Source organism: Streptomyces sp. NPDC092296 (assembly GCF_044755465.1).
In the GTDB taxonomy this organism is placed as follows: Bacteria; Actinomycetota; Actinomycetes; order Streptomycetales; family Streptomycetaceae; genus Peterkaempfera.
In genome coordinates this window covers 57672-113740 of sequence record NZ_JBIVRB010000016.1, presented here as the reverse complement: position 1 = coordinate 113740, position 56069 = coordinate 57672, and the positions used below count along the sequence as shown (strand labels likewise).

The window sequence follows — 56069 nt, the reverse complement described above, 5'->3', positions numbered from 1 at the left end:
TGACGGGCACCAAGGATCTCGTACATGCGCCGGCCTGGGCGTTCAAGCGGCAGGCCGGTCGCGGCAACGGCGAGGGCCGGGGACGTGCGCGAAGTCGTGACGATCACTGCAACCCTTGCTCTCCTGCTCCGGGCATGCGCGGGTGGACGTACCAGGTGGACGGGCGCGACCGTACGGGGTCGTCTCCGTTACCGGGAGGCTTCGATCGCTGGAGAGTATGCGCTCGTCAGAGGGGCAGTCAACGATTCATTTCCGAAAGTTGGTCGAAACTTATAACGGTTCGGCACGCCCGTGCATCGAAAGATTTCGAGGCGGCCGACCCATCGTGCTCGTTCACTGCCGGCGCCGACTGATCGCGTGCCCGCGATGTCGCTTTAATTGTGATTCGTCGCTGATCGTGACTGCCTGGCCGGCTGTCTATTGGCCCTGTTTGTTCCGAGTGGTCGCGGGCGGGGCATTTGCGTGCCGCGGAGACCACGCCGCTGCTCCAGCGGGCGAGCGCTGAAGCCGCCCGATGGGGCGACGACTCCTTCCTGTTCGGGCCGACGTACGCGCTGCTCGGCCGGTCGTGCGCCCCCTGTGGCGACGCGGGCGGAGCCGCCCGCGCTCTGCCCGAGGCCGGCCGCTGGGACGCCGCCCACGCGGCCCGTGAGCGCGCGCTCCGCTGCCATGCCGAGGCCCCCGGCCGGACCAGGTCGCGGCCATGCGGTGGCCGGGCTGTGGCAGTCCGCACGGCTGACCATGCAGGCCGAAGGCCCCGCCGGGCTGTCACGGCCCTGGAACGGCCGGCGGGGGCCGCGTCCGTGTGGGAGAAGGCGGAGGCCGACGGTGGCCCCAGCGCCTCCTGGTTCCACACCGGCGCCCTCCACGACGAGCGGGCCCGCGTCCTCGCCCCGGCCGGGTGCCTGGAGGGGGCGCCGCCCGCTGCGGAACTCGCCGTCACCGCGTACGAGGCGGGCGGCAACGCGGACGTGGAGCGGCCCAGGGGCGAGGCGGCCCGGTTCGCCGCAGTCATCGAGGGCGGCTCTCTCGGCAGGACCGACACCGCCCGCACCCGCCTGGCCGCCGCGATCCAGCGCCGCGAGCGGGCCCGGGGAGGCCGACGCGGCCGAGACCCTCTCGGCGCCCGGTGACCGTCTCCCGGAGCCGGGAGCCCGAGCGGGGGAGGGCCGTCGGGTGTCCGAGCCGTACCGGTGTCAGACCGGCTTCGCCACCATGGGATTCATCCGCGAACCCTCGGACGCGCCTGCCGGCATGCCGCAGGCGGCGCCGTCGTCGATGCGCACGGTGCGCGAAGGGCAGCGTCCCCGTCGGCCTCGGCACGGCGATCGGTGAGTACTCCGGTCCCCTGTGGTGAGCTGTGGAGCCGAGGGCGTGCTGAGCCGCCGTCCGCCGTGGCGGCGCTGTGCCGTGGCTTGGTGCACTCTGCGCCGGTTCGACCAGCCAGGAGTACGCCCGGAGCGAGGATTTGATGAGGCGGCGGCTTTCGGGGATGATCACGTCGACGGGTTCGCTGCCGTCGGGCTGCTCAGCTGCCTTGTGCGGGAGCGGTCGGCTCGGTGTCGGCGGCGATCGCGGACAGGAAGGCCAGAGCGAGCATGGCGACGGTATGAGTCCGGAACCGAACTGAGGCGGCATACGTCTCCAGCACCATGACTTCCGCAGAGCAGCAAGAGCACATGGAGCCCACCGGACTTGCCTCGCCGTCCGCCGGGACGGTGGATCCGCCGAAGGTCAACGACTACGACAGCTTCGCCGAGGCGTACTCGGCCGAGAACGAGACCAGCCTCGTCAACGCCTATTACGAGCGGCCCACGATGCTGGCCCTCGCCGGAGACGTGGCCGGGCGGCGGGTCCTCGATGCCGGCTGCGGCTCCGGGCCGTTGTCCGCGGCCCTGCGCGACCGTGGCGCCCTGGTGAGCGGCTTCGACGCGAGTTCCGGGATGCTGGAGCTGGCCCGGCGCCGGCTCGGGGGCGGTGCGGACCTGCGGGTGGCCGACCTGGGCAGTCCACTTCCCTACCCGGACGACACCTTCGACGATGTGGTCGCGTCGCTGGTGCTGCACTACCTGGAGGACTGGGGGCCGGCCCTGGCCGAGCTGCGGCGCGTGCTCAAGCCCGGCGGTCGGCTGATCGCATCCGTCGAGCATCCCTTCGCGATCCACCTCATGCACTGCCTGGCCGGCCGCGAGGCCGACCACAGCTACTTCGACACCACCAACTGGACCGAAGAGTGGCACATCGGCGGCCAGACCCCGCTGATGAGCATCTGGCACAGGCCGCTGCACGCGATGGTCGAGGCATTCACCGGGGCAGGCTTCCGGATCACGGTCATCAGCGAGCCGGACCCGGATCCGGCCGCCCGCGAGCTGTTCCCCGACGAGATCGCGGCCAAGCCGCGCTTCCTGTGCTTCCTTTTCTTTGTCCTGCAAGCCGACTGACTCCAGGTGCAGCGCATGCCGACCAGGACGGGCTTGCCGCCCCCGCGCGGCACCGGGCAGGGCCTCGGTGCCGGCGGGGGCGGCTGATCGCCTCGCCGGTGAAACGCTCAGTCAGCTCAGTCAGCTCAGGCGCCGCCCGCCCCGCCCGCGCCCACGAGCCGGGCGGGGTCGCCGAGCAGGGCGAGCAGGGTCGCGTCGTCCAGCAGACGCTGGACCCGGATCTCCTCGACCACGCTGGTTCCGTTGTGCAGGGCCGCCTGGGCGACCTCGGTCGCCCGGTGGTACCCCAGGTGCGGCACCAGCGCGGTCACCAGCCCGATCGACTGCTCGACGGTCGCCCGCAGCCGGTCCCGGTCGGCGGTGATGCCCTGCACGCATCGGGTGGCCAGCAGCCGGCAGGCGGCCGTCAGCTCCGCCAGCCCCTGGAACAGGCAGCGGGCGATGACCGGTTCGAAGGCGTTCAGCTGGAGCTGCCCCCCTTCGGCCGCCATCGACACCGTGACGTCGTTGCCGACCACGGAGAAGGCGACCTGGTTCACCATCTCCGCGATCACCGGGTTCACCTTGCCCGGCATGATGCTCGACCCCGCCTGCACCGGAGGCAGCGTGATCTCGGCCAGGCCGGCCCGTGGACCCGAGGACAGCAGCCGCAGATCACTGGCCACCTTGGACAGCTTCACCGCGATCCGCTTGAGCACGCCGGAGAGCTGCACCAGCCCGCCCACGTCCTGGGTGGCCTCCACCAGGTCCGCGGCGGACCGCAGCGGCCGGCCGGTGAGCGTCGCCAGGTGCCGGGTGGCCAGCCGGGCGTAGTCGGGATGGGCGTTCATCCCGGTGCCGATCGCGGTGCCGCCCAGGTTGACCTCCAGCAGCAGCGCCTGGGCCTCGCGCAGACGCTGCCGGTCCTCGGCCAGCATGACCGCGAAGGTGCCGAACTCCTGGCCCAGGGTCATCGGCACCGCGTCCTGCAACTGGGTCCGGCCCATCTTGAGGAACCCGGCGAACTCCGTCGCCTTGGCACGGAAGGCGCGCTCCAGCAGGGCCATCGCGGCGAGCAGGTCGTCCGCCGCCTCGCCGAGCCCCACCCGCAGCGCGGTGGGGTAGGCATCGTTGGTGCTCTGACCGAGGTTGACGTGGGCGTGCGGGTCGAGATGGCGGTAGTCGCCGCGCGGACGGCCCAGGATCTCCAGGGCCCGGTTGGCGATCACCTCGTTGGCGTTCATGTTGGTCGAGGTGCCGGCCCCGCCCTGGACCACATCGACCACGAACTCCTCGTGCAGGTCGCCCTTGCGGATCTCCTCGCAGGCTCCGGCGATGGCCTGCGCGCGGGCCTCGTCGAGCAGCCCGAGGTCCCGGTTGGCGAGCGCGGCCGCCTGCTTGACGGCGGCGAGCGCGCTCACCAGGTGCGGGAACCGGGAGATCGGCGTGCCCGACACCGGGAAGTTCTCCAGGGCTCGGGCGGTGTGGATGCCCCAGTACGCGCCGTGGGGCACATCGAAGGAGCCGATCAGGTCGCGTTCACTGCGAAACGCCGTCGTCATGCCGCCCTGCCTCTCCGTGCGCGGGCCGGCCGCCCGCGTCGATCGGTGTTCGCGGGTGCACGGCCGGCCCGCTCTCGGTCCTCGGACGATTCGTGAGGTCCCGCCGCCCGCGACGCGGTCGGGCCGGGGACGGCGTCCCGCGCGCCCGCCCCGTACGACCGACCGCGCACAGCACTGCCCGCACTGCCCGCACCGGCCGCGCAGCCCGCGCCCGGCATCACTTTGCCTCCCGGTCGGCGAGCAGGCGGGCGCGCAGGTCGTCGCGGGTGGCGAGGTCGAGGCAGGTCCACGCCATGGCGAGGGCGCCGTCCAGGACGGCCCGGTCGGCCGCCGGGCCGACGCAGTGCGCGGCGAACTCCTTCTGGTGGTTGACCGCCGGAAGCGAGTCGATGCCCAGGTAGGGATGGATGGCGGGCACCCGGTACGAGACGTTGCCCATGTCCGTCGAGGCGCGGTTCATCCGGGACGCCGCGCTGGGCTCGGGGAACTCGCGGCCCAGCGCGGTGGCGTTGCCGACATAGAGCGCGAGCAGGTCCTCGTCGGTGACGAAGTCGGCGTAGGGCGGGCTCTCCGGCTCGATCTCCAGTCGGCAGCCCGTCGCGAGCGCGCCGGCCTCGAAGCACTTGTTCACCCGGGTCTCCAGTCCCGCGAGGTCGTCCAGGTTCTGGGCCCGGACGTACCAGCGGCCCTCGGTCAGTTCGGGAATCGCATTGGGCGCCTCACCGCCCCGGGTGACGATGCCGTGCACCCGCGTTCCGGCGTCCAGGTGCTGGCGCAGCAGCCCGATCGCCGTCTGTGCGACGGTGAAGGCGTCCGCGGCGTTGCGCCCCCGCTCGGGATAGGCCGCCGCGTGGGAGGCCCGCCCGTGGTAGCGGATCTTGTTGTGTGCGACCGCGAACGGCTCCGCTCGGGCCACGTCCAGCGGGCCGGGGTGGATCATCATGGCGGCGTGCACACCGTCGAACCCGCCACGGTCCAGCAGCAGGATCTTCCCCCCGCCGCCCTCCTCGGCCGGGGTGCCGAGCACGGTGACCGTCAGCCCGGCGTCGTCCGCGAGCTCGGCCAGCACCCCGGCGGCGCCGACCGCCGCAGCGGCGATGATGTTGTGGCCGCACGCGTGTCCCAGTCCGGGCAGCGCGTCGTACTCGGCGCAGATCGCGACATTGAGCGGGCCGCTGCCGATCCGGGCCCGAAGGGCGGTCGGCAGCCCGCAGAACTCCGGCTCGACGGTGTAGCCGAGGCCGTTCAGCTCCTCGGCCGTCCACCGCGCCGCACGATGCTCCTCCCAGGCCACCTCGGGATGGGCGTGCAGGCGATGGGACAGCCGCAGCATCCGGGGGGACAGCTCGGGCAGCCGGGCTGCCGCCCGCTCCTTGAGCGTGCTCACAGGTCGCCCGGAACGCCGTAGCTGGGCGCTTCGGAGGGGCGCAGCGCCCGGGAGAGGTAGTCCTGCTTCTCCTCGGCCCACCGCTTCCACAGCTGTTCGAGCTCGCCCATCGGGTCCTCGTCCGCCCAGTCGACCCGCAGGTCGGTGACCGGCCAGCTCACCTCGTGCACGACGACCAGACCCGCCGAGTGCTCCGGCCCCTCCTCGCCGCCGGCGTCCCGGCCGGCGAGCAGGCCGGCCAGCAGCCGCTCCTCGAACGCGGCACCGGCGGCCTGCTCGTAGCCGGCCAGCATGGCGTCCACCACGCCGGGGTCCGACAGCAGGTTGCCCGCCGCCACCACGCCGTCGCCCTCGACGGTCCGGTGGGTGCCCAGCGTGCCGTCACCGGAGAACGCCGCGGTGCGGCCCTGCGCGTCCACCACCGTCAGCTGGCGGTAGCGGATGTGCTCCTCCGACGCGACGGCCGCCGCCATCGCCTGGGTCGCGTCGACCCCTTCCGCCAGCAGCCGCAGCAGTCGCGGACCGAGCGCGGGGTTGGTGACGTTCTGTGAGGCGGCGACACCGACGCCGCTACGGACGTGGGCGCAGCGGGCGGCGACCGCGGGGCTCGACGAGGTGACCGCGACGCCGAACGCGCCGGTGGCTCTGTCGCGGGCTACCAGGGAAAACGTCATGGGTGATCCTCACTGTGCTGGGGTGCGATGCGGTCAGCGCGACGCGTCGACCTTGTCGGACAGCTCGGCCGCCGCCTTGACCAGGTCCAGCGGGCCGCTGAAGTCGAAGGTGCGGTACACCGCGCCGAGCTGCGCGAACGGCGGGGACTGCGCGAACAGCTGGAACGTCAGCCGGTGGCCGGCGTAGTCGCTGTTGAGCAGGTCGCGGGCGAAGGCGAGCAGCCGGCGCCGGTCCTCGGCCACCCAGTTCTCGTTCACGGTGTAGTACTTCTCCAGCCACGGGGCGACCTCGGGGTCCTCGAAGGTCGCCGTGTCCGGGGTGATGCAGATCTGGCCGCCGCACAGCTCGCGGGCCGTGTGCATCATGACCGGGAGCTGGGACAGCGCGACCACGCGGCCGGTGTAGAGGAGCGACTGGTTGGGCATCAGCAGGCCGCCGGGGCTCGGCTCGGCCATCGCGATCGCGGCGGTGAGATGCGCGTTGACCGTCTCGCGGTAGCACGCCAGCTGGGCCAGCTTCTCCTGGACGGCCGGCTGCTTCTCCAGCCCGGTCTGCTTCACGTTCCACAGCGCGGCGCCGATCATCAGGTCCGCCAGGTGCAGCGTGCGCTGGACGAAGGGGAAGGCGCTGTACCGGTGCAGCGTCGCGCGGATGAAGGAGGCGGCGCGGGTGTGCCGGTAGAACAGCACGTCCTCCCAGGGGATCTCGACGTTGTCGAAGATCACCAGCGACTCGACCTCGTCCACCCGGTTCGCCAGCGGGTAGTCGCTCGCCGGGGCGCGGCCGGCGAAGCCGTTGCGGCTGACGAACTTCAGGCCCGGCGAGCCCATGTCCAGTACGAAGCCGACCGCGTAGTCGGACAGCTCCTCGTTGCCCCAGTTGGCGATGGTCGGTTTGGTGAAGGCCTGGTTGGCGTAGGCCGCCGCCGTCTCGTACTTGGCGCCGCGGACCACGATCCCGTTGTCGGTCTCCCGCACCACGTGCAGCAGCATGTCCGGGTCCTGGTCCTTGGGCGCCTTGGACCGGTCGCCCTTGGGGTCGGTGTTGGCCGAGACGTGGAACGGGTCCGCGGTGACGGCGGCCGCGATGTGCCGCCGGATGTTCTCGGAGAAGCGCGGGTCGACCTCGTTGAGGACGTCCTGGCCGTCGTAGAGGGACCACATCTCACCGATGGTCTCGTCGCCGACGCGGGTGACGACCCCGCCTGCGGCCCGCTGCACCAGTTCGACCGCGGCCCGCTTGTCGTGCCAGTCCTGCTGAGTGCGGGGGAGCCTGTTGGCGATCGCGTTGAGCTCGCCGGTCTCGTCGTCCCGGTAGGTCATCCGGGCCTGGGTCGCCTCTTCGTGCGCCAGATCGTGGATGCGGGCCCGGACGTCGACGATCGGCTTGAACATGGGGTGCCGGGTGACGTCCTCGACCTTCTCCCCGTCCACCCAGACCTGCCGGCCGTCCCTGATGGACTCGCGGTACTCGTCGCCGGTGCGGATCATCGTGCCATCCTCTGCTCATCTCGGTGGACCGGGCCGGACCCGGGAAAGGCGGGGAACGTCGACGGCGGGAACGTCTCGGGCTGCGCGTACCGCCGGTCGCTGTAGACGAGCGGCGTGCCACCGGCCACGGTGACGTCGCGGATCACGCCGACGTAGATGTGGTGGGTGCCGACGGTGAGCACGGTGTGCAGCACGCAGTCGAAGGACGCGACGGCGTCCGCGATCCGCGGCGCCCCCGACGCCGTCCGCGCCCACTCGCCGCAGGTGAAGTCCCACTTCTGCTTGCCCGGCCACGGGCGGCCCGCGAAGGTGTCCGCGACGTGGTCGTGCTGCTTGCCCAGCACGCTGACCGCGAATGACCCGTGCGTCTGGATCGCCTCGTTCATCGGGCTCCGCTGGTTCACGCACACCAGAAGGCTCGGGGGTTCCTCGGACACCGAACACATCGCGCTCACCGTCTGCGCGAACCGGCCCAGCGGGCCGTCGGTGGCGACCAGGGTGACGCCGGTGGCCGCGGCCCCCATGGCCGCTCGGAACCGGGCCTTGGGAACCGGTGCGACCGTGGCGCTCTGCGAGTCTGACTCGGGACCTGACACGACTCCGCCTCCTTCGGGGAAAGTGCCGTGCTGACTTGCCGAGAAGTATGTGAGCGGACCAAGCCATAGGACCAACAGAACTTTCTGTGGACAGCATTCGGTTTTGCTTATACCTTCGCCGGGTCGAGAGGACCGGGTGAGCATGCACGAGATCAGTTTTCGTCAGCTTGAGTACTTCGTGGCCGCCGCCGAGACGGGCAGCGTCACCGCCGCCGCCGCGAAGGTGCACCTGACGCAGTCGGCGGTCTCCACCTCACTGGCCGAGCTGGAGGAGAACCTCGGCGTGCAGCTGTTCCTCCGGCACGCCCGCGGACTGAAGCTGACCGCACCGGGGCGGCAGGCGCTGACGGACGCGCGGCGGCTGCTGTCCGGTGTGGACGGACTGCGCGACTCCGCGCGCGAGGTGCAGTCGTCGCTGTCCGGCACCCTGGTCGTGGGCTGCTACAGCACCCTGGCGGCGGTGCTGCTTCCCCGGGTCATCGCTGACTTCGTCGCGAAGTACCCGGAGGTGGACCTCGGCTTCATCGAGGGTTCCGACCAGTTCCTCGCGGGCCAACTGCGCAGCGTGAGCTGCGACATCGCGCTGATGTACGAGGGGGACGAGTTCAGGCTGGCGAAGGACCTGCGGATGACGGCGCTGTACGCCGCCGAGCCCTACGTCCTGCTGCCGGCGGACCACCCCCTGGCCGCCCAGGACGGCGTCAGTGTGGCGGACCTGGCCACCGAGCCGATGATCCTCTTCGACCTCCCGCCGGGCGCCACCTACTTCCTGTCGCTGTTCAGGCACGAGAACGTGACGCCGAACGTCCGCTACCGAGCGTCGAACTTCGAGATGGTCCGCTCGCTGGTCGCCCACGGCCTCGGCTATTCGGTGCTGACCCAGCACCCCGGAATCTCGATCAGCTACGACGGGATCGAACTCGTCACCCGGCCGTTGAGCCCGCGACGGCCCGGACTCACCATCGGCATCGTGCGCCTGGCCGACCTGGCACCCAGCCGGCGTGCCGTCGCGTTCGCCGAGCAGTGCGCGGAGACGCTCGGCGGAGCCATCGATTCCTTCGATGGGTGATTTCAAATAATTCTGTTTGTTCTAACTCCGCGCTTCCTGGCTGAATGACCTGCACTCCAGCTCACCCACCTCAGCCGGACGGAGACTCAAGTCCATGTCGAACCGGGATCTCGAACTTCTGATGCAGACGTTGGCCATCGATTCCACCTGGGGCCGGGAGCAGGAGCTCGCGGAGTTCATCGCCGACCAGCTCCGCCAGTGGGGCGCGGACGAGGTGGGCCTCGTGGAGTCGATGCCGGGCCGGCCCAGCGTCGGCGCGCGGATCAAGGGTACCGGGGGCGGCAGGTCGCTGATCCTCAACGGCCACCTGGACATCTACGAGGTCTCCGGGGACTGGGACACCGACCCCTTCGCCCCCTATGTCGCGGACGACAGGATCTACGGTGCCGGGATCGCCGACATGAAGGCCGCCACCACGGCCTCGCTCGCGGTGATGCGCCGGGTCCTGGAATCCGGCACCCGGCCGCGCGGCGACCTTGTCTTCCAGGGCGTGTCCTGCCACTTCGAAGGCGGGGTCGGCACGCGGTCCCTGATCGACGCCGGCTTCACCGCCGACGCGGCCATCTGCGGCGAACCGACGGACAACACCATCGGCGCGGTGCACCGCGGCGCGGCCTACCTGGAGATCACGACCTACGGCAAGCAGGCGCACACCGCGGGCAAGCACCTGGGACTCAACGCGATCGAGACGATGGAGCCGATCCTGGCCGCCCTGCGCGAGCTGGAGGGCTCCCTGCCCTATGAGCCCCACCCGGAGCTTCCCGGCGGACCGATCCTCAACATCGGCACCATCCGGGGCGGCACCAAGCACAACCAGGTCCCCGACCGCTGCACGATCTCGCTGGACCTGCGGCTCCTGCCGTCCCAGGACCCCTACGAGGTCCGGCAGCAGGTCATCGCCATGATCGGGAAGCTGAGCGCCGACGACCCCCGGATCAAGGCGACGGTCGAGTTCAGCCCGCACTGGCTGAGCGGGCCGCGTCTGCCGTACGAGATCGACACCGAGGCCCCCATCGCCCGCGCCGTGGCGGACGCGGTGCGCTCCGCCGGCGGGGACCCGGCGTTCCGCGGCATCCAGTTCTGGACCGACATGGTCCCCCTCAAGCAGGCCGGTATCGACGCGGTCAACATCGGTCCGGGCACGCCCCCTTACAGCTGGGCGAACGAATGGGTCGAGACGAGCAAGTACCTGGAGATCGTCGAGGTCTACGCGGCCGCCGCCCACGCCTGGTGCCGCTGAAACGTGCTGCCCGCGACGCCCGGTGCTCCTGATCGGAGCACCTGTGAAGACGGCTCCCACTTACTCCTCTCCCTCGTCGTACTCGAAGAAGAACGAGGTCCACCGTGGCAACGACCAGTGACAGACCGGCTTCGACCGTTCCACCCGAGGAAGCACCCGCCCCCGGCGGCGAACTCAAGAGGTCGCTGAAGAACCGGCACCTGACGATGATCGCGCTCGGCGGCATCATCGGGGCCGGGCTCTTCGTCGGCTCCGGTGCGGTGATCAACCAGACCGGCCCCGCCGCAGTGCTGAGCTACGCCGCCAGCGGCATCCTGATGATCTTTGTGATGCGGGCCATCGGTGAGATGGCCGTACTGCGGCCGTCCGCCGGCTCGGTGGCCAACTTCGCCCGGCACGGGCTCGGCAACTGGGCCGGATTCACCATCGGCTGGCTGTACTGGTACTTCTGGGTTGTCGTGGCGGCCATCGAGGCCGTCGCCGGCGCCGGGATACTCGGGGGCTACCTGCCCTCGGTGCCCACCTGGCTGCTCTGTCTGGGCCTGATGCTGGTGATGACCGCCATCAACCTGCTGTCGGTGAAGGCGTACGGCGAGTCGGAGTTCTGGCTCGCCTCCATCAAGATCGTCGCCATCATCTTCTTCGCCTGCGTCGCGGTGGTCTTCCTCTGCGGCGGCACCGGCAGGCGCAGCCCGGGTCTCAGCCACCTGTTCGGCTCCGGTGGCTTCTTCCCGATGGGCGTCACGGCCGCGGTGATCGGCAGTGTGACCGTGCTGTTCTCCATGGGCGGCGCGGAGATCGCCACCATCGCGGCCGCCGAGTCGGAGAAGCCCGCCGAGTACGCCGCCAAGGCGACGAAGCAGGTGATGTACCGGGTCTTCACCTTCTACGTGCTGTCGGTGCTGCTGATCGTGTGCATCGTGCCGTGGGACTTCTCGTTCTCCGGCAAGATCATCAAGAGTCCGTTCGCGGTCGCCCTGGACGCTGCGGGCGTCCCCTACACGTCCGTCATGATGCAGGTGGTCGTCCTGACCGCGGTGCTCAGCTCGCTCAACTCCTGCCTCTACATCACCTCGCGCATGCTGCTCACCCTGGCCGAGCAGGGCGAGGCCCCGAAGTTCCTCGCCACGGTCAACCACCGCGGCGTACCGGTCCGGGCGATCCTCGCCGGGACGTCGATGGGCTACCTCGCCGTGGTCGCCAACTACTTCTTCCCGGAACGGGTGTTCCTGTTCCTCATCAACTCCTCCGGCGCCATCCAGCTCATCTACTACATCGTCCTGGTGGCGGCGCAGATCCGGCAGCGCAAGCGGGTCGAGCGCGACGGCAGCGAGCCGATCAAGCTGAAGATGTGGCTCTTCCCGTACCTGTCGTACGTGACCATCGCCTGGATGGCCGGGGTGCTCGCCGTCATGATCATCATGCCGGAGACCCGCCCCCAGGTGGGGCTGAGCTTCCTCAGCCTGGCCGTGGTACTGGCCGCCTACGGCTACCGGGTCCGGGCCCGGCGGCGGGTGGCACAGCCGGCCTGAGCCCGCGGTCTCCGGCCGACGGCCCACGCCCCGGCCTGGGGGACTGCGGTACTCCGGTTCTCCGGAGCCGGCGGCCGGTCGGCAAGCCGACCCGCAGCTCCAGTGCTGAGACAACCACGCCCGCACCCGCTGCCTGCCGTCGACGGCAGGCAGCGGGTGCGGGCGGGCGCTGCGGGGGGTCAGACGGCCGCCGGCAGCCGGTCGCCGCTCCGGGGGCCGCCGCCGGCGGCGGCCAGCGCGGCCTCCCGGCGGGCGCGCAGCCGGGAGATGGAGTAGATGCCGGCCACCGAGACCGCCATCAGCATCGCCGCGACCGGCCAGTAGCTGCCGCCCGCCGCTGCGGAGAGCGACGCGGCGATGAGCGGGGAGAACCCGCCGAAGACCAGGTTGCACACCTGGTACGACAGTGAGATGCCGGTGTAGCGGACCCGGGCGTCGAACCCTTCGGCCAGGATGGCGGCCATCGGCCCGTACAGCGCCGACATGGTGAACCGCATGACGACCATCGCGCCCCAGATCAGCAGGGTGCTGCGGGTGTGCAGGGCCAGGAACTGCGGCACCGCGAGCACCACCACCCCCGCGAGGCCGGCGATCACCACCGTGTGGGCGCCGATCCGGTCGCCCAGCCAGGAGAGCCACGGGGTGACCAGCAGCTCCACGAAGGCGGCCAGGGTGAGGCCGTTGAGCAGCATCGACTGCGAGACCTGGACGTGGTCGTCGGCGTAGGCGAGCAGATAGCTGGTGACCAGGTAGTAGCCCCCGGTCGCGGTGGCCAGTCCGAAGACGCCCAGCAGCACGGTGCGCCAGTCCTTGTGGAGCACCTCCACGATCGGCAGCCGGTCCTCGGCGGTCCGCTGCTCCTGGATCTGCGCCATGGCCGGGGACTCCTCCAGCCGCAGCCGGATCACCAGTCCGGCGATCACCAGCGCCGCCGACAGCAGGAAGGGCACCCGCCAGCCCCAGCTGTGGAAGGCGCTGCTGCCGAAGAGGTTCATCAGGCTGAAGGCGCCGGTGGACAGCAGCGCGCCGACCGAGGAGCCGAGCTGGGCGAAGGAGCCGAAGAAGGTGGCCTTGCCCTGGGGGGCGTTCTCCACCGCGACCAGGACCGCGCCGCCCCATTCGCCGCCGATGGCGATGCCCTGGACCAGGCGCAGCAGGATCAGCAGCGCGGGCGACCAGGCGCCGATCTGCGCGTAGGTGGGGAGCAGGCCGATGCAGAAGGACGCGACGCCCATCATCAGCAGTGTGGTGACCAGGGTCTTCTTGCGGCCGATCCGGTCGCCGATGTGGCCGAAGACGATGCCGCCGAGCGGCCGCAGCAGGAAGCCGACCGCGAAGGTGCCGAACGAGGAGAGGGTGCGCAGCAGCGGGGGCATGTCCGCGGGGAAGAACACGTCGTTGAAGACGATCGCGGCGGCGGTGGCGAAGGCGTAGAAGTCGTACCACTCGATCGAGGTGCCGACGAGGGCGGCGAGCGCCGCTCTTCGCGGGTTGGCAGCGCTGGGGCTGGGGCCGGCCATGGGGGCCTCCGGGCGGGGTGGGGGCGGGCTGGGGGAGAGGGGGAAGCGGCCGGGTCAGCGGCCGGCGGCGGACCAGGCGCGGCGGCCGCCCACCCAGGTCTCGCGGACGGTGATGGAGCGCAGCTCCTCGGCGGGGGTGTGCGCCGGGTCGGCGTCCAGGACGGTGAAGTCGGCCCAGGTGCCGGGGGCCAGCCGGCCGACCGAGTGCTCCAGGTGCAGGGCGCGGGCGGCGTCGGCGGTGTGGGCGCGCAGCCCGGCGGCGACCGGCAGCCGCAGCGAGGCGTCCCCGAGTACGGTGCCGAGGACCGTACGGCGGGTGGCGGCGGCGTACACGGCCTCCAGCGGCGCGGGCGGGGCGACCGGGGCGTCCGAGCTGAAGACCACCGGGACGCCGGCGTCGGCGCAGCGGCCGGCCGGGTTGTAGCGGTGGCCCAGGTCGCCGACGGCGGCCAGGGTGCCGTCGCCGGTGCGCAGGTGGTGCTGGGGCTGCATCACCGGGATGACGCCGAGGGAGGCCATCCGGTGGACCTGCTCGTCGGTGGGCAGGCCGCAGTGCTCGATGCGGTGCCGGGCGTCGGGGCGGTCCTGGTCGGCCTGGGCCTTCTCGACGGCGTCCAGCACCATGCCGATGGCGTGCGGGGACTGGGCGTGGGTGGCGGTCTGCAGTCCGGCGCGGTGGGCGCGGGCGACCAGCTCGGCGTACTCCTCGGCGGTGTGGTAGAGCTGCCCGTGGTGGCAGCAGTCGGCGGCGTACCCCTCGGGGAAGTAGGCGGTCCAGCCGCCGAGGGTGCCGTCGGCGTAGAACTTCACGCCCTGGACGCGGAAGAGGTCGTCGCCCAGCGTCCGGATCAGGCCGAGGTCCAGCGCGGTGTCCAGCAGGGCGGAGGTGAGGTAGGCCGAGACCCGCATCCGCAGCTCGCCCGCGTCGCGCAGCCGCAGGTAGGCGGCCATCTCGCGGCGGGACGCCTGGGCGTCGCCGACGGTGGTGACACCGGCGGCGAGGAAGACGTCCTGGGCGTGCCGCAGCTGGGCGGCGAGCACCGCCTCCGGCTCGTCGAGGTGGAAGTTGGGGCCGTGGTTGCCGATCTTGATGCCGTCCGGGCCGGTGATCAGGTCGCAGGCGGCGTCCCAGAGCTCGCCGTTGGGCTCGCCGTCCGCGAAGCGGCCGATCCGGCCGCCCTCGGGCTCGGCGGTGCCGGCGGTGATGCCGTGCAGCCGCAGCGAGGCGGAGTTGACGACGCCGCCGTGGCCGGAGGCGTTCATCACATAGACCTCGCGGTCCTCGCAGACGCGGTCCAGGTCGTGGCGGGTGGGGTGGCGGCGCTCGGCCAGCCGGCGGTGCTCGTAGCCGAAGGCGCGCAGCGGGACGCCCGCCGGCAGTTCGCGGGCGGCCTCGGTGAGCACCCGGACCAGGGTGTCGAGGTCCGGGACGCGCTCGGGGCGGACGTCGACCCAGGCCAGCGCCTGGCCGTACATCACCGGGTGGCAGTGGGCGTCGACGAAGCCGGGGTGGACGACGCCGCCGTCCAGGGCCAGCTCCTCGTCGACCCGGCCGAGGGCGGCGGCCGCGTCCTCCCGGGTGCCGACGTGCAGGACGCGGCCGCCGCGTACGGCCAGTGCCTCGGCCCGGGAGCCGTCGGGGGCGGCCACGGCGGCGCCGGTCACCAGCAGGGTGCGGTCGTTGTCGTGCATGGGTGTGCCTGCTTCCGTTCCAAGGGATGGCGACGCGCCCGCAGCGGACGTGCAGCGCGCGGACGTTTCGTTGGCGCAGACACTAAGCCGCAATCGTTTCGATCGCTAGACCTGAAAGCAAAGAACTTTTCGACCATCACCCATCCATGTCGCAGACGAAACGTCAGTGGCGCCCCATGGCGGCCGTACGCTGCACCCGCCGACCCAGGTCGTACCGCTCCTTGACCAGCTCCAGATGCAGCCAGCTCTCCACCGACCGCACCCCCGGGCAGGCCCGCACCGCCTCCAACGTGCGGCGTACGGCCACCAGCGACTCGGCGGTCACCGTCCCCACCAGGTCGGCCGAACCCATGCAGGCCGACAGGTAGGAGATCCGAGGCCAGGACGCGATCCGCTCCGCCGCCCCCGCCGCCGCGCCGTCCAGCCGCACCGCGAAACCGCACAGGAACCCCAGCCCGAGCAGTTCCGGACGCACCAGCGCCACCACCCGGGCCACCCCGCTGTCCATCAGCCGCAGCGTCCGGGCCCGGGTCGCCCCCGGCGACAGCCCCACCCGCTCCGCGAGGTCCGCGAACGGCAGCCGGCCGTCCAGCTGGAGGATGTCCAGCAACTGCCGGTCCACCTCGTCCAGCGCCCCGCCGACCGGAGCGGCGGGCATCAGATACGGGTCCTTGACCACCCGGGTGTAGACCTGCGCCCGCATCCCCTCCACCCCCGGCAGCGCGCGGACCCGGTCCAGCACCTCGGTCAGCGCCGGAAAGTCGGCCGCCCGCAGCTCCGCCACCACCGGCCGCCGCCCCGCCGTCAGGGTGACGAACGGCGCCTGCGGCAGCGCCGCCACCGCACGGGCGACCGGCTCGGCCTCGCCCCGTACGTCGATCGACACATGCCCCGAGGCGGTGACCCCCTGGACCGCCGGATGCACGATGGCCACCACCCGCAACGCCCCCGACTCCAGCAGCCGCTGCACCCGGGCCCGCACGGCGGGCCGCGACAGGCCGACCCGCTGCGCCAGCGTCTCGTACTGGAGCCGGCCGTCCGCCTGCAGCTCCCGCACGACCTCCCGGTCGACGTCGTCCAGTTCCGTACTCCCCAGATCCACCCCGAGGCTCCCTCTCGCTCGCCCGTCGACCCGGCGTCCGCCGACCCGCCCCCGCGTCCGCCGCACGCGCCGGACCCGGCCATTCTGCGCCATCCGACGCCCGATGCACGCTGCCGTCCGGATCGATCCAGAGCCACCCATGGACAAAAGGAAAGTCGAAACGTAGGTTTCAACCGCCAAGAACATCCGAACCATCTGTGGAGCAGTCCATGTCCCCACCCGTAGCCGTCTTCACCGACCTGGACGACCTCGACCCGGCACCCGGCGTCGCCCTGCTCACCGAAGCCGGCTTCGAGGTCCGGATCGCCGAAGGACCCGACCCGCAGTCCATCGTGCGGGCCGCCGCCGACGCGGTCGCCCTGCTCGTCGGCTACGCCCCCGTGGACGCCGCGCTGCTCGACCGGCTCCCGGCCGTACGCATCCTCGCCACGCTCTCCGCCGGCTACGACCACATCGACACCGAGGCCGCCCGAGCCCGCGGCATCTGGGTCTGCAACCTCCCCGACGCCGCCACCGAGGACGTCGCCGTCCACGCCCTCGCCTCCGCACTGGCCCTGGTCCGCCGCCTGCCCCAGGCCGACGCGGTGGTGCGCGGCGGCGGCTGGAACCAGGACTTCACCGAAGTGCCCCGCCGCGCCGGCGAACTGACCCTCGGCCTGGTCGGGCTCGGCCGGATCGGCAGCCGCCTCGCCGAGATCGCCGCACCGGTCTTCGGCACCGTCGCCGCCTACGACCCCCGCAGCCGCGCCGACCGCCCGGCCCGGGTGCGGCTGCTGACACTCGACCAGCTGATCGAGACCAGCGACGTACTCTCCCTGCACCTCCCGCTCACCGACACCACCCGGGGCCTGATCGGCCGCGCCGAGATCGCCCGGATGCCGCACGGCTCCCTCCTGGTCAACGTCTCCCGGGGCGGCCTCGTCGACCACGCCGCCCTGCTGGAGGCACTCGACGAGGGGCGCCTCGCCGGAGCGGCACTGGACGTCCTGCCGCAGGAGCCCCCCGCCCCCGACGACCCGCTGCGCACCCACCCCAGGCTGCTGCTCTCCCCGCACAGCGCCTTCCTCAGCGACGCCAGCCTGCGCGCCTACGTCGAACGGCCTGCGGCCAACGTCATCTCCTGGCACCGCACCGGCCGCCCGCTCACCCCCGTGACCGAAGGAGTCCCCGCATGACCGAGCCGCTGACCGACGACCGCCCCGGCACCGAGACCGCCGACGCGGCGCACGAGCTGCGGCTGCGGCGCGAACTGGCCGCCGTCTACCGGCTGGTGGCCCACTTCAGGATGACGGACCTCATCTTCACCCACATCTCCGTCCGCCTCCCCGGCCCCGACCACCACTTCCTGATCAACCCCTACGGGCTGCTCTTCGAGGAGATCACCGCCTCCAACCTGGTCAAGATCGACCTGGCCGGCAACGCCGTCGAGGAGACCCCGTACCGGGTCAACCCGGCCGGCTTCGTCATCCACAGCGCCATCCACGCCGCCCGCCCCGACGCCCACTGCGTCCTGCACACCCACACCAAGGCGGGCTGCGCCGTGGCCGCCCAGCGCGACGGGCTGCTGCCGCTCAACCAGATGTCCATGGAGTTCCACAACCGGGTGGGCTACCACGACTACGAGGGGATCGCCCTCAACCTCGACGAGCAGCAGCGGCTGGTGGCCGACCTCGGCGCCCACCCCGCGCTGATCCTGCGCAACCACGGACTGCTCACCGTCGGCGAAACCCCGGCCCAGGCGTTCCTGCGGATGTACTACCTGGAGAAGGCCTGCGAGATCCAGGTGACCGCCCAGGCGGGCGGCGCCCCGCTGACGGTGCCCTCTCCCGAGGTCTGCGAGTACACCGCCCAACAGCTCAGCGGCACCGCCGACGCCGACTTCCAGGACGACGACGCCTACGACCTGGCCTGGGCGGCCCTGCTGCGCCTGGTCGACCGGATCGCCCCCGACCACCGCGACTGACCCCGACCACCGCGACCGACCCCGACCACCGCGACTGACCCCGACCACCGCGACCGACCCCCGGCGACTCCCGGGACGGGGGAGGACCAGGCCGCAGCCGCGCTCCGCGAACCGCACCCGGAGAACCCGGCGTCGACGTGAAGCACGTCGAACCGAGCGGGCAGCCCGCGGAGCGCGGCCGGGACCAGCCGGGTCCAGCCGAGACCACCCGGTCCCCACATGCGGCGCGTCCGTGGCGAACAACGCGCCGACCCACCGGTCCGTCCGGGCTGCGGGGCGGCCCGCCGCCAGCGTCCCGCGACGGCGGATGAGTCCGCTCAGAGGCCCAGGCCGCTGAGGCGCTCCTCGTACGCGATGGTGAGGTCCTCGGGTTCGTCGGCGGTGTTCGCCCAGAGCGCTTCGAGTTCGGACCGCATGGCGGAGGGCAGCGCGTCATACCGTTCGGTCCAGGCGCCGGAGTCCGGCACCCAGTAGCCGACGACCTTGAACCGCTCCGTGGCAAGCCCCAGGTCCTTGCGCAGATACCTGCGCACCGACCGCAGCGCGGTGGTCTGCCCGGCGACCCACACATATCCGCCGGACATCTCCGTACCGGGCGGGATCGCGGCGCCCACGAGGTCGGCCAGCCGGCTCGGACCGTGTCCGTTGCCACCGAAGGCCCAGGTCACCGTGGTGTTCGGCCGGTCCGGCAGCGGCTGGACGGATGAGCGGTCGGGTACCTCGATGATCGCCCGCGTGGTGATGTGGTCCGGTGTGTCCTCCAGCAGCCGCGCGATCGCGGGCAGACCGGTCAGGTCGGCGACGAGTACCTGGCGGCGCAGGTCGGCGGGCGGGCGGTATAGCCCGGTCGGCGCGTTCAGGCCGATCACATCGCCTGGGCGGGCGGACGCGGCCCAGCCCGCCGCGACACCGTGGGCGTGCAGGACGAAATCGATGTCGATCTCCCCGGGCTCCGGGCGCACCGCCCGGACGGTGTAGGTGCGCATGGGGGCGGCGGGGCGTCCCTGCGGAGTCTGCCAGCCGTTCTCGGTGGGCGTGGGCAGGCAGAGGTCACCGCGGTCGGGCCCGTGGGGGAAGAACACGCGTACGTACTCGTCGCCGACGCCCGTCGAGGTGAACGCCGCGAGGTCACCGCCGTGGAGGGTGACGCGGATCATGGTCGCGCTGAGCGGCCGGACGCGGGCCACGACGGCTCGGTGGATCTCCATGGGCGCTGCTCCTTCTGGTGCTGGTGTCCTGATGTACTGGTGTGCTGGCGGGTGGTTGCGGGACGTCAGCGCGTCACGGCGGCCCCGCGCGGGTGTAGGCACGCCACAGGGCGGCGTACTCGCCGGCAGCGGACAGCAGCTGCCGGTGCGTGCCCTCTTCGGCCACCCGGCCGTCCTTGAGGAGGACGATGCGGTCCGCGTCGCGGGCCTGTTCGAGGCGGTGGGCGACGATCACGCCGGTGCGGCCCCGGGTGACCCGGCTGAGCGCTGCGCCGAGGAGCGCCCGCGTCTGGGGCCCGGACTCGGCCGTCGCCTCGTCAAGGACGACGACGGGAGGATCGGCGAGCAGCACCCGGGCCAGCGCGAGGTGCTGGACCGACCCGTCGTCCAGCAGCAGGCCGCCGGGACCGAGGAGGGTGTCGAGCCCGGACGCGAGGTCCAGCGCCCAGTCGGCGCCGACCTCGCGCAGCGCACGGCCGAGTTCGCTCTCGGTCGCGTCGGGCCTGGCGATCCGGAGGTTGTCCGCGAGGGTGCCGCCGAACAGGTGGACCTCCTGGGTGACCAGGTAGCTCGCCGTGGCTCCGTGGGGCGTGGCACCCCCGAGGGCGATCCGGCCGGCGGACGGCTGGGCCGTGCCCGCGATGAGGCGGGCCAGGGTGCTCTTGCCGGAGCCGCTGGCGCCGACGAGCGCGAGGCTGGTCCCTCCGGGGACGTGCAGGGAGACGTCCCGGATCGCGGGCCGCGTCCCGTCGTACGAGTAGGAGACCCCCACGACGTCGATCGCCGGCCGCCGTGGCGCCTCGACGGGGACGGCGGGCTCACCGCCGGCGGTCGCGGCGCCGCTGCCGGGGCGGCGGCCGAGGTCGATGACCCCGACCAGTCGGGCCAGTCCCACGGTGGCGCGCTGGATGTCGTCCAGGCTGCCCAGGAGCGCCCCGACGGGCCCGAAGAGACGGTGGAAGTACAGCGCGGCGGCCGTGGCGACGCCCAGGCTGATGGCACCGCTGCCCAGCAGCGCGAAACCGGTGGCGAGTACGGAGGCGAGGCCGAGGTACTCCGCCGCGTTGAGCCACCCGGTGAACCGGTTGCGCAGCCTGACCCCGTCGCGCTGCCGCTCGATGGCGCGCTCGCTCCGCTCCGCCAGGTCACGCAGGTGCTGCTCCTGCGTCCGGTACGCGAGGATCGTCTCGGCCCCGTGCACCGCTTCGATGACGGCCTGCCCGCGAGCGGACTCCAGACGGCGGACATCGCCGTACACCAGATGCGACCGGGCGAGGAACTGCCTGGTGGCGCACACGTGGATGGGCAGGCAGACCAGGCCGGCGAGCGCGAGGCGCGGGTCGAGCACCGCAAGGCCCAGCAGGGTCAGGACGATCGTGAAGCCCGCGCTGGTGACGTCGGGGAGCACCTCGGAGGCCGCCTCGGAGATCGCCTCGACATCGCGGGTGACCCGGGAGACGACATCCGAGCTGTCGGAGGCTTCCAGCGTGCTGACGGGGAGGTGGATCGCCGTCTCGAAGACGTCTTCCCGGAGATCGGCCAGGACGTCCTGGACGAGGACGACCAGCAGGCGCCCACCGGCGTAGGCGAGGGCGGCACTGGCGACCGCGATGAGTACGAGAGCGGCGCCGAGCAGCGTGATGCGGTCCCGTCCGGCCTGTTCCAGGACAGCGTCCACCATCCGTCCGAGGACCGGTGGTGCGGCGAGGGCGGTCGCGGTGCCGCCGAGCAGTACCAGCAGTGCCGCGCCGAGCCGCCCCCGGCGGCGGCCGAGTCGGCGCAGCACCTCCCGTCGTGCGCGGCGGGTGTCGGCGATCGGCAGTGTGCCGTGCGCGGAGTGCTCGGGGGCGGCTGCGAGGAGGGTCACCGGGGTGTTCCGTTCGGTGCGTCGCGGGTGTCCGAGAGGTCGATGACCCGGTGGCAGGCGGACAGCAGGATCTGACTGGTGGTGATCAGCAGGGTGGTCGCCGGCAGTCCTCGAAGGCCGTCGGCGATGCGCTGCTCGGTCACCGGATCGACGGCGGTGGCGGGTTCGTCGAGGGCGACGAGGCCGGCTCGGGTGTGCAGCGCCCTGGCGAGCAGCAGCCGCTGGCGCTGTCCTCCGGAGAGCCTGCGTCCGTGCTCACCGATGTCGGCCTGCTCACCGCCGAGGTGCGCCAGGACGTCGTCGAGCATCGCCGCCCGGATCACGGCGGGGTCGGTCGGACGTCCCGGCGCGGTCAGGTTCGCGCGCAGGCTGCCCGAGAACAGCGCGCCGTGATGAGGCGGCGCGGCGATGTGCGCCCGTACGCCGTCGGGGCCGAGGTCGACGGCATCGACGCCGCCGACCCGAAGTTCGCCCCGGCTCAGCGGGACGCGGTACCCGAGCCGGTCGCTGAGGTCCCGCGCGTGCGCCGGGTGCCGGGGGATGACGCCGACCAGGTCCCCCGGGCGCAGTTCGACGGGCTCGCGGTGTCCGGGCGGGTGCCAGTGGAAGGTCCCGTCCCGGCCCGGGAGCGCGGAGTCGGCGGAGGACGGGACCGGGTCGATCAGGGGCGGTTCGTCGATCAGCTCCCCGAGCCGCCGGGCGGAGGCGCGCTTGTGGATCCAGTTCGCGGCGAAGGTGCCGACATGGGCGAGCGAGCCTTGCAGATACTGGGCGAGCCCGAGGACGGTGACGAGTTGACCGGTCGTGAGGCGCCCGTCGAGCGCGAGGTATCCGGAGGCGGTGGTCAGCGCGGCGAGGAACACCCCGGACACCAGCAGGCTGAGGCTGGCGTAGCCCAGCACGGCACGCGACGCGGTGATCGCCCCCTGCCGTGACGCACCGCTCGCGGCCCGGTACCGCCTGGCGGCCTCGCCCTGGGCGTTCATGCCGATGACCACCCGCAGTCCGGTGATCATGTCGGTGGCCACACCGCTGGCCCTGGCCGCCGAATGCTGCTCGGCCAGCCCCCTGGCTTCGAGCGGCAGGGAGATCCGGCGCATGAGGACGAGCACCAGCACGGTGCCGGCGATCACGCCCAGGCCGAGCGGTACCGAGATGACCAGCAGCGCGGTCGACGCCGTCAGGATCGCGGTGATCGTGGACGCCTGCTGGACGACGCTCCAGGACACCCCGGCGACGCGGTAGGTGTCGGACGAGACCAGGGAGAGCGCCTCTCCGGGGCTGGGACGTCGTCGCAGCGCGTGCGGGTCCAGCAGCCTGGTCATCGCCCGCTGCCGCAGTTCGTGCTCACCGAAGCCGTAGACGGTCACCATCGCCGTCGACGCCCACTGGTACGAGAGCGACAGGGCGACGAAGACTACGGCGAGCGCGGCGAGCCACCCGAGCAGCGCCGACGGGTCCGCGGGCGCCAGTGCCCGGTCGATGACGACACCGATGAGGATCGGTACCAGGGCTTCGCCCAGCTCATGGACCATGAACGCCACGGTGGTGAACGCGAGCCGCTGCCCGCGCCCGCCACCGAACAACGCGACGCCGAAGAGCGCCGAGGCGGAGGCCGCCGGCCGGGCGCCGGTTCCGGTGGCCACTCTCACCGGGTGTCCCGCGGCCGGCCCAGGGGGATGACCATGGGGGTTCCGGTGACCGGATCGGGCACGATCCGGCACTCCAGCGCGAACACCTTCCGTACGAGATCGGCGGTCACCACCTCCTGCGGTGTGCCCTCGGCGACGATCCGGCCCTCGTGCATGGCGATCAGATGGGTCGCGTACCGGGCGGCGTGGTTCAGGTCGTGCAGGACCGCGACGAGTGTCCGGCCGGCCCGGTGCAGATCGGTGAACAGCTCCAGCAGGTCGATCTGGTGGGCGATGTCGAGGAACGTGGTCGGCTCGTCCAGCAGCATGATGGGGGTCTGCTGGGCGAGGACCATCGCCACCCAGACCCGTTGGCGCTGTCCGCCGGAGAGTTCGTCGACGTGCCGGCCGGACAGGTCGGTGACGGCGGTGGCGGCCATCGCGTCCAGGACGGCCCGCTCGTCCTGCGCGGTCCACTGGCGCAGCAGCTTCTGGTGCGGGTGGCGGCCCCGGGCGACCAGCTCGGCGACGGTGATCCCGTCGGGCGCCGACGAGGTCTGCGGCAGCAGCCCGAGGCGCCGTGCGACCTCCTTGGCCCGGTAGCTCGCGATCGACCGTCCGTCGAGCACGACCTGTCCGGACGAGGGCGCCACCAGGCGGGACACGGCCCGCAGCAGCGTCGACTTGCCGCAGGCGTTGGGCCCGATGACGACGGTGAAGGACTGGTCCGGAATCCGCACGCTCAGCTGCTCCGAGACCGGTCGGCGGTTGTAGCCGATGGATGCGCCGCGCACCTCCAGGCGCGCTGCGTACGGGGTGAGGGTCTGTTCGGTTGCCGTGGTCACGGGTGCTCCTCGCGGCGTCGGGACGGGGTCATCGGCGGTCGGCGTACTGCCGGGCGAGCAGCCAGGCCAGATAAGCCCCGCCGACGCAGACCGTGACGACGCCCACGGGCAGGTCGGCACGCTGCGCGGCGAAGTCGGCCGCGGCCAGGACGGCGGCGCCGGTCAGCGCCGCGGGGACGAGGCGCAGCGTGGTGGAGCTCCTGGTCAGGCGCTGCGCGATCTGCGGAGCGGCCAGGGAGACGAAGGCGATCGGGCCGACGGCGGCGGTCACCAGCGCGGTGAGCGCGACCCCGACCAGGGTGCCGCCGAGCCGGGCGCGCTGCGCGCTCACGCCGAGGGCGACGGCGGTGTCGTCGCCCATCTCCAGATGGACCAGGGGCCGCACCACCGCCGCCGAGCAGACCAGCAGGACGGCGAAGACGGCGGCGGCGGGCCCCAACTGCTGGAACCCGAGCCCGCTGAGCGAGCCGGCCCCCCAGGTGGCCGCGAGCATCGCCTGCTGCGGGCTGACGGAGAGCAGCATCATCGAGGTGAGGGAGCTCAGGAAGGCACCGACGGCGATGCCGACGATGATCAGCCGGAACGGGTGCAGGCCGTGGCGGTAGGCCAGCAGGTAGACGATGAGCGCCGCGGCCGCGCCGCCGATCAGGGAGCCGGACGCGACGGCGAGGTAGTCGGCGCTGCCGAGCAGCAGCATGACGGTGCTCGCCCCGGCGTAGGAACCGGAGGCGAAGCCGATCACGTCGGGAGAGCCGAGCGGGTTCTTGGTGAGTGACTGGAAGATCGCGCCGCTGATCGCCAGCGCGGCGCCGCAGAGGAGCGCGAACAGCAGCCTCGGCAGCCGCCAGGTCACCACCACCAGCCGGGCCTGGGAGTCGGCGTCCGGGTCGAGCAGGGCGGCGAGGACTTCCGAGGGGGTCAGGTCGATCGACCCGGTGGCGAGCGTGAGGACCCCGAGGACGAGCACGGCGGCGGCGAGGAGGCAGCAGACGGTGATGGTGCGCCGGTCCCCGCGAAGGGCCAGCCCGTACCGGCGCCAGGTCCAGGTGGGCCGTCCGAAGTCGACGCGCTCGGCGGCGGGTTCGGCGGTCACAGTGTGCTCACCTTCCGGCGCCGGACGAGGGCGACGAGGACGGGTGCGCCGACGAGCGCGGTGACGAGTCCGACCCGCAGCTCCCCGGAGGGCAGCACGACGCGTCCGATGATGTCGGCGGCCAGCAGGAAGGCGGGGGCGGCGACGAGCGTGAGGGGCAGGATCCAGTGCTGGTCGGGGCCGACGAACCAGCGCGCGATGTGGGGCACCATCAGGCCGACGAAGGAGATCGGACCGGCGACGGCGACGGCGGTCCCGGCCAGCAGCGTGACGGAGAGGATGACGGTCACCCGGGTGAGCGCGAGGCGGGTCCCCAGGGACCGGGCGATCTCGTCGCCGAGCGCCAGGGCGTTGAGGGAGCCCGCGCTGAGCAGCCCCAGCAGGACACCGACGGCGATGAGCGGCACGGCGACCGGGAGGATGTCCAGGGAGCGCCCGCCGATGGACCCGACCCCCCAGAAGCGCATGATGTCGAAGGTGGTCGTGCTCTTGAGCGCCATGGCGGAGGTGAGACCGCCGCACACGGCGCTGAACGCCACGCCCGCCAGGGTGAGCTTCACCGGGGTGCTTCGGCCGGGGCCGAGCGAACCGAGGGTGTAGACGAGCAGGGTCAGCCCGAAGGCGCCGGCCAGCGCGAACCAGATGAACTGGGAGGCGGCGGTGAACCCGAGCACGGCGACGGCGAAGGTCACGGCGAGGCTCGCGCCCGCGTTGACGCCGAGGATGCCGGGGTCGGCCAGCGGGTTGCGGGTGAAGCCCTGGATCAGGGCTCCGCTCAGGCCCAGGGCGACGCCGACGACGAGGCCGACCACGGTGCGCGGCACCCGCAGTTCGCGTACCAGCACCTGCTCGTCGGAGTCGTCGAAGTGGAAGAGCGCGTCCCAGACCGTGCCGGGCGCGATGGCCCGTGCGCCGACGAGGAGGCTGAGGACGCCCAGGGCGAGCAGGAGTCCGACAGCGGCCAGCAGGACCAGGAGGCGGTACCGGTTGCGCCGGGCCAGGCCCGCACCGTGGTGCGGGCCTGGCAGATCACGCTCTGCGCCGGTGGCGATGCCACCCGGGGGCGATGCGATCGTCATGAGGTTCCTTGGAGAGCTGCGAGCGACGATCAGGAGTCCGCGCCGGTGGCGCCCTTGCCCGCGACGGCGTCGGCGAGCATCGGCACGTACCGTTCCAGGGCCCAGGGGATCGAGAGCACCGACGGCCCGCTGGTCGCCATCCCCAGGGCTTCGTCCTGGACGAAGGCGTAGTGCTTCCCGGCGATCGGCTTCCAGCGTGAGAACACGGGGTCCTTCAGGGAGTACTCGACCTCCTTGGGGCCGTTGGCCCAGGCGACGAAGACGTCCGCCTTGATCGTGTCGAGCTTCTCCAGACTCACTCCGCCGTACCAGTTGGTGCCCTTGGCGGTACCGGCGATCGCGCCCATCGACGGTGTGTTCGTGAATCCCAGCTCGGTCAGGAGCCGGACCCGGGCGTCGTAGTCGAGGTAGAGGCCGACCTCCGTCGCCCCGGGGGTGAGGGCCACCCCGTAGGTGAAGGTCTTGCCGGTGAACTCGGGGTGCTCCCGGACCACCCCGGCCAGTCGGGCCTGCACGTCGGAGACCAGGGCCTCGGCCTTCCTGCTCTCGCCCATCGCCGTGCCGATGGTGCGGGTCATCTCCTGCCAGGTCCCCCCGTCCCACGGCTTCTTCAGATACGGGATGGTGGGCGCGATCTCGGAGAGCCGCTTGTAGTCGACGTCGGAGATACCGGAGTACAGGCCGACGATCAGGTCGGGCCGCAGCGAGAGGATCTGCTCGAAGTCGATCTCGCCCGCGTTGCCGTAGTTCAGGGTCTCGGGGAGCGGCCCGCCGAGCTTCTCCACCGCGCTGCGGAACCACGGGTCGTAGCCGTCCTTGTCACCGCCCCACTGCTCGTCGACGCCGACCGGGACGGTACCCAGCGCGGCGACGACGTCCAGCGACATCCAGCTGACCGCCACGATGCGCTTGGGCTTCTGCTTGATCGTCGTGGTCCCGTGCGCGTGCTTGACGCTCACCGGGAAGTCGGCCTGGGCAGCGGCCGCGCCGGCGCCCGGTGTGGACGGGGTGGCGGACCCGCAGCCCGCCAGGACGAGGACGGCGGCGACCGCCGGCACCAGGACGCGGGCCCAGGCGCCAAGGCCGCGCCTGGCCGGGATGGATGGGGACATGCTTCTCCTCGGATCTGGCACCGTGGGACGGCGCGGCGGCGGATGCGCGGTGCATGCCGCCGCAGTGGTGCGGCACACGGGTGACCGGCCCCGCACAGCTGGCGGGTTAGGTAACCCTTGCCTAAGTTGACCTTAGGGAGGCGTGCCGCCGAGGAGGGTCGCCCACCGGCCAGGGTGCGTCGCGAATCGGCCAGGGGCGCGCCGCGCCCGCCGCCGCCCGGGGTGCGGCGGTCGGCCGCTCACCGCCGGTCAGCCGCTCACCGCCGGTCAGCCGCTCACCGCCGGTCAGCAGGGGGCCGGCGCCGACTGCTTGCGCAGATACTCGGTCGGGCTGGTGCCCGTCACCCGGCGGAAGGCGGCGGAGAACGCGCTCGTCGTGGAGTAGCCGCAGCGGTGCGCGACGAGGTTGACCGGATGCCCCTGCGTCAGCAGTGCCGTCGCCGCCGACATCCGCACCAGCGAGCGCCACCGGGTGAACGACATGCCGAGGTCGCAGCTGAACGCCCGGGTGACCGTGCGCACGCTGAGCGCATGGCGGGCCGCCCACTCCTCCAGCGACCGGTCGTCGTCCGGGTCGCGCATCACGTCATGGGCCAGAGCCTGGATCCGCCGGTCCTCCGGGACGGGGACTTCGATCACGGGGAGCGGGTCCTCCTGGAGCATCTCCAGGATGACGCGCTGGGTCCGCAGGCGGAGGTCGTCGGCCATCGATGTCGCGCCCAGGTGCAGGAGCATCTCCTGGAGGGCGCGCCCCACGCGCATCGGGCGCAAGGTCGACCAGGGCGGCGGGACCGCCGTCCTGGCCACATAGGTGTAGCAGCCGACGCTGCCCGGATCGGGGGAGGAGGCGTGGGGGGTGTCCGGCGGCACCCACATCCCCTGGCCCGGTATCAGGCGCCGCACGGCGGTCCTGGTGTGCAGCGTCATCGAGCCGAGGTGCGGCCAGACGAGGAGCGCGTCCGCGTGGGTGTGCACGCCGAAGTCCACCGAGCCCGTCCGCTCCGATCCGTCGAGGATCGAGGTGGTCAGCAGATAGGGCGAAACCACCGCGGCGCCGCCGACCACCGGCTCGGACCATCGAAGCGCAACCGCCGGAGGCGCCCCACCGCGCTCGCGGCCGGGAGTGATAATCGACATGAAGTTAGGCTAGCCTAACTTCTCTGCGGCCGGTCGTGCCGGCGGCCCGGCCCCCATCCATGCGGCGATGGCCGGCCCGACACCCTCGTCCGCCCGCGCCGCGCGGTGAGCTCCCGATGCCCAGCGCCGTCCTGCCTGCCGACCGGTGCCGACCGCACGGCAGCCGCCAGGGACAGCGCCCGCCGGTCGGCCCCGGTGGGCCTGCCCGCCCGCTTCGGGTCGCTGAGGGCCTGCCGCGTCGGCTCCGGTTGCGCCCTGGGGGTGCCCGCCGCAGGCTGCCCCTATGAACCGCACCCCGGAAGCCAGTGTGCTGCCCATTCTGGTGACGGGCGCGGCGGGCAGCGTCGGTGCCGTCGGACGATCCGTGGTCGAGGGCCTTCGGCGGCGGGGCCTGCCCGTCCGGGCCATGGTGCGTCGCGACGACGAGCGCGCGCGGGCGCTGCGCGCGACCGGCGCCGAGGTCGTCGTCGGGGACCTGACGCGCCCAGGCGATGTCGCCGACGCCCTGGCCGGCTGCGCACGCATGTACTTCGGCATGGGCGTGTCGGCGCAGTATCTGGAGGCTGCCGTGACGGCGGCGGCGGTCGCGCGTGCGTACGGGGGCCTGGAAGCGTTGGTGAACATGTCGCAGCTGACTGTCGCCGAGATGGACCTCACCAGCACCGCCGAGTCCGTGCAGCAGCGGCAGCAGTGGCTGGCGGAGCAGGTCCTCGACTGGTCGGGCCTGCCCGTCGTCCAGGTCAGGCCGACCGTGTTCATGGAGAACCCGCTGTTCCGGGTCGGCTTCTCCTCGATCGCGAAGTACGGGGCCATCAGACTGCCCTTCGGCCAGGCGAAGTCCTCCCCGGTGGCGGCCGGCGACGTCGCCGCGGTCGTGGAGGAGATCCTGGCCGACCCGGCCCCGCACCTCGGCAGGGTCTATGAGCTGACCGGCCCGCGCTCGGAGGACATCGCCGCCATGGCGGCGGAGGTCTCCGCAGCCCTGGGCCGACCGGTCAGGTACGCCGACATCCCGCTGCGGGAGTGGATCGACGGCGACCTCAGGCCGCTGGGGCTGCCCGACCATGTCTTCCAGCACATCTCCACCATGGCCCGCCTTCATGCGGAGAACCGATACGACCGCAAGGCGGAAGGAGTCGAGCAGGTCACCGGGCGGCCTCCGGTCGGGGTGGCCGAGTACGTCCGTGGCCACCCCGGCCTCTTCGCCCCCTGAAGCCCCTCTCGCGAGGAGGCCGGGGCCGTCCAGCCCGTCCACCTCCCGTCCAGTCTATTGAAGTCTGGGTTGAGAAAATCAACTTATGCTCATTGACTCCTTAAAAAACTCAAGGTACACATGAGAGTGGACGCGTTGCCGAGAGTACGGGAGCCAAGGGTGGACTGGGAGGAACTGACGGACCTGACGCGTGGACGGCCGTTTGTGGTCGAGCGGGTCCGTCTCGCGGGCAGCGATGTCGCGATCGAGGGGCGGTTCGAGCCGCCGCAGCTGGCTCAGCTCAGCATCGACGACCAGGTGTTCGTTGCCGCGTTCGTACGGTCGCACGGTTCGATCAAGGAGATGGAGCGGATCTTCGGGGTGAGCTATCCGACGGTCAAGTCCCGGCTGAAACGGATCGCCGAGCACCTCGACTTCGTCGACACCGACCCGGCACCCACCGGCGCCGACGTCGTCGAGCGCCTGCGGCGGGGGGAGATCAGCATCCAGGAGGCGCTGGCCGAGCTGGAGAGGTCCCAATGATCCCGCAGCTGGTGACGGTGCGCTATCGCCGTTCCGACGGCCGCAGACGGCGGCTGTACGTCCCTGTCCTGCCGGTCCTGCTGGTGCTGTCACCGCTGCTGCTGATCGCCGTGCCGGCCGGACTGGCCGTATGCCTCGCCACCGGGGTGAGCCCGCTGGGCGCGCTGCGCGGCACCGGGCAACTGCTGTGGGCGCTGCCCGGCACCCGGTTCGAGATCGAGCAGGGCCGTGCGGCCGTACTGGTAAGCGTCAGATAACTCAGTGGAGAAGGAGCAACGATGAACGAGCAGCGCCGCCAGGTCCTGGAGATGCTGGCGGAGGGCAAGATCACTGCGGACGAGGCCGAGCGGCTGATCGGCGCCCTCGAACGGCAGCAGCCCGACTCGGCGCCGCGAGCCGCGTCCCGCCCGAAGCCCCGGCCCAAGTACCTGCGCCTGGTGGTCAACGCGGTGGACGGCTCCGACGGCGACGGGCCAAGCCGGGTCAACGTCCAGATCCCGCTCCAGCTGCTGCGCGCCGGGGTCCGACTCGCCAGCCTGATCCCGCCGCAGGCGCTCACCAAGGTCAACGCGGAGCTGAACAGGTCAGGGGTACCGATCGACCTCACCGAACTCAAGCCGCAGCACATCGAGGAGCTCATCGAGCAGCTCGACGAGGTCATCATCGACGTCGACGACCACGACGCCAAGGTCAAGGTGTTCTGCGAGTGACACCGCCACGGCGCCCGCCAGGACCACAGGGCCAGTCGGGCGTCCGGCCGGGCGGCGCACGCGGGCGTTCAGCCACTGGCGCTACACGTTCGCCGCTCCGCCGCCACCAGCGACTATGTCGCTGTCCGCTGACCGGCCACCCCCGAATCCGCCTGTTGCCCCAAGCCATGGTGGGCGCGTCCTGCCCGGTGAAGGGCCTGCGAGGACGATCCCAACCACCACGCCCATCCCCAGACCCATCCCTGGGTGTGCCCAGGCAGTTCGGCCTGTTCTGGATCGCCACCTTCTGCTTCCTGCCCCCGCATCAGCAGCGGGTCCTCGGCCACGCCCCTGGCCGTCGGCGTCGCCCAACTGCCGTCGGCTGCCGTACCGGTGGTCGACCCGGTCGACGGCGGTACGGGGCCTCGGGTGGCCGCGACACGCGGCCGCCCGAGGCCGGTCCATGGTGAGGGCACCGCCGTCGCGCACGGGCAAGCCGCCGACGCGCGGGTCCGCTGGCGGCCCTACGGCCGACCGAGCAGGTAGCTGCCTGCGGCAGTATCGGTGCGGGCGGTGAAGAAGTCGGTGAAGGCACGGACGAACTCCTCCAAGGTGATCCGGCCGTCACCGTCGACGTCCAGTTGGCGGAAGCCGTGGTTGACCTCGGCGGGATGGACTCGGGAGCCGCCGAAGACGGCGCGGTACTCGTCGGCGCAGAGGTGGCCGTCACCGTCGGTGTCCGCGGCGTGGAAGAAGGCGCGCAGGGCGATGTGCAGACCCCTGTCGAGATAGTCGGGGTCGCGGTCGACACCGGCGAGCATGGCCTGCACGAATTCGGCACGGCTGACATGTCCGTCGTGGTCGGTGTCCATGGCGGCGCGGATGTGCTGCCACCAGGTGTCGAAGGCGGCGTACACCTCGGCCTCCCGCTCGGCGGGGAGCTCCAGCGGCCAGCAGATGTTGTGTGCCATGGCCTGGAGGTCCGAGGCGTCGATGTAACCGTCTCCGGTCTGGTCGAGGACCTGCCGGAAGAACGCGTCCAGCCGTGCCCGGCGGGCGTCGGGCCGGCCGGGGAGCCGGGGCCGGGGGATGCGCCTGGCGGCCGGAGTGGTGCTCTCGGCGGCGGGGGGCGTGACCGGTGCCGTGCCGGTGGGAGGGGTGCGGTAACGCAGGCGGTCCGGCAGCCGGGTCATCGTCTGGCGCATGCCGTGGTGGAGGGCCCAGGACAGCAGGGCGGCGCTACGGGTACGAGGGATGCCGAACCGTTCGCGGAAGGCGGGCGGCAGGTCGGCGACGGTCAGCGCCAGCATCGTGCGCGCGATCAGGGCACGCAAGAGCGGCCACAGGGGCCCCACACGCCGCAGCCTGCGGGGGCGGGGAGCCTGGCGCAGCATCTCGAACAGCAGGTAGCGCACTTCCGGCCCGTACTCCAGCCGCTCGCGGATGGTGCGTTCCACGTACCCCGGCACGTCCGCGGCGGTCGGCGGGAGGACGCCGTCGGGCAGGGAGAACTCGGCGCAGACCGCGCGGAACTCACCGTAGAGCCGGTCGAGTTCGCCGGGCGTGAAAGGGTCGCCGGACAGTTCACGCATCGCCGTGATCGACTCGTAGAGCGTCACCAGCACCCAGGCCCGCACCTCGGGGTCCTCCGCCGTGAACGGAGCGCCCTGCCGGTCGGTGCCGCGGATGCGGCGGTGGGTGCGTTCCAGCCGGGCGACCTCGCGGCGCAGGCCGTCGCGGTCGGAGAAGAACAGGCGCCTGCCGCTGTCCATGGTGTGCTCGACGCGTCGCCACGGGTGGGCGCGATAGGTGGAGTACCGGGCCATGCCTGCGGCGACGACGGGATGCGCCGTCTGTAGCACCAACAGCCGCCAGGCCACCAGGGCGATGCGCCATTCGCCGAGGTTGCGGCGCAGGAGCGAGTCGGGGCCGGCGGAACTGGAACTGGTCATGGAGCCCTCCTGGAAGTCACCGCAGCCCGCTGCCGGCCCCCGGTGTCCGCGAGCAGAGTTTCGAGCGGTGTCTCCAGTAGCGCTCACGGCCGCCGCCCACAGGCCCGATCAGCCGCCAAACCACTCTTTCAGGTGGGGTCGTGGGCATCGCGAGGGTCATGAGGATCTGGTCCGCCGGAGGGGGTCGCCGCGCACCCGACGGCATGTGGCACCGGCGACGGAACCGGTTCGCTGGGAGTGCGCGCAGGGCGAACTCGCACGTGCCCGGCCAGGCGTTGTCATACCTGCCTTGTAGCGTCCAGCTCGGAGTCAGGTTCATGCTCTGCCTGCGGCTGACGGAGGGGGGACGATGAGTACGACAGGCGAGCCCGTGGTGGTGGTGTCCCGGCGCATCGGGGCACCGGCGGCGGGCATCTTCCGGAACCTGGCCGACCCCGGACGGCACCCGGACCTCGACGGCTCGGGGATGCTGCGCGGTAGCGTCTTTGACGCCGTGGTCTCGGGTGTCGGGGACGTCTTCGTGATGCGGATGCACAACGAGCGCTACGGCGACTACGAGATGAACAACCACGTCATCGCGTACGAGCCGGACCGCCGCATCGGCTGGGAGCCGAGGCCCGGTCGTGGCCAACACAGCGGTCACGTGGACGCGGTGCGCGAACTGATCGACGGCACCACCTGGCTCGGCGGCAACCCCTACGTCGGCTAGTGCCGTGACCGGATCAGCTTCGCCAGATGTCCAGGCCGCACCTGTACGCAGGGAAGGGCCCCGAATGGCTGCGCGCGGTGGAGTATATGGCGCCGACCGGCGAGGCTTCTGGGAGGAGCGCGGCCACCACAACCTCGGTGACCCCTGGCAGGAGCCGCGCTACTCCTACCGGGAGCGCCCGGGGGAGGCCCCGAGCTGTAACCGCGAGGTGAGAGATGACCTTTACCGTTCACCACCGCAGCGCGACCGTCGACGGCCTGGAGGTCTTCTACCGGGAGGCCGGCCCGAGCGAGGCACCGGCCGTCGTGCTGCTGCACGGCTTCCCGGCCAGCTCCCACATGTTCCGCCACCTCATCCCGGCCCTGGCCGACCGCTACCACGTCATCGCCCCGGACCACATCGGCTTCGGCTGCTCCGCGATGCCGACCCTGGACGACTTCGCCTACACCTTCGAGGCACTCTCCGAGGTCACCGCAGGGCTCCTGGAGCGGCTCGGCGTCGGGAGATTCGCGATGTACGTCCAGGACTACGGTGCCCCCATCGGGTGGCGGCTGGCCGTCCGCTCGCCGGAGAAGGTCACCGCGATCGTCACTCAGAGCGGCAACGGCTACACGGAGGGGTTCGTCAGGTCCTTCTGGGACGGCCTCTTCGCCTATGCCGCAGCCCCCGGACCCGACACCGAACCAGCAGTCCGCGCCGCCCTCACCCTGGACGCCACCCGCTGGCAGTACTGCAACGGCGTCCCCGACCCCAGCCTGGTCAGCCCCGACACCTGGACCCACGACCAGGCCCTGCTCGACCGCTCGGGCAACGACGTGATCCAGCTGAAGCTCTTCCGCGACTACCCGGCCAACGTCGACTTCTACCCCAGGCTCCACGAGTACTTTCGCGCCAGCCAGGTCCCCCTGCTGGCGGTCTGGGGAGCGGGCGACGAGATTTTCGGCCCCGACGGCGCCCGTGCCTTCCAGCGCGACCTTCCCGAGGCCGAGGTCCACCTCCTCGACTCCGGCCACTTCGCGCTGGAGAGCCACCTTGACACCATCTCCGGCTATATGCGCGGCTTCCTCGGCCGGGTCCTCACCCGCTGATCCCGCGCTCGCCGGCCCGGTTCCGCCGGGCGACCCTCACCAACGAGGTCCAGGCCGCCCGCCCGCTGGACACACACCGCCTGGCGGACACCCCCGGGCGCACAGCGCCGCCTGCACGAGGCGCTGTCCTTGCCACTCCGGCCCCGGACACCGGTGAGCCCGCCGTCCCACGAGCGGGACGGCGGGCTCACCGACGGTTCAGACCCATCCAGCCACAGGTCCGGGCGGGCAGTGGTTCAGGCCTTGACGCTGCCCCGGTAACCGACCGGGCCCTCGTCGGGGAACTGGGCGGTCCCCTGGAAGGTGCCGCCGTCGAAGAAGGTGATGTTGGCGTTGCCCTCGGGGCTGTTCCAGCTGACCGAGGTGCCGGGCGCCGGAGTGCCGTCGGCGGGCACGACCGCGCTGCGGTTGGCGATGCTGAGGGAGAGGTCCTTGTCGGCGTGCCAGTCCCCCTCGGGGCCGCCCCACTGGATCTCGGTGTTGTACGTAGCCATGGTCTTCCCTTCCTCGGCCATGGCGCGCCCGCGCAGGGTGCGGGGCGGCCGTTGCGTAGCCATGGTCTGCCACGGCCGCCCGTCCGCTCTCCCGCCACTGCGGCAGCGGTGCGGAACCATCCTTTCGGCCGTACCCGCACCGGAGGCGTGCCGCGCACGGCCCTCCCGGCGCTGCCAGCCCGCCCCAGTCGCCACCGGCCCCGGCCCCGCCCGGTGGAGGCCGTCGCCCTTGAGGGTCGGTGGTGCCGGTCCGGTGGGTAGGGCTGGCGCTGTCGTGGGATGAATGGGTTGGGACAGCCTGACAGTGATGACCGTCGTGCCCGGTGGCCGCATGAGCAGAGGGGATGGTCATGGAAGTGCGTCCGAGTCGGCGTGGGGTTCTTACCGGGGCTGCCGCCACGGCCCTTGCCGTTGTTCTCCCGGCCGGGGGGAGGGCGTTCGCGCGGGGCGCGGCCGACGAGGGGATCACGGGGCAGCTGCGGGCTCTTGAGCAGGCGCATGCTGCGCGGCTGGGGGTTTTCGCATGCGACATGGTGACGGGCAGGACCGTGCTGCACCGCGCGGACGAGCTGTTCCCGATGTGCTCGACGTTCAAGACGATCGCCGTGGCCGCTGTCCTGAGGGACCTCGACCGGGACGGCGAGTTCCTCGTCAAGCGCATCCGGTACACCGAGGAGGACGTCACGGAGTCGGGCTACGCGCCGATCACGGGCCTGCCCGAGAACCTCGCGGGCGGCATGACCGTCGCGGGCCTGTGCGCCGCCGCCATCGACTACAGCGACAACGGGGCGGCGAAACTTCTGCTGCGCGAACTCGGCGGCCCGAGTGCGGTCACCCGCTTCTGTCGTTCCACCGGAGACGAGGTGACCCGGCTCGACCGGTGGGAGCCCGAGCTGAACTCGGCGGAGCCGGGACGCGTGACCGACACCTCGAGCCCCCGCGCGATCGGCCGGACCTACGCCCGGCTCGTGCTGGGAGACGTCCTCGAAGCGCGGGACCGCGAGCGGCTGACCGGTTGGCTGCTCGCCGACACGACCAGCGGCAACCGCTTCCGCGCGGGACTGCCCAAGGGCTGGACCGTCGCGGACAAGACCGGTACCGGCGGCTACGGCACCGCCAACGATGTGGGGATCACCTGGCCGCCTGGCCGGGGACCGATCGTGATGGCGGTTCTGTCCACCCGACACGATACCGACGCAGCTGCGGACGAACCGTTGGTCGCCGATGCCGCGGCGTTGCTGGCAGCAGCACTGGCCTGACCACTGGCAGCCCTGCACTGCAACGCTCGGTGCCGGGGTTGACGGGAGGCCGGGTCGCCCAGCCGCCGCCGGTACGGGAGGCGTCTCCGGGCGCCGGGTCCTGGGACCGGGCGGCCCGCTCAGGCGACGGTCTGCAACGACGACGCGCGGGCGGCCCGGTGCGGCTCATGGGTGTGCGGGTCGCCCACCGGGCCGTGAAGCCCCGCACGGTCCGCCAGGGCGGGAAGTCCCTCGGCAGAGCGCGCCACTCGCTGCCGGCGTCGACGACATACCGGATGGCGTCGGCAGTCTCGCGGCGCGGGTGCTTCTCGGGTCGGCCGCCGGTCGGACTCTCGCAGCCGGGGGTCGGCAGTAGCGGTTCGGTCAGCGCCCCTCGCGTTCGAGGTGCGCGAGGGGTAGCAGCTGCGGCGGCCGCCCCGGCACCGCCCGGCGGCCCCGGGGCGGCCGACAGCTCCGTCGGGGTGGACACCGCTCGGGTGGGGGCGGTGGCCGTCCGCAGCCTGGCCGAAGCCCTGCCGGGCCGTCATGCGAAAGGGCGGTCCGCCGGCAGGTGGCGGACCGCCCCCGGGCGTTTGGCGGCTACGGCCTCCGCATGCCCGATGTGTGTGGCCTTGCGGCCTGATCCCGGTCGGATGACCGGGCCGGTGTCACGAGAAGCGCGGCTTGCTCGCGTCCTGCCAGGAGGTGGCACCCGTGTCGAAGTTTGCCCTGACCACAACCGCTCCGACGTTCCAGCCGCTCAGGTCCTGATCGAACGAGGAGGCGTTGGAGAACGTGGTGTTCATGTCCGTCACGCGGGAGGTCTTCCACCCGCCGATGGGCTGGTTGAAGGCCAGGGCCCTGGAGAACGTCGCACTCAGGGTGGTCACGTGGGAGGTGTCCCAGTCACCGATGGGCTGGTTGAACGACGAGGCACTGTAGAACGTGCTGTCCAGGTTGGTCACCTGCGAGGTGTTCCACCCGCCGATCGGCTGGTCGAACGCGGTGGCCGTGGCGAAGGTGCCGCTCAGGCTGGTCACCTGGGAGGTGTTCCAGCCGCTGATCGGCTGGTTGAACGACGAGGCTCCGTAGAACAGGGAGGCCATGGTCGTCACGTGGGAGGTGTTCCACCCGCCGATGGGCTGGTTGAACGACGAGGCACTGTAGAACGTGCTGTCCAGGTTGGTCACCCGGGAGGTGTTCCACCCGCCGATCGGCTGGTTGAACGACGAGGCCCAGCGGAACGTGCCCTGGAGGGTGGTCACCTGGGAGGTGTCCCAGCCGCTGATGTCGCCGTTGAACGAGTCGGCGCCGCTGAAGGTGTAGGCGAGCGTGGTCACACCGGGCGGGGGCGTCGCCACCGAGGTGAGGTTGGAGGCGTCCTGGAAGGCCCCGCTGAGGTCGGTCGTGCCGGTCCCGGCGTCCCAGCGGTCCACCTGGGTCAGGCAGTCCGCGCCGGAGGCCAGCGCGTGCAGGGCCGGGATGGTGCCGGTCAGGGTCACCTCGTGGACGCCCTCGGTGGTGAAGGTGCGTGTCGGGGCGTCGGACAGGGCGACCGGGGCCTGGCCGTCACCCCAGGAGATGGTTCCGTCGGCGCCGGGCGTCGACAGCGTGACCGGGTCCTCGATGTCGCAGTACGCGGCGGAGGTGTCGAAGACGAGGCGCAGCGTCGGGGGCTCGGACGACGGCTCCGGGGTGGGGGTCTGCGACGACGGCTCCGGCGTCGGGGTGGACGTGGGCTTGGGGGTCGGAGTCGGGGTGGGCTTCGGGGTGGGAGTGGGCTTGGGGGTCGGGGTGGGCTTGGGGGTCGGGGTGGGCTTCGGAGTCGGCTTCGGGACGGTGACGGTGAAGGAGGACGACGCCTTCGCCAGGGCCCACGTCGCCTTCTGCGACAGGACCCGGTACGTCCCGGCGGCCTTCGGCGTGGTGTAGGAAACGGTCTGCGACCGGCCGGTCGTCTTTACGGCCACCGTGGCGACAGCCTTCCAGGAGGCGCCCGACTTGACCTGGAGGGCCACCTTCTGCCCGAAGACCGGCGAAACCGCCACCGAGACCTTCTTGGCGCTCACGGCGGGCTTGGACACCTTCACCGCCGACGCCACGACCTTGGTGGTCCTGGCCGCCGTGACGGTGGCGCCCTTACGCCGGAGCACCTGGTACTGCATCTTGTACTTGCCCGGCTTCGCCACGAGCTTGCCCGGCACGAGGGAGGCACAGGCGCTGCCGTTCTTCGGCTTCGCCGAAGTGGCCTTCCATGCCTTGCCCACCAGGACCCGCGCCCGGATCGTCACGGCGTCACGGATGTTCGTCGGACACACCTTGACGGCCTGAGTCCGGCTCAGGGAGCTCCCCGAAGGCGACACCCGCACGCCGGGTTTGGCTGACACGGCCTGCGCCGGTATCGCCGTGCCCACCAGACCGAGTACCACGGCGATCACCACCGCAGCGCCGCTTCCCACAGACTGTCTTCGCATAAACCGGTCTCCAACACAGAGGGACAGAGTGACCGGATTTGATCACCTGGTCGGAGAACCGTACTGGCCATCAGCCTCGCAAAACACCCCCTTCGGCATCCCATACACAGCAGCGACGCCGGATACATCCGGATTGCAACCGATCCGTACCGCGCTGCCGCCCGAAATCGCCCTGGCCCACGAAACCTTGCACCGCAACATCCGCTCACCGACTGGTCACATCAGGCCACCAGACCGGGCCGCGGCACCGGGGTCGTCTTCCGGCCAGGGCCGCCGCCACCAGGGCTGGCACCGGCCCGTCACCCGCACCATGGCCGCCCACGCCCACCTCGCGGTCTCGTCCTCGCCCCGGACAGCGGGCTGGGCTACGGCGGTGCGGTGTTCTCGCTGCTGCACCGAGCATCCCTACCGCCAGGCGCCTCACTGTCGGCCGGCGGCGTGCGGTGCTGCGCCGTGGAGCCGAGCCACCGATCAGACCACGCGCGGGCGCGGTGGAGCAGTACGCCCCCGACCCGGGCGCACCGGCCCTGCTGTACGTACCGAAGCACCTGGTACACGGCGCGGTGCAGATCGGCATCACCGGCCTGTGGACGCGCGAAGACCGCGTAGCCGGCTTCTGCGGTATGGGCTGGTCCGTCGCCGGAACCACGCCATTCCGGACCAGCGAAGCGACGTACCGAGCCGAGCAGCCGGTACTCAGCCCACTCCGTACCAGGGGTCCGGCCGTCTCCCGCTCGCTTCTGTGCCCCTACCCGTTACGACAAGACAGCGCACCGGGCTGTGCGGCCGACGCGCCGCCTCACATTCCGAAGGGCTGCGTTGTCGTACCGGTGAGGACGGCGACAAGACGGACAGGGGACTCCGATGAACGACTTCCAGGCCATCGCGGACCGCGTCGAGATCGAGGCACTGCGCGGCGAGTTCACCGACGCGGCGATGATGCGCGACCGACCCCGCCTGGCATCGCTGTTCACACCGGACGGTGCCCTGCGCATGCCCGACATCCCCGCCGAGCAGGTCGGCCGGGAGGAGATCCGTGCCGGGGGCGAGCGGCTGCAGAGCCAGTGGGACTTCTTCGTACAGACCACACACCCTGGCACCATCCTGCTCGACGGCGACACCGCGACCGGCCGCGCCTACATCCAGGAAATCGCACGCACCCGCGACGGGCGTCAGGGCCTGAACTACGCCGTCTACCACGACCGCTACCAGCGCACCGCGGAGGGCTGGAAGTTCGCCGAGCGGGTGTACGAGGTCAGGTACCTCGACACCTCCCCGTTGGCGGGCACGGCGCCCCACCCGGCCCAGGGCTCCGCGATCCACCCGGCCGACGCCACGGCCACCCCGGCGTCGGCCGCATCCTTCGCCGACCCGGCATCGGCCGAACGGCTGGAGCGGACAGCCGCCGCGCTGCGTGCCAACGGCTTCGCCGCCGAGATCCTCGACGACGCCGCAGCCGCGCGCGCCCGGGTCAGGGACCTGGTCCCCGAGGGCGCCGGCGTGCTCACCGGGGCCAGCGAGACCCTCCGGCTGTCCGGCATCGACGAGGACATCAATGTCGGCGGCCGGTACGACGCCGTCAGGCCGCGCGTCCTGGCTATCGACCGTGCCACCGGCGCCGACGAGATCCGAAGGCTGGTCACCGGCCCCGATTTCGTCGTCAACAGCGTCGCCGCGGTCACCGAGACCGGCTCGCTCGTTCTTGCCTCGGGCAGCGGCAGCCAACTCCCCGCCAACGCGGGCGGCGCCGCCCACGCAGTATGGATCGTCGGCGCGCAGAAGGTGGTGCCTGACCTGAGCACAGCACTGCGCCGCGTCGAGGAGCACGCCCTCCCGCTGGAGAACGCCCGCGCCCAAGCGGTGTACGGGATGCCCAGCGCCGTCAACCGCCTGCTCATCCTCAACGCGGAGCCCCACCCAGGGCGCGGCACCGTGCTGCTGCTCCGAGAGGCCATCGGATACTGACCTGACCCGAGGACCGTCCGACGGGGCCATCGGATATCTTGCCGTCATATCCCTTACTCCCGATGATGAGATCCGCAGCCGTGAGGAAATGGTCGTCTTCGTTCACAAGTTGCACCAGGACTTCCTGCGGCAAGGCGATGCGTGGGAGAACAACACACTCGGCAGCTTCCTCGAAGCCCTCGCCGCGTGGGTGGACGATTCCCCGGGCTGGTATCAGAACTTCGGCAAAGAGCTTCCAACAGGCGGTGACTGGACCTTCATCGCCCGTGCACTCCAAGCGGCCAAGATCTACGAGTAGTCCATGGCCAGACTCCCGTCGGCCTAGCTCGCGCCAACTACAGGCCTCATGTCCCTCACGTTCCCATGACGCTTGCGGCGTACCTGCTGCTCCGCGAAGCCATCGGCATCGACCTCGATGAGGCGAACACTCAGCAGTACGCGCAGTGGAGCCGCAACCACGTCCAGCCCTACCTGCCCGACCTCACCTTCACCACCCTCGCCTCGCCCGACGGCGTCCGCAGCTTCCGGGGCATCGACATCCCCGCCAGCGCTATGGCCGCCACCACGTCTATGGAGCCGCCGCCAAGGACAAGGACCAGCAGGCCGCCGCCGTTCCGTACCGCCGAACCGGCGCCAATGACCCTGGTCATCACCGAGCACGGCGGCTTCAGGACCATCCCCGACCAGGGCCGCCGGCCGTGCCGTATCCAGCCCGTGACCGCCCTGGCGAGCCCCGCCGATGAGGATGACCTGCTGCGCGAGACCGCCCAGGCAGCCTTCACCGACCTCGTGCACCAGTTCGGCATCACCGCCTACCTCCAGCCCGGCCGGCCATCCTGTCAGGACTCCGGTACTCCAGGTTGCACCTCGCCCGGGGCCGGAACGGTCGCGGGCGACGTCCCCACCGACGCGTTCGGCTGGCTCGGCAGCAAGCAGCGCTCCAGTGAGACCCCCAGCGGCCTCAGCCTCATGGGGGCCGCCTCTACGACCCCGCCACCGGACGCTTCCTCACCACCGGCCCCGGCCCCGGCGGCAACGCCCACGAGTACTGCAAGGCCGGTCCCGTCAACTGCTACGACCTGGACGGTAGGTTCGGCTGCGCGGTCTGCGCGGGGGCGTCGGCCGCCATCAGTCTGGGGATCGCCGCTCACGACTGGAAGCAGGGAAACCGCCGCGAAGCCGTCATCGGCGGTCTGACAGCGGTCACCTGGGCGGCGGGCGCCTCGCTTCGCTCCGGCACGTCCGCTGTGAGGGCTATCCCGAAGAGGTTCCCCAAGGGGGTCCGGAATCTGGGGCTCAAGAACAAGAGGCTGAGGAGCAAGGCGGCGAAGCAGGCGCGCAGATACGGTACGACTGCGCAACGGGTCAACCGAGTGGATTTCTCTTACGGAGGATACGTGGCCGCGCGCAGTATCCATGGTGAGTACAGTTCCTGGCGTAATCGCCGCTTCCAGCGGACGGCCGCCCGTCCCGAGCCCCGGCTCGGGACGGGCGGACGGCCGCCTCGACCGCGCCAGAGCCCGCGAGACGTCCCTTCACAGAGAGCAGCAGAGTGATGCAGAACAGTGCCAAACCCGGCCTTGTCGACCGCTGGTTCGGTGGGCTCGAAGCGGCGCCGATCCGCCTTGGCCAAATACTTTACCGACTTGTTCTTCGACGCTCCAAAAAAGGCAGGGGGTCGGCGGACTACCAAGCTGATATTGCCGAATGGATGCGCCGAGGCCAGCAGGGAGAGTGCTCTCCTGCCGAGGCCGAGGGAATCTTCGGCCTCGCTGCGGCCCACTGGGCGTTCCTGGCCGGGATGGGAGTTGTTGCGGGAATGGCCCTGGACTACTTCCTGGGTGTGCCGTTCGATCTGGTACTGGCCGTTTCCCTGTCCGTCTTCCCGGCTTTTGCTCTGGCATCGGGTGCTGATGCGCTGAGATCTCATCAACTGGCGGCTAGAACAACTGCGCCGAGGAGGGGGCGATCAGATGATGGGGTCACGTACACGCCCATCAGGAACAGGTGGGCTGTCTTCGCTGCCGCGTCAATCCTCCTGGCCTCCGTGTGGGTCGCGGTCTTCTCCGCAAGCGTGGCGATCGTCTCGAATGAATAGTTCTCCGGCTGGACGAAGACGTTCACCGGCCCTCGTCTCTGCGCTGCCATCGTCGACTGCACCTTCAGCGGAGACATCATCGAGACCGGGACCGGCTCCTACCGCCTCGCCGCCACCCGAGCCCGCGCCGAACAGCAAGCCGTCGGCTGATCCACTGCCCGCACCACTTGGCGCTACCCGGTGTCGGCGTTCCCGATTTCGACTGCCATCGCGGCCATCTCCCGCAAGCGCTCGTAGTAATCGATCGCGCCGCCCTCATCATCGATCGACGGCAGGACCTTCTCAACGGCCGGGAGGCACACGAGCAGGATTTTGTGGCGCCTCTCATCAAGGGGCCCCGACAGCGACGAGGAGACACAGCCGGCGATGCCCGCGTCCAGCAACGCCATGTCTTCACCCTCGATCTCTCGACCGCGAAGGTGTGATGGGAACGGCGCGCGTATGTGCTCTTCCCACAGTCGTGAGAGCAGGCCCAGTTCGGGTTCGGTCATGTTCGCGATCATGCCCTGCCGATCAGGCTTTGCGGATGAGAGCTCCCGCAGAGCCATCGGATGACCGCTCGATCGACTTCCTCGGCCACGGCTACGTCCAGGAAGCCTGCCGACGCGCTGGTCTGCCAGATCTCGATTTCCCGGTGCCAGGCCATCGTCCGCTCTCAAAACCCGCCGACAAGTGCTCTCGCTTGAAAGCCACGCAGCCACCCCCCCCGCGAGCACGCCCTCGCGACGGCCACCAGGAAGCGGGGCTACACCACCGGCGCCGGGGTCCTCTCCCGGCCGCCAGGGGTCGACAGCTGGGACCGGAAGGTCTAGGGGTTCGACGCCGCCACCGGCTGACCGAGCCGGTACCGGGCGGCGTGGGGCGCCGTCGCGGTCGGGCGAGCGGTCCAGCCCCTGCCGACCGGCGGCACGGCACCCGCGCGCGCCGCCGCGGCTACGGGTCAGGGCTGGCTGGCGTACGTGACGGTGACGTAGGCGGGCAGCGCCGTGGGGCTGCTCGGGTTCGGGACGAACGCCACGGTGCCGGTGCCGTAGCAGGGCAGTGTCAGCGAGGTCGGGATGGCCGCCCTCACGGCGTAGGTGCGCAGCGTGAGCGGAAGGGACGACGCGGAGACTCCGAAGACGACGTCGACTGCGTTGGCGCTGCCGGTGTAGCCCACGTCCTTGCTGCTGCTGCTCGCGCTGGCGGGAAGCACCGTCACGGTCTGGCCGGCCAGCGGATGGCCGGTCTGGCCGACCACGAGCGGGCCGAAGCAGGCCATCTGGATCACGGCGCCGGAGCCGCTTCCGTTGACGAGGCCGGTGAAGTACTGGCCCGGTCCGATCGGTGCCGGGTCGACCACGCCGCCCGCCCAGGCGCACGGTGCGCCGGTCACGACGGCGGTGGCGAGGACTCCGGCGGACAGCGCGAGACGGGGACGGCTGGGCATCCGTGTCATGGTGGCTTCTCCCAGGTGGACGAGTGGTCACGACGGCGCGCGAGGGACGGTCGTGGCGGTGCGGGTGCTCTGGAATGGCTTGCCCGGTGACGGGGTGCGGCTGGGGCCGGCCGTCGGCCGAATCGAGCATAGGGACTTGGCAGGTCCAGCACAATCCGCAGGATGTAGCTCCTCACGACCCGGTGATGCTTCCGGCGCGAGCTCGCACGGGATGCGGGCCGTGTCGGCGATCCGGTGTGAACGGCAGCCGGTCGGACGAGGTCGGCGCAGGGGACGCGGTACTCCTGCGCCAGCCCCCGTCTCCGGTCAGCTTGCTGTCCTGCTGGTTGGGCGCTGGGGTGGGTGTGTGGTGGGCCTGGAGCTGGGGTGGGGTGGGGTGGGGTGGGTTTCGGGGGCTGGTTGTCGCGGTCGGTGGGGGGCTGGTCATGGTGGTGGCGTTTGCGTTGGTGCGGTCCGTTTTGATGGTGTGGGGGGAGGGGTCGGGTTCGTGTGGCGCGGGTCCTGGGTTGTGGAAGCCGCGGGGTGTCTCTGCTTCTCCGTATGGGTTCATGACCAGCAGAGAGCACCGTTCCAGCGGTGTGGGGCGGTGGAGCGGTGTTGCTCCTGGGTCGCTGTTGTGGGTGGGGGCTGCCGGTGGGTGTGTGGGGCGGGGCGGTGTCATGGTCGGCTTCAAACGCGGCGATGCGTGGTTTTGCCGGCTTCGGGCCGGGGCAGGGCTCAGGCCTGTGTACGACTGGCGGCACTACTCGTGGGTAAAGTCAGGGTGGGATAGGTGTGGCTGGTAGTCGGGAGCGGCCTGGTGCTTGGTGTGGATCTTCTTTTGTGTATCGCGCGTGAGCCGGGGTCTGTCGGGAATTAGGTGTGATTCGTCTGGTTGGCCTGTGGGTTCTTCGGTGGGCTGATCGGCCTGTACTCGTCCGGCGGTGAGGCGGCCGTCGAAGAGCAGGTCGAAGTCGTTCGGGGCGGACTTCCAGCGGTTGTTCCAGCGCTGGCGGCCGCGGCCGGTGGGGTCGAGGGCGTGGGTGGCCGGGTGGAGGCGTTTGAGGGCGGGGGTCTCGTTCGGGAAGGGTCGGCGGGCTTGGGCCGGCCGCCGGTAGCGGGTGTTCGGGCTCTCGGTGGCGTTGGTGGTGTGGACGGCCTGGCGGATGGCGTCCGGCAGTCCGGGGAAGGGCGTGAACTCGTTCCAGGCCCGCTCCCGGGTGCCGGTGGTCGAGGGGTGGCGTGGGTTCCGCTTCTCGCCGAGCTCGGTCGGGTGCTGGCGTGCCTGGTCCTCGTTGACGGGGGTGTGGACGGGTTTGGGGTCGCGGGCGACCTCGGCCCAGTCCCGGCGGGAGGTGTGACGCAGGCTGTTCCTGATCAAGTGGACGATGCGGGTCTGGACCACTGTCTGGGGCCGGATGGCGTTGACCGCCCCGGGCAGGGCTGTCAGACCGTCGCAGCCCAGTATCAGGATGTCCTTCACACCCCGGTTGCGGATCTCGGTCGGCACGGTCCGCCGGTGCTTGGCGCCCTCTCCGCCGGCTCCGGCCCGCAGGCCGAGGATCTCGCGGTGGCCGTCGGCGGTGACCGCGACGGCCACGTGGATGGGCCGGTTGGCCTCGTGCCCGTCGCGGGTGCGGACGTGCGCGGCGTCGATGAAGATTACCGGGCAGACCGGGTCCGGGGGGTGGGTGCGCCGTTCCGCCATCGGCTCCAGGGCCTTGTCGGTGGTCGTGGGGACGGTCTTCTTCGTGGTCGTCATCCTGTAGACCTCGGCCGGGTGCGCGACGATCGCGCCCGAGGTGAGGCCCTTCGCGGTGAGGGACAGCACCAGCTCGTCCGGTGCACCGGTGCGGCGGGCGTAGCGGTGCGGCGGCCGCGGGCTGAAAGTGCCCGGCCGATCGCGGGGGGCCTGGACCGTCACCGGGCCGGCCTGGGTCGTCGCCTTCTTGCTGCGGTAGCCGTTGCGCATGTTGCCGCCCGAGTGTGACCCGTGCCCGTCCACCGGGCCTGCCCCGGTGGCCGGGTGCCGGTCCATCTCGGCTTCCAGCGCGGCCTGCATCAGGTGCGGGGCCGGCTCGGGCAGGGTCCCACCCTCGCCCGTCAGCCGCGGTCCTCCGCAGGCGACCTTCTCGGCCGCCAACGCGGACAACTCCTCAAGCAGCTCGCGGGACAGGCCGTCCGGCGACAGCGGCATCGACTTCGCGTCGGCACCTTCGACGCCCTCGCCGACCCGGGCAGGCGGCACGCCGCCCACCGCCTCGATCAGGTGATCCGTCGTCGTACTCATCAGGTGACTCCTTCAGGGGAGGAACACACCTCGTTCATGACACTCCCATCCAGGCCGTCCCCGGCCGGGAGTAGGGGGTCGAGACTGCTGTGGTCGCCTCATCAGCTCTCGCCGGTTCTCCGTGGAGTCCGGCCGGCTGGTGGCCGACTGCGGTCGCCGGCGGCGTAGCGGCAGGTCCCACCGGTCTCGTCGCGGAGCCGGGTGGTGTCCTTCTTGGCAGTCGAGAGCGTCCGCGAGGGCGGGCGCGGGATTCGGCGCGGGATTCGGCGCGGGGCCGCGGAGCAGCTGCGAACGGGGGGTGTTGGCTTCCTTCCCGTGGTGGAGTACCAGGATGAGACCAGGGCGGCCTACGACGGGATCGTCGAGCTGTACGCGTCGATGTTCGCTGGTCGGCTGGAGACGCGGCCGTTCGCGCGGGCGATGGTCGGCACCTTCGCCGAGCTGGTGCGCGGGACGGGGAACCCGCGGGCGGCCGGCGTCGGCTGCGGGCCCGGACATCTGACGGCCATGCTGCACGACCTGGGGCTGGACGCCTTCGGGCTCGACCTCTCCCCGGCCATGGTCGGCCATGCCCGGCGGGCCCATCCGGGGCTGCGGTTCGACGAGGCGCGGATGGAGGCCCTGCCCGTCGAGGACGGCGCGCTCGGCGGCGTGCCGGCCCACTACTCGGTGATCCACACCCCGCCCGGGGAACTACCCGCGCTGCTCGCCGAGCAGGCGCGCGTCCTGGCACCAGGGGGCCTGCTCCTGGCTTCGTTCTTCGCGGCCGACGGGCCGGAGCCGGTCCGCTTCGACCACAAGGTGGCGCCCGCCTACAGCTGGCCGGCGGACCGGTTCGCCGGGCTGCTGGCCGGGGCCGGGCTCGTCACGTTCGCCCGGCTGCTCCACGACCCGGCCTCCGAGCGGGGCTTCCTCGACGCCCACCTGCTGGCCCGCCTCCGATAGGCAGGGCCTTCGGTGATGTGGGCAGCCCGGTTGGAGGCGGCCGGCAGCGGGGTGGCGACATGGCCCTCGGTGTGCCGGGCCGGCTGGAGCGCGCCCAGCGCCTGCGGTCTGGGCGCTTCGGACCGCTCCGCGCTCGGTGGTGGCTGGCCAGGTACGGCGGTCTGGGCGCTTCGGACCGCTCCGCGCTCGGTGGTGGCTGGTCAGGTACGGCGGTCTGGGCGCTTCGGACCGCTCCGCGCTTGGTGGTGGCTGGCCAGGTACGGCGGCTCGTCCTGGTGGACGAGTGCATGTGCCGTGGCCCGCGTGAGCGGACGGCCGCAGGGGCGTCCTCGATCGCGGTGCGCAGCTGCTCGGTGAGTTCCCGGGCGTGTGCCGCGTGGACCGGGCCGGCCTGCTCCTGGCCCTCGTCCATGCCCGGCTCGTTCCTGCGGTTGGGCGGGGGAACCGCCGCCTGCCGGGCTACAGGAGCGGACGGGCGAGGATGCGCGGCTGCGACAACGCCCCACCCGTCGCCTGGCGCGGCGGTCGTCGTGCCGGAACTGAGGTCTGGTCGCGTCCCGGTCGGTGGTGTTCTTGCCCGGCCCGAGTCGCTTGCCTGCGCGGTGGGGGTGCCGCTGGACGGGGTGTGTGACGTGGCCGCAGACACCCTGGAGCATGGGCGAGCTGGTTCTGGGTGTGGCGCCTGCGATCCTGGTCGGGGGTGGGGTCAGGCGCGTCGGCGGTTGCTGTCATGGCGGAGCTGGTCGGTGTGTCGGGCGAGGTCGTCGAGGCGGGTGGCCAGGTCCGGGTGGTCGGCGGCGGGGTGGGGGCGCATCTGCGCCAGGGGCGTGATGAGAGCGGCGGCGTCAGCGGTTCCGAGGGCGGTGTGTACGGCGTTCCGGACCGGTTGGGCTTCGGGTGCCAGGTCGGTGAGGGCGCTGACTTGGGCGGTGAGGGCGCTGACTTGGGCGGTGAGGGCGCTGACTTGGGCGGCGAGGTGGCGCGGGTCGGCGGCGTTGGTGCGGGCCCAGGCGGTGACGGTGCGCTCCGCGGTGCGGCGGTCGCGCACGGCCTTGACCCGCTCGGCACCGGTTGGGGCCGCCTCCTTCTCGGGCGTGCTGGGGGCTGGGCGCGGGCGCGGGTAGCGGTTCTCGGCGGCCTGGCGGCCGGCGACGCCCGTGGGCTGGGCGAGGTCGGCCCAGGTGGCGCCGGTGGCGCGGGCGCACTCCACGAGGCCGGCTTCCCAGCCGGCGAGTTCGGTGCGCAGTTTGCGCAGCAGTGCCGGGGCGGCGAGGGCGGGTTCGGGTCCGGGTGCCGTCTCGGGGGCCGCCGGACGGGTGGGTGCCGGGGTCCGGGCGGTGCGGACGGCGTCGTCCATGGCGGCCGGTGCCGCGGCGGCGGCGAGGAAGGAGGCCGGGTCGGTGGGCGCGGGTGTGCTGTTCGGGGGCGGGGCGGGTGTCTCGCGCATCAAGGTCACTCTCCGGGCGGCGGGGCCGGTTGTCATCGGGTGGATGACATGTGAGAACGGTTTCAGACGAAGCGCGCTGGCACCCGTCAAGTACTGGAGGTGTTTCGCGGTGCTGATGCGCACTGACCCGTTCCGCGAGCTGGACCGTCTGACCCAGCAGTTCCTCGGCGGCACCGGTACCCGGTCGCGTCCGGCCCCGATGCCGCTGGACGCCTGCCGGACCGGCGACGGGTACGTGATCTGCTTCGACCTGCCCGGGGTGGACCCGGGTGCGCTCGGCATCGACGTCGAGCGGAACGTGCTGACCGCCAGGGCCGGGCGCCGTCCCCGCCACGAGGGCGAGGGCGTGAAGTGGGAGCTGTCCGGGCGCCCGCTCGGGGTCTTCTCCCGCCGGGTCGTGCTCTCCGGCACCTTCGACCCCGAGGGATCAGCGCCGGCTACGACGCCGGCGTGCTCACGCTGAAGATCCCGGTCGCGGAGAAGGCCAAGCCCCGCAAGACCGCGATCCGCCACAGCGGCGACCGCAAGCAGATCCGCGCCTGAGCGCCCCCAGCCGTTCCGCGCCGCCTCGTCCCCCCCGGGGGCGGCGCGGAGCGCCCTCACGCCGGCCCCGTGCACCGGGCCGGGCGCGGAGCGGGCCGACAGGCAGCGGGAGGCGCCATGCGTCGCCGGAGCCCTCCAGCCGCCGTGGTGCCGGCGGGCGGCGGCACCGGCCCCGCCACCGCGCCGCGGCGCGCCCTGGTCGACGCGCTCAGGGGCGCCGCGAGGCCGTGCTCGACCTGCCGGAGGTGACGTTCACGGTCCGTGCGGGCCTGCGCGCCCTGGTCGCGGCCCGCAACCAGGCCGGCCGGCGGTGCCGGTGGCTCGTTCTGCGCGGCGCCGGCCGCCGCGTGGTCCGGCTGCTGGGGCTCGCCGGCCCGTACCGGAGCCTGGCCGGCGAGTCCTGGCCGGCGTGGCGAGGGCGGCGGGCAGCCCCGGACGCGGAGGGGGTGAGCTGCGATGACGCTTCGGTGGGAGGCGTTCTTGGACGCGGTCCGAGAACGCGGGGAGTACGGCGCCCGTCAAGAGGCCGAGCGGGCCGCCCGCGTGGTCCTGGCCCTGCTCGGCGCCCACCTGGCCGGCGATGTGCGCGCCGAGCTCGCGGCCCGGCTGCCCGAGACGCTCGCCCTGGTCCTGCTCAGCCCGCTTCGGGCCGCCGAGCGCTGAGCCGCGAACGGTTCGTGCGCGCCGCCGCCGTGTGGATCGAGGGCGCCACCGTGGCCACCGCCCTGGGGGACATCGGTGCCGTCCTGTCCACCGCTGCCGACGCCGCCGGCGGCGACCTCACCGGGCGCGTCCTGCTCCGGCTTCCTCCCGGCTGCGACCTCCTCTGCGGCCGTCCCGAGCCCGGCCGGCGGCCCTGAACCCACCCCAGCGCCGGCCGCCCCAGCGCGGCCGGCGCCCCGGAAAGGCCACCGTCATGACACGCCGCCTCCTGCGGCAGGTCCGCCATCTGGGCCGCCACACCAGTGATGAGGAAGCCGAAGGCGTCCTGGACACGGTCCTGGCCGTCCTCGGCTCCCAGCTCACCGGCGGGGAGCGCCGCGCGCTGGCCGCCGTCCTGCCCGACCGGGCCCGGACCACCTTCGCCTCCCGGCTCCCCCTGCCCGAACCCGTCGCCGCCCCCGCCTTCGTGGAGACCGTCGCGCACGCCCTCGACGCCGCCCTGGCCGTCGCCCGCTGGGACACCTCCTGCGTGCCGGCCGCCCTCGCGGACCTCGCCGGCGAGCGGCTCACCGACCGCATCCTGGCCTACCTGCCCCGCGGCTGCGCGCTCCTGTTCGGCCGGGCCGAGCTCGCCGCGGCCTGACCACGCCCGGCCCCCGCTCCCGGACGGTCCTGCGGTCCCGCCCGTGACGCCCGCCGGCCTCCAGCAGCCGCTCGTCGCGGACCTGCCCGCGGTCGAGGGAGCCGGGTCACTGGCGCGGTGGAGTGGGTGCGGTGCGGCGGTTCGGCATCACCGGGCGGACCGGCATGCGCTACTTCGGCGCGGCCCACCCGAAACGCACCGCCAGGCCGCCCGGGTAGCCCGCCTGGTTCAGCGCTGGATCGTGGCGAGCCAGTCGGTCAGCAGGCTGTTGACCTCGTCGGGGCGTTCCTGCTGGATCCAGTGGCCGCAGCCTTCCAGGAGGTGGGAGGCCGACAGGCGGGGGAGGGTGGCGGGGTAGGCGTCGATGGCGTCGGACATCCAGGTGGTGGAGGCGTCCAGGGCGCCGCCGATGAACAGGGACGGCTGCTTGATCGGGGCTCCGCGGTGCGGGGCGAGGTCTTCCCAGTCGCGGTCCATGTTGCGGTAGCGGTTGAGGGCGCCGGTCAGGCCGGTGCGCTCGAACTCCCCGGCGTAGACGTCGAGGTCCTTCTCGCTCAACCAGGCCGGGCGCGGGCCGTCGGGGAATCGGTCGCGCAGCCGGCAGCCCGGGGAGACGAAGTGCGGGTCGGGTTCGCCCTCGGCGGGCATGGTGTCGGCGGACAGGGCCGCGTAGAAGCCTGCGAGCCAGCTCCGGACGTCGGGCTCGATCTCCGCCTCGGCGCGGCCGGGCTCCTGGAAGTAGGAGACGTAGAACTCCTGCTCGGGGCCGCCGATCCGGCCGAAGACGTCGGTGGGGCGGGGGCCGCCGGGCGGCGCGTAGGGGACGCTCAGCAGGCCGACCGCGCGGAAGACTTCGGGGTGGAGCAGGGCGGAGGCGGCGGCGATGCTGGAGCCCCAGTCGTGGCCGACGACCACCGCGCTCTCCTCGCCGAGGGCGCGCACGACGGCGGCGTTGTCCTCCGCCAGGTCGAGCATTCGGTAGGCGTCGGTCGCGGCGGGCCTGGAGGAGCGGCCGTAGCCGCGTACGTCGATCGCCGCTGCCCGGTACCCGGCCGCGGCGAGGGCCGGGAGTTGGCGGCGCCAGGAGTACCAGGACTCGGGGAAGCCGTGCACGAGCAGGACCAGCGGGCCGGTGCCCTGCTCTACCAGGTGCAGGCGCCCGGCAGGGGCCTCGACGGTGCGGTGGCGGAGTGCGGCGGTCGGCTCGGATCGCATGGGGGGATTCTCCTCGGTACGCGGGCGGCCAGCGGGAACCCGTCGATCATGCGGCGCGGTGGCCACTGGGCGCGACCAGCGTTGCCGTTCTGGCAAGGTTGCGGGACAGGGCGGTGAAGCGGCAGGGCGGGAAGGAACGGGGGCGGTGGCAGGTGACGACGTGGCCCAGACGCTGGCGGCGGTAGGGCCGCGGCTGCGGGTCGTGCGCGAGCGCCGTGGCGTTGTGAGTGGGCGTGTTAGTGGCAGGGGTTGTGCGTCAGCGGTGTTCGGTTGTTGATTGCCTGGTCATGCGCTGTGGACGTGCGCTGGTCTGCTGCCATGAGGTGACCAGATGGCTGCCGTTGAACAGCTGGGGTGGGGCAGGTTCGCTGTCGTGGGGGTGGCTGTTCCTGTCGGGGGTTTGTCGTAGGCCGATGTTGTCGGCATACCGCGACGGAGATCTTTCCAGGCGCTCGTGGACGAAGCCGAGGGCCGCAGAAGGCGCACGAGCCTGTCCTACGGATCCGGCTGCTCACCGACGCCGCAGTGCGTCGAGATGTGACGTAGGCCCATGATCGGCGGCGTTGGTGTCGCCGGAGGGGCTTCTGGCGAGGGCTGTTCCTATCGCTTCCGCTTGTGCCGTGTTGCGTTCTTCGTGCCGCTCTGCGACCGCTTGGGGTTCGGGTGGATCGAGCGATGGAGCTCTGAGGGCGGCCGCAAGGACGACAAGCTGGCCGTCAGTGCAGCATCAAGAGGCCCGGTGTGCCCGTCGTAGCAGATGTCGAGGAGCTTGCGGGTTGGTTGGTCGTAGAGGAAGGCGACGCCTCGCGGCAGACCGAGCTGGTGCTTCTTGGCCCGGAGGTAGTCGCGGAGTCTCCTGTCCGTCTCGTCGGGGTCGGCACCAGCCGGATGGGTGGCCCACACGAACAGCCAGCCCTCTGCCGGGTCGACGCTGGCCGTGAGCGGCACGGTCAGGCTACGGCCCTTGGGCCTCGGACTGTCGAGGAGTTCGCTGCCGTGGCGGGCGAATTTGTGCTGCACGTCGGTTGCCCCAGACAGCAGCGTGGCGCCGATGCTCAGCCATCCAGTGACATTGCGGGACTGCAACTCGTCGACCAGTGGCGCGAGCGGTGATGGCACCATCGCCGGCTTGGGCGCCAGTGCTGAGCGCGCGCCGTCGCGGTCTTGGGTGTGGAACCACTGGTCCAGCGCATCGGTTCGGCTGGTCAGGAACGCAGGACTTGTTGTTCGGTAGCGGCGCAGTTCGGCTGTGGCCGGCTCGGGCAGGAAGGGGAACGCCGCACGCACCTGCACCGGGTCGGGTTCCACCCAAAGGCCTGCCTCGAAGAAGTACAGGAACAGATCCATTTCGTCGGGCGCGTGGAACATCACGGTGACGTCGGGGTTGCGGCGGCGACGCAGGTACAGCAGGAACTCGGCCGGACGTGCCACCAGTTCGGTGATCAGCTCGAGATCGTGCAGAGATACCGTCCATGGAATGTTGCCCTCGGCCAGCAGGCCGGCCCGCACCAGCTCGGCGGTGGCAGTCAGGACCGTTGATAGGTCATCGAGACTGACGGCGATGGTGTGGATCTCACGGATTTGGCTGAGGTCGATCCATCCCTCGTTCTTGGTGCGGAGGCCGCCGTCCCGCTCGATGGCGTCGCGCATGCGCCCGGCCTGGTCGGCTGCTTTGGTGATGATGCCGGTCAGGTCGGTACGGATCCGTGCCGCCTTGCCCCCGCGGGATAGGGCGCTCAAAGCGACGGCCTTGTCCTCCACGATGATGGCGACATCGTCGAGGACGATGAGGTGGTCGCCCTCGGCCCGTTTGGTGTACTTCGAGGGGTCGGCGGCCTCAGCTTCATCATCGCTCGCGGGTAGGTAGTACTCCAATCCGTCCCGGAAACGAGCGCCGGGAAGGACACGCTCCAGCGCGGCGTGTGTGCGGGATTCGAGAAGGTCTCCGCGATGCTTGGCGTACTGGCTCCACACCGGAGCTGTCTTCTTCAGGTGTTCCTCGAGGTTCTCCCGCACAGCGAACACGTTCAACGCCGCGTGCGGCAGCATCAGACGCCCGTCTGCGCCCACGATGAGTGGCCGTGTTCGCAGCGGGTTCCTTCCGCTGGTGAACGCCTCGACGACATCTATCGGACTGTCCGTCCCCAGGTCCAGGCGGAACCGCTCGACAACGGCCCGGACACATTCTTCCGGCAGGCTCGTATGCGCAACGATGTCGTCGATCGTGACAGTGGCCTGCTCGGCAGATGGCTCGAACATCGACGTGACGCTGAGCATGGCCTGCTCCGTCAGTTGCCTGTCCGCCCGGCCTTCGTCCTCCGCCGCCATCGCGTCCAGGACCGCATTGCCCATCGCCTCAATGCGGTCGTTCAGTCTGTCCTGCTGCAGGTCGTGGCAGACGTTGAGGACGGCAATTGCATCCGCGGCGTCGAAGCCCAGTTGCGCCTGCAGGGCTGCGCGGACGCTCTCAACGCCGTCAAGGAGCGCCAGATTGGTTTCCTCTACCATTTCCGGATATGACGGATTGCGCATCCATACTTCGGCGCCCCGAATGAACAAAGACACCATGGCGAACTTGTCGTTCGGGTCAGCACGCGCGAATGAACGCAGCTGAGCAAGGTGGAGGACCTTGCTCAGCTCTTCCTTCGCGCTGGAGACGAAGTGGCTCATCTCCTGAAATCCGGCTTCGGGCCCGACCGTCGTCCCTGCCTCCTGCCGGGCGGTCAGAGCAATCAGCGCCAGCAGTTCGACGTAGACCGTGCCCGCTTCCGCAGTGACAGGTATCTCGCCCTCGCGGGCCATCGGCAAGAATCGCTGACGAGCCACCTCGATAAGCCGCATCGCGTCGAAACGCCGCACCTCCACGACGAACTCCTCGATCGCCGTGGCGAAGGCCGCGTCAGCCTCAGATGCAGGGTCGTCGCCAGTGAAGGAGGCCATGAGCGTGGTCATGGTGGTCAAGGAATCCGCTATGACCTGCGCGTGCGGATCGAGCACCAGCGTCTCCGGCACGGAACGGCGATGTCTCTTGTTGCGCGCTTCGCGTCGCTTCGTGCGGGAGCCCATGGGGCACTTCACCACACAATACGGGCGGCCAGCAAAGGATTTGGCGTTGCACAGCAGCCACCTTCGACAGCTGTCTGCGGTTAGCCGGGTGGTCGGCGGTCGCGGGTGGGAGACCGCTGCTGTCATGGGGTGACCGGGTGGCTGACACGGTGCGGCTAGCAGATCGCGGCCCGGCTGTGTTGGGTTTGCCGGTCTTCGTGTGGAGGGGGTGGCCGGGGCGGTGGGGTTGGCCTTGTGATGGGTTCGGGAACCCCGGTGGGGGAGACGGCGCCGGGTCCGCCTGGTTCGGCGGAGGCCGGGCGGGTGGCGCGGGCTGTGGTGGTGCGGCGGCTGCTCGTGGTGGACCGGGGTGAGGGCGGTCTGTCGTCGTTGCACGTGCGGATCGCGGCCGGTTTGGCGGGCGTGACGGAGCGGACGGTATGGCGGTGGCTGGCCGAGGGACGCGAGGGGCGGCTGGAGGCGCGGCCACGGCAGGGCGGGTTCGTGGTGGGGGACGCCTTGTGGGAGGTGCTGACCCAGGCGGGCGGGAACGTCGCCGAACTGCGCCGAAGGATGCTCCGGGCGCAGGACGAGGGCGTCCTGGAGCACTGGGGGGCGGAGTTTGTGCCGTCCTTGGCGACCCTGCACCGTGCGATCAAGGACGAATTGCGGGCGGGCCGGGTGCTTCAGGTCGCCCGGGCGGCGTCGGGCCGGGTGGAGCCGAGCCGGTACGACCGGGCGCTGGCCGAACTCGGCTTCGCAGAGGGTGCGAACGGTCCGCCGGTCGTGGACGGCCCGGATGCCATGCCGTCCGGCACGGGCGGTGAACAGCGGCCCGGCGCGGTGAAGACCGCTTCGCGTACCCGGGTGTCGGGTGGAGTGCGCCTGTACGCGCCGGGAGCGCGGCTGGTGTCCACGCGGCAGGTGGCCGGGGTGGTGGAGGCGGTGGGGCATACGGTCGCGGTCGAGCAGGCTCTGCATCTGCTGCCTGCCCGGGTGCCGGTGTGGCGGGCGGTGGTGGGAGTCAGGCCCGGGCTGCCGCAGGTGCGGGCCGCGTTGTGCGAGGCGCTGGGACTGCCGTCGGGGTCCTTGACCCACCGGGCCGGACCGGCCGACCAAGCGCTGGCTGAGGCGCTGGCTGAGCCGGGTGTGCTGTTCCTCGACGACGCGCAGCGTCTGTCGCCGCCGGTGCTGGACTA

General features: G+C 71.6%; 46 protein-coding genes and 5 pseudogenes (1 of these 51 only partly in view). 25 read left to right on the top strand and 26 right to left on the bottom strand.

Annotated elements, in window-relative coordinates; genetic code table 11:
- Positions 1-803 precede the first annotated feature (803 nt).
- Together ACIQGZ_RS25640 and ACIQGZ_RS25635 are read left to right on the top strand one after the other, a co-directional pair.
- Positions 804-1133 carry a hypothetical protein gene (locus ACIQGZ_RS25640; protein ID WP_402605969.1) on the top strand — a complete coding sequence of 110 codons (330 nt, stop codon included), beginning with the start codon at positions 804-806 and terminating at the stop codon, positions 1131-1133.
- A gap of 519 nt (positions 1134-1652) precedes the next feature.
- Entirely contained in the window at positions 1653-2441 is a 789-nt protein-coding gene (locus ACIQGZ_RS25635; RefSeq protein ID WP_402605966.1) for a class I SAM-dependent methyltransferase, read from the top strand.
- Between the two features lie 125 nt (positions 2442-2566).
- Here the strand turns inward: ACIQGZ_RS25635 and ACIQGZ_RS25630 are convergent, their stop codons facing one another.
- The 5 genes from ACIQGZ_RS25630 to ACIQGZ_RS25610 all read right to left on the bottom strand — a co-directional run bounded on the left by ACIQGZ_RS25630 (position 2567) and on the right by ACIQGZ_RS25610 (position 8130).
- Positions 2567-3982 (bottom strand): aspartate ammonia-lyase, encoded by a 1416-nt coding sequence (locus tag ACIQGZ_RS25630; protein ID WP_402605963.1) that lies wholly within the window; start codon positions 3980-3982, stop codon positions 2567-2569.
- A 217-nt stretch (positions 3983-4199) separates the two neighbouring features.
- Positions 4200-5369: a M20 family metallopeptidase gene (locus ACIQGZ_RS25625; protein WP_402605960.1), complete on the bottom strand. Its 1170-nt coding sequence runs from the start codon at positions 5367-5369 to the stop codon at positions 4200-4202.
- Positions 5366-6043: a DUF1028 domain-containing protein gene (locus ACIQGZ_RS25620; RefSeq protein ID WP_402605957.1), complete on the bottom strand. Its 678-nt coding sequence runs from the start codon at positions 6041-6043 to the stop codon at positions 5366-5368. Before ACIQGZ_RS25620 ends, ACIQGZ_RS25625 begins: the two co-directional genes overlap by 4 nt.
- 33 nt (positions 6044-6076) lie before the next feature.
- Positions 6077-7534, bottom strand: coding sequence for a 4-hydroxyphenylacetate 3-hydroxylase family protein (locus tag ACIQGZ_RS25615; protein WP_402605954.1), 1458 nt, complete (start codon positions 7532-7534; stop codon positions 6077-6079).
- A complete protein-coding gene (locus ACIQGZ_RS25610; protein ID WP_402605951.1) occupies positions 7531-8130 on the bottom strand; it encodes a flavin reductase family protein in 600 nt (199 codons plus the stop codon). The genes ACIQGZ_RS25615 and ACIQGZ_RS25610 overlap by 4 nt, the downstream gene beginning before the upstream one ends.
- 142 nt (positions 8131-8272) lie before the next feature.
- Here ACIQGZ_RS25610 and ACIQGZ_RS25605 point away from each other — a divergent pair, with 142 nt between their 5' ends.
- From ACIQGZ_RS25605 to ACIQGZ_RS25595, 3 genes are all read left to right on the top strand, one after another.
- Complete coding sequence (locus ACIQGZ_RS25605) at positions 8273-9199, top strand: LysR family transcriptional regulator (RefSeq protein WP_402605948.1); 927 nt, start codon at positions 8273-8275, stop codon at positions 9197-9199.
- A gap of 94 nt (positions 9200-9293) precedes the next feature.
- Positions 9294-10439 carry a M20 family metallopeptidase gene (locus ACIQGZ_RS25600; RefSeq protein WP_402605945.1) on the top strand — a complete coding sequence of 382 codons (1146 nt, stop codon included), beginning with the start codon at positions 9294-9296 and terminating at the stop codon, positions 10437-10439.
- Between the two features lie 104 nt (positions 10440-10543).
- Entirely contained in the window at positions 10544-11971 is a 1428-nt protein-coding gene (locus tag ACIQGZ_RS25595) for an amino acid permease (RefSeq protein WP_402605942.1), read from the top strand.
- 179 nt (positions 11972-12150) lie between these two features.
- On the opposite strand, the gene ACIQGZ_RS25590 is transcribed toward ACIQGZ_RS25595, so the two are convergent.
- The 3 genes from ACIQGZ_RS25590 to ACIQGZ_RS25580 form a co-directional block, all read right to left on the bottom strand.
- Complete coding sequence (locus ACIQGZ_RS25590; RefSeq protein ID WP_402605939.1) at positions 12151-13491, bottom strand: MFS transporter; 1341 nt, start codon at positions 13489-13491, stop codon at positions 12151-12153.
- A 54-nt stretch (positions 13492-13545) separates the two neighbouring features.
- Positions 13546-15183, bottom strand: coding sequence for an amidohydrolase (locus ACIQGZ_RS25585; protein ID WP_402605936.1), 1638 nt, complete (start codon positions 15181-15183; stop codon positions 13546-13548).
- A gap of 163 nt (positions 15184-15346) precedes the next feature.
- A complete protein-coding gene (locus tag ACIQGZ_RS25580) occupies positions 15347-16285 on the bottom strand; it encodes an Lrp/AsnC family transcriptional regulator (protein WP_402605933.1) in 939 nt (312 codons plus the stop codon).
- Positions 16286-16494: 209 nt separating this feature from the next.
- On the opposite strand from ACIQGZ_RS25580, the gene ACIQGZ_RS25575 reads away from it, so the two are divergent.
- Both ACIQGZ_RS25575 and ACIQGZ_RS25570 read left to right on the top strand, forming a co-directional pair.
- A complete protein-coding gene (locus ACIQGZ_RS25575; protein WP_402605930.1) occupies positions 16495-17460 on the top strand; it encodes a C-terminal binding protein in 966 nt (321 codons plus the stop codon).
- Positions 17457-18248, top strand: a complete 792-nt coding sequence (locus tag ACIQGZ_RS25570) for a class II aldolase/adducin family protein (RefSeq protein ID WP_402605927.1) — start codon at positions 17457-17459, stop codon at positions 18246-18248. Before ACIQGZ_RS25575 ends, ACIQGZ_RS25570 begins: the two co-directional genes overlap by 4 nt.
- Before the next feature lie 317 nt (positions 18249-18565).
- On the opposite strand, the gene ACIQGZ_RS25565 is transcribed toward ACIQGZ_RS25570, so the two are convergent.
- The 8 genes from ACIQGZ_RS25565 to ACIQGZ_RS25530 all read right to left on the bottom strand — a co-directional run bounded on the left by ACIQGZ_RS25565 (position 18566) and on the right by ACIQGZ_RS25530 (position 28220).
- Positions 18566-19456 (bottom strand): siderophore-interacting protein, encoded by an 891-nt coding sequence (locus ACIQGZ_RS25565; RefSeq protein WP_402605924.1) that lies wholly within the window; start codon positions 19454-19456, stop codon positions 18566-18568.
- A 73-nt stretch (positions 19457-19529) separates the two neighbouring features.
- Positions 19530-21323, bottom strand: a complete 1794-nt coding sequence (locus ACIQGZ_RS25560; protein ID WP_402605921.1) for an ABC transporter ATP-binding protein — start codon at positions 21321-21323, stop codon at positions 19530-19532.
- Positions 21320-22969, bottom strand: a complete 1650-nt coding sequence (locus tag ACIQGZ_RS25555) for an ABC transporter transmembrane domain-containing protein (RefSeq protein WP_402605918.1) — start codon at positions 22967-22969, stop codon at positions 21320-21322. The genes ACIQGZ_RS25560 and ACIQGZ_RS25555 overlap by 4 nt, the downstream gene beginning before the upstream one ends.
- Before the next feature lie 2 nt (positions 22970-22971).
- Complete coding sequence (locus ACIQGZ_RS25550) at positions 22972-23799, bottom strand: ABC transporter ATP-binding protein (RefSeq protein ID WP_402605915.1); 828 nt, start codon at positions 23797-23799, stop codon at positions 22972-22974.
- A 28-nt stretch (positions 23800-23827) separates the two neighbouring features.
- Positions 23828-24892: a FecCD family ABC transporter permease gene (locus ACIQGZ_RS25545; protein WP_402605912.1), complete on the bottom strand. Its 1065-nt coding sequence runs from the start codon at positions 24890-24892 to the stop codon at positions 23828-23830.
- Positions 24889-25971: a FecCD family ABC transporter permease gene (locus tag ACIQGZ_RS25540; RefSeq protein WP_402605910.1), complete on the bottom strand. Its 1083-nt coding sequence runs from the start codon at positions 25969-25971 to the stop codon at positions 24889-24891. Before ACIQGZ_RS25540 ends, ACIQGZ_RS25545 begins: the two co-directional genes overlap by 4 nt.
- Positions 25972-26000: 29 nt before the next feature.
- Entirely contained in the window at positions 26001-27083 is a 1083-nt protein-coding gene (locus ACIQGZ_RS25535) for an iron-siderophore ABC transporter substrate-binding protein (protein ID WP_402605907.1), read from the bottom strand.
- A 285-nt stretch (positions 27084-27368) separates the two neighbouring features.
- A complete protein-coding gene (locus tag ACIQGZ_RS25530) occupies positions 27369-28220 on the bottom strand; it encodes a helix-turn-helix domain-containing protein (RefSeq protein ID WP_402605905.1) in 852 nt (283 codons plus the stop codon).
- A 283-nt stretch (positions 28221-28503) separates the two neighbouring features.
- On the opposite strand from ACIQGZ_RS25530, the gene ACIQGZ_RS25525 reads away from it, so the two are divergent.
- The 4 genes from ACIQGZ_RS25525 (at position 28504) to ACIQGZ_RS25510 (ending at position 30665) form a co-directional block, all read left to right on the top strand.
- Positions 28504-29433, top strand: coding sequence for an NAD(P)H-binding protein (locus ACIQGZ_RS25525; RefSeq protein WP_402605902.1), 930 nt, complete (start codon positions 28504-28506; stop codon positions 29431-29433).
- 159 nt (positions 29434-29592) lie between these two features.
- Positions 29593-29955, top strand: a complete 363-nt coding sequence (locus tag ACIQGZ_RS25520; protein WP_402605899.1) for a DUF2089 domain-containing protein — start codon at positions 29593-29595, stop codon at positions 29953-29955.
- Positions 29952-30212, top strand: a complete 261-nt coding sequence (locus ACIQGZ_RS25515; protein ID WP_402605897.1) for a hypothetical protein — start codon at positions 29952-29954, stop codon at positions 30210-30212. Before ACIQGZ_RS25520 ends, ACIQGZ_RS25515 begins: the two co-directional genes overlap by 4 nt.
- 21 nt (positions 30213-30233) lie before the next feature.
- Complete coding sequence (locus tag ACIQGZ_RS25510; RefSeq protein WP_402605894.1) at positions 30234-30665, top strand: SHOCT-like domain-containing protein; 432 nt, start codon at positions 30234-30236, stop codon at positions 30663-30665.
- A 503-nt stretch (positions 30666-31168) separates the two neighbouring features.
- Here ACIQGZ_RS25510 and ACIQGZ_RS25505 read toward each other — a convergent pair.
- Positions 31169-32596 carry an oxygenase MpaB family protein gene (locus tag ACIQGZ_RS25505; RefSeq protein ID WP_402605892.1) on the bottom strand — a complete coding sequence of 476 codons (1428 nt, stop codon included), beginning with the start codon at positions 32594-32596 and terminating at the stop codon, positions 31169-31171.
- Between the two features lie 349 nt (positions 32597-32945).
- Here ACIQGZ_RS25505 and ACIQGZ_RS25500 point away from each other — a divergent pair, with 349 nt between their 5' ends.
- From ACIQGZ_RS25500 to ACIQGZ_RS25490, 3 genes and pseudogenes are all read left to right on the top strand, one after another.
- Complete coding sequence (locus tag ACIQGZ_RS25500; protein ID WP_402605890.1) at positions 32946-33305, top strand: hypothetical protein; 360 nt, start codon at positions 32946-32948, stop codon at positions 33303-33305.
- 35 nt (positions 33306-33340) lie between these two features.
- Positions 33341-33498 (top strand): annotated as a pseudogene (locus ACIQGZ_RS25495) (sulfite oxidase-like oxidoreductase); the annotation flags it as partial.
- Positions 33499-33520: 22 nt separating this feature from the next.
- Positions 33521-34393, top strand: coding sequence for an alpha/beta fold hydrolase (locus tag ACIQGZ_RS25490; protein ID WP_402605888.1), 873 nt, complete (start codon positions 33521-33523; stop codon positions 34391-34393).
- 236 nt (positions 34394-34629) lie between these two features.
- Here the strand turns inward: ACIQGZ_RS25490 and ACIQGZ_RS25485 are convergent, their stop codons facing one another.
- Positions 34630-34887 (bottom strand): hypothetical protein, encoded by a 258-nt coding sequence (locus ACIQGZ_RS25485; RefSeq protein ID WP_402605886.1) that lies wholly within the window; start codon positions 34885-34887, stop codon positions 34630-34632.
- A 344-nt stretch (positions 34888-35231) separates the two neighbouring features.
- On the opposite strand from ACIQGZ_RS25485, the gene bla reads away from it, so the two are divergent.
- Positions 35232-36146 (top strand): class A beta-lactamase, encoded by a 915-nt coding sequence (bla, locus tag ACIQGZ_RS25480; RefSeq protein WP_402605883.1) that lies wholly within the window; start codon positions 35232-35234, stop codon positions 36144-36146.
- 187 nt (positions 36147-36333) lie between these two features.
- On the opposite strand, the pseudogene ACIQGZ_RS25475 reads toward bla, so the two are convergent.
- Together ACIQGZ_RS25475 and ACIQGZ_RS25470 are read right to left on the bottom strand one after the other, a co-directional pair.
- Positions 36334-36615: pseudogene (locus ACIQGZ_RS25475) on the bottom strand (transposase); the annotation flags it as partial.
- A gap of 178 nt (positions 36616-36793) precedes the next feature.
- Complete coding sequence (locus ACIQGZ_RS25470; protein WP_402605881.1) at positions 36794-38416, bottom strand: BspA family leucine-rich repeat surface protein; 1623 nt, start codon at positions 38414-38416, stop codon at positions 36794-36796.
- Positions 38417-39463: 1047 nt separating this feature from the next.
- Here ACIQGZ_RS25470 and ACIQGZ_RS25465 point away from each other — a divergent pair.
- The 5 genes and pseudogenes from ACIQGZ_RS25465 to ACIQGZ_RS25445 form a co-directional block, all read left to right on the top strand.
- The gene (locus tag ACIQGZ_RS25465) at positions 39464-40564 is read left to right on the top strand and encodes a nuclear transport factor 2 family protein (RefSeq protein WP_402605878.1); all 1101 of its coding nucleotides are present in this window, start codon (positions 39464-39466) and stop codon (positions 40562-40564) included.
- A gap of 88 nt (positions 40565-40652) precedes the next feature.
- Entirely contained in the window at positions 40653-40862 is a 210-nt protein-coding gene (locus ACIQGZ_RS25460) for a hypothetical protein (protein ID WP_402605876.1), read from the top strand.
- Positions 40863-40927: 65 nt separating this feature from the next.
- On the top strand, positions 40928-41761 hold the full coding sequence (locus tag ACIQGZ_RS25455; RefSeq protein ID WP_402605874.1) for a hypothetical protein: 834 nt from the start codon (positions 40928-40930) through the stop codon (positions 41759-41761).
- A gap of 358 nt (positions 41762-42119) precedes the next feature.
- Positions 42120-42662, top strand: coding sequence for a hypothetical protein (locus ACIQGZ_RS25450; protein ID WP_402606038.1), 543 nt, complete (start codon positions 42120-42122; stop codon positions 42660-42662).
- Positions 42636-42812: pseudogene (locus ACIQGZ_RS25445) on the top strand (AAA family ATPase); the annotation flags it as partial. The gene ACIQGZ_RS25450 and the pseudogene ACIQGZ_RS25445, both read left to right, overlap by 27 nt.
- Positions 42813-42835: 23 nt before the next feature.
- Here ACIQGZ_RS25445 and ACIQGZ_RS25440 read toward each other — a convergent pair.
- The 3 genes from ACIQGZ_RS25440 to ACIQGZ_RS25430 form a co-directional block, all read right to left on the bottom strand.
- Positions 42836-43153, bottom strand: coding sequence for a hypothetical protein (locus ACIQGZ_RS25440; RefSeq protein ID WP_402605872.1), 318 nt, complete (start codon positions 43151-43153; stop codon positions 42836-42838).
- A gap of 449 nt (positions 43154-43602) precedes the next feature.
- Positions 43603-44091 carry a hypothetical protein gene (locus tag ACIQGZ_RS25435; protein ID WP_402605869.1) on the bottom strand — a complete coding sequence of 163 codons (489 nt, stop codon included), beginning with the start codon at positions 44089-44091 and terminating at the stop codon, positions 43603-43605.
- 751 nt (positions 44092-44842) lie between these two features.
- Positions 44843-46369 carry an IS256 family transposase gene (locus tag ACIQGZ_RS25430; RefSeq protein WP_402605867.1) on the bottom strand — a complete coding sequence of 509 codons (1527 nt, stop codon included), beginning with the start codon at positions 46367-46369 and terminating at the stop codon, positions 44843-44845.
- A gap of 315 nt (positions 46370-46684) precedes the next feature.
- On the opposite strand from ACIQGZ_RS25430, the gene ACIQGZ_RS25425 reads away from it, so the two are divergent.
- Entirely contained in the window at positions 46685-47314 is a 630-nt protein-coding gene (locus ACIQGZ_RS25425) for a class I SAM-dependent methyltransferase (protein WP_402605864.1), read from the top strand.
- 706 nt (positions 47315-48020) lie between these two features.
- On the opposite strand, the gene ACIQGZ_RS25420 is transcribed toward ACIQGZ_RS25425, so the two are convergent.
- Positions 48021-48761: a hypothetical protein gene (locus ACIQGZ_RS25420; RefSeq protein ID WP_402605861.1), complete on the bottom strand. Its 741-nt coding sequence runs from the start codon at positions 48759-48761 to the stop codon at positions 48021-48023.
- Positions 48762-48870: 109 nt separating this feature from the next.
- Here ACIQGZ_RS25420 and ACIQGZ_RS25415 point away from each other — a divergent pair.
- From ACIQGZ_RS25415 to ACIQGZ_RS25405, 3 genes and pseudogenes are all read left to right on the top strand, one after another.
- Positions 48871-49304, top strand: a pseudogene (locus tag ACIQGZ_RS25415) (Hsp20/alpha crystallin family protein).
- Between the two features lie 456 nt (positions 49305-49760).
- Positions 49761-50164: pseudogene (locus tag ACIQGZ_RS25410) on the top strand (DUF2267 domain-containing protein).
- Positions 50165-50220: 56 nt separating this feature from the next.
- Positions 50221-50610, top strand: coding sequence for a DUF2267 domain-containing protein (locus tag ACIQGZ_RS25405; RefSeq protein WP_402605858.1), 390 nt, complete (start codon positions 50221-50223; stop codon positions 50608-50610).
- A gap of 228 nt (positions 50611-50838) precedes the next feature.
- On the opposite strand, the gene ACIQGZ_RS25400 is transcribed toward ACIQGZ_RS25405, so the two are convergent.
- Both ACIQGZ_RS25400 and ACIQGZ_RS25395 read right to left on the bottom strand, forming a co-directional pair.
- Positions 50839-51825, bottom strand: a complete 987-nt coding sequence (locus ACIQGZ_RS25400) for an alpha/beta hydrolase (RefSeq protein ID WP_402605855.1) — start codon at positions 51823-51825, stop codon at positions 50839-50841.
- Between the two features lie 600 nt (positions 51826-52425).
- Complete coding sequence (locus tag ACIQGZ_RS25395; protein WP_402605853.1) at positions 52426-54837, bottom strand: preprotein translocase subunit SecA; 2412 nt, start codon at positions 54835-54837, stop codon at positions 52426-52428.
- A 369-nt stretch (positions 54838-55206) separates the two neighbouring features.
- On the opposite strand from ACIQGZ_RS25395, the gene ACIQGZ_RS25390 reads away from it, so the two are divergent.
- Positions 55207-56069, top strand: partial view of an AAA family ATPase gene (locus tag ACIQGZ_RS25390; protein WP_402605850.1) — the 5' portion only. The gene runs 358 nt beyond the window's last position; the window shows 863 of its 1221 coding nt (coding positions 1-863); it begins with the start codon at positions 55207-55209; its stop codon lies beyond the right edge, outside the window.

What these genes read in the sequence shown, in the direction of transcription:
- ACIQGZ_RS25455 (WP_402605874.1), top strand. Translation starts at nt 40,928, where the DNA reads ATGACGCTTGCGGCGTACCTGCTGCTCCGCGAAGCCATCGGCATCGAC.
- ACIQGZ_RS25635 (WP_402605966.1), top strand. Translation starts at nt 1,653, where the DNA reads ATGACTTCCGCAGAGCAGCAAGAGCACATGGAGCCCACCGGACTTGCC.
- ACIQGZ_RS25505 (WP_402605892.1), bottom strand. Translation starts at nt 32,596, where the DNA reads ATGACCAGTTCCAGTTCCGCCGGCCCCGACTCGCTCCTGCGCCGCAAC.
- ACIQGZ_RS25420 (WP_402605861.1), bottom strand. Translation starts at nt 48,761, where the DNA reads ATGCGCGAGACACCCGCCCCGCCCCCGAACAGCACACCCGCGCCCACC.
- ACIQGZ_RS25565 (WP_402605924.1), bottom strand. Translation starts at nt 19,456, where the DNA reads ATGGAGATCCACCGAGCCGTCGTGGCCCGCGTCCGGCCGCTCAGCGCG.
- bla (WP_402605883.1), top strand. Translation starts at nt 35,232, where the DNA reads ATGGTCATGGAAGTGCGTCCGAGTCGGCGTGGGGTTCTTACCGGGGCT.
- ACIQGZ_RS25490 (WP_402605888.1), top strand. Translation starts at nt 33,521, where the DNA reads ATGACCTTTACCGTTCACCACCGCAGCGCGACCGTCGACGGCCTGGAG.
- ACIQGZ_RS25600 (WP_402605945.1), top strand. Translation starts at nt 9,294, where the DNA reads ATGTCGAACCGGGATCTCGAACTTCTGATGCAGACGTTGGCCATCGAT.
- ACIQGZ_RS25615 (WP_402605954.1), bottom strand. Translation starts at nt 7,534, where the DNA reads ATGATCCGCACCGGCGACGAGTACCGCGAGTCCATCAGGGACGGCCGG.
- ACIQGZ_RS25590 (WP_402605939.1), bottom strand. Translation starts at nt 13,491, where the DNA reads ATGGCCGGCCCCAGCCCCAGCGCTGCCAACCCGCGAAGAGCGGCGCTC.
- ACIQGZ_RS25525 (WP_402605902.1), top strand. Translation starts at nt 28,504, where the DNA reads ATGAACCGCACCCCGGAAGCCAGTGTGCTGCCCATTCTGGTGACGGGC.
- ACIQGZ_RS25430 (WP_402605867.1), bottom strand. Translation starts at nt 46,369, where the DNA reads ATGAGTACGACGACGGATCACCTGATCGAGGCGGTGGGCGGCGTGCCG.
- ACIQGZ_RS25630 (WP_402605963.1), bottom strand. Translation starts at nt 3,982, where the DNA reads ATGACGACGGCGTTTCGCAGTGAACGCGACCTGATCGGCTCCTTCGAT.
- ACIQGZ_RS25540 (WP_402605910.1), bottom strand. Translation starts at nt 25,971, where the DNA reads ATGACGATCGCATCGCCCCCGGGTGGCATCGCCACCGGCGCAGAGCGT.
- ACIQGZ_RS25465 (WP_402605878.1), top strand. Translation starts at nt 39,464, where the DNA reads ATGAACGACTTCCAGGCCATCGCGGACCGCGTCGAGATCGAGGCACTG.
- ACIQGZ_RS25605 (WP_402605948.1), top strand. Translation starts at nt 8,273, where the DNA reads ATGCACGAGATCAGTTTTCGTCAGCTTGAGTACTTCGTGGCCGCCGCC.
- ACIQGZ_RS25535 (WP_402605907.1), bottom strand. Translation starts at nt 27,083, where the DNA reads ATGTCCCCATCCATCCCGGCCAGGCGCGGCCTTGGCGCCTGGGCCCGC.
- ACIQGZ_RS25500 (WP_402605890.1), top strand. Translation starts at nt 32,946, where the DNA reads ATGAGTACGACAGGCGAGCCCGTGGTGGTGGTGTCCCGGCGCATCGGG.
- ACIQGZ_RS25450 (WP_402606038.1), top strand. Translation starts at nt 42,120, where the DNA reads ATGCAGAACAGTGCCAAACCCGGCCTTGTCGACCGCTGGTTCGGTGGG.
- ACIQGZ_RS25440 (WP_402605872.1), bottom strand. Translation starts at nt 43,153, where the DNA reads ATGACCGAACCCGAACTGGGCCTGCTCTCACGACTGTGGGAAGAGCAC.
- ACIQGZ_RS25620 (WP_402605957.1), bottom strand. Translation starts at nt 6,043, where the DNA reads ATGACGTTTTCCCTGGTAGCCCGCGACAGAGCCACCGGCGCGTTCGGC.
- ACIQGZ_RS25585 (WP_402605936.1), bottom strand. Translation starts at nt 15,183, where the DNA reads ATGCACGACAACGACCGCACCCTGCTGGTGACCGGCGCCGCCGTGGCC.
- ACIQGZ_RS25515 (WP_402605897.1), top strand. Translation starts at nt 29,952, where the DNA reads ATGATCCCGCAGCTGGTGACGGTGCGCTATCGCCGTTCCGACGGCCGC.
- ACIQGZ_RS25510 (WP_402605894.1), top strand. Translation starts at nt 30,234, where the DNA reads ATGAACGAGCAGCGCCGCCAGGTCCTGGAGATGCTGGCGGAGGGCAAG.
- ACIQGZ_RS25570 (WP_402605927.1), top strand. Translation starts at nt 17,457, where the DNA reads ATGACCGAGCCGCTGACCGACGACCGCCCCGGCACCGAGACCGCCGAC.
- ACIQGZ_RS25460 (WP_402605876.1), top strand. Translation starts at nt 40,653, where the DNA reads ATGGTCGTCTTCGTTCACAAGTTGCACCAGGACTTCCTGCGGCAAGGC.
- ACIQGZ_RS25405 (WP_402605858.1), top strand. Translation starts at nt 50,221, where the DNA reads ATGACACGCCGCCTCCTGCGGCAGGTCCGCCATCTGGGCCGCCACACC.
- ACIQGZ_RS25575 (WP_402605930.1), top strand. Translation starts at nt 16,495, where the DNA reads ATGTCCCCACCCGTAGCCGTCTTCACCGACCTGGACGACCTCGACCCG.
- ACIQGZ_RS25485 (WP_402605886.1), bottom strand. Translation starts at nt 34,887, where the DNA reads ATGGCTACGTACAACACCGAGATCCAGTGGGGCGGCCCCGAGGGGGAC.
- ACIQGZ_RS25435 (WP_402605869.1), bottom strand. Translation starts at nt 44,091, where the DNA reads ATGCCCAGCCGTCCCCGTCTCGCGCTGTCCGCCGGAGTCCTCGCCACC.
- ACIQGZ_RS25530 (WP_402605905.1), bottom strand. Translation starts at nt 28,220, where the DNA reads ATGTCGATTATCACTCCCGGCCGCGAGCGCGGTGGGGCGCCTCCGGCG.
- ACIQGZ_RS25400 (WP_402605855.1), bottom strand. Translation starts at nt 51,825, where the DNA reads ATGCGATCCGAGCCGACCGCCGCACTCCGCCACCGCACCGTCGAGGCC.